The following is a 57336-nucleotide window of genomic DNA, read 5'->3' as shown; positions in this document are numbered from 1 at the left end:
GGTGGCCGGCAGGGCGTACACCGCCAAGCCGGCCACGACCAGAGACGTCGGGATCAGCATCAGGGTCAGTGATCGGCTGAACGCCGATCTCAGCGCCGGCAGGTTGTCCTGCAAGCGGGCGAACGCCGGCACCGAGACCCGGGCCACCGCCACCGACAGGATGCTCACCGGCCAGCTCGACAGGTTGAAGGCCATCAGGTACAGACCCAGGGCCTCCGGGCTCATCAGGCGGCCCACCACGATGTAGTCGAGGTTCATCAGGCCCACCGCCAGCAGCAGCGTTCCCGCGATGGGCAGCCCGCCCCTCAGGACGTGCCCCGCCGCCTCGCGGTCCCAGCCCGGGCGGAAGCGCTGCGGGGTGAAGACCAGCAGCAGGACGCCGTTCACCAGGTTGCCGACGAAGCGGCCCCAGGCCAGGCTCCACGCGCCGAAGCCCAGCGACGCCAGCACGACGGACAGGCCCAAGGTGACGATCATGCCGGTGAGGTCGGCCGTGGCCCGGCGCCCCTGCATGAAGTTGCGGGTCAGCATGGCCGACGGCACCGCGAACAGGCCGTTGATGACGACCGAGACGGCCAGCAGGCGGACGATGCCCGCCGCCTCCGGGGCGTTCAGGGCCGACGCTATGCCCGGCGCCCCGAAGAACGCCGCCGCCGCGACCAGGCAGCTCGCGGCGAAGATCAGGGTGGTCGCGGTCGGCGCGATCTTCTCGATCTTGCCGGCCCAGCGGACCAGGGTCGGCTCGATGCCGAGGTCGTTGATGTTGACCAGGATCATCAGGACGACCAGGGCCACCGTGAACTGGCCGTAGTCGGCGGGCGAGAGCAGCCGGGCCAGGATGATGCCGCTGAGGACCGTGCCGGCGCGGGTGGCCAGGCTGCTGACGAAGCTCCAGCCCAGGCCCCGCTTGACTAGTTTGCCGAGCGGCTCTTCCACCGAAATGTTCCTTTCACACCCGGGACCAGCGCGGAGCCGAGGTCCGGATCTCCCGGGACGGGTGGGTGAGGCGCCACACCGCGCCGCAGAGGCCGACCGTCATGCCGAGCGAGAGCGAGTACGTCGTGTAGGTGAGGCAGTCGAACGTGTACGTGATGAACAGGGCCATCACCTGGGTGGAGATGAGCACCAGGCACAGGTGTTTCTGCTCGCTGGTCTCGGCCCGGCGCATGGCGATCGCGGCGACCGTGATGGCGGTCAGATGCAGGCCGGCCAGGACGACGATGCCCACGATGCCGTTCTCCAGGGCCGTACGCATCCACTGGTTGTCCAGGAACTGGTACATGGGCCATTCCCACGTGCCGGAACCGCGGCCGAACCACGGGCGCTGGCTGAAGTACGTGCCGACCATCGCGTACCGCTCGGTGCGCACCTGGATGCTCGAGTCCTCGCTCGCTCCGGCGAAGATGTCGTAGATGGTGCGGACCGTCGACGGCTGGATGGCCGAGATGGCCACGACCGCCGTGATGCCCATGCCGATGATGTTGTAGCGGGTGCGCCACGTCCAGAGCGGCATGAGGATCAGCAGGGCGATGAAGATCGAGATGATGCCCGTACGGGAGATGGTCACCAGGATGCCGGCCACGATGAGGAACGACGCCGCGCCGTACATGGCCCGGACGATCTGCTTGGCCGAGAACTTGGCGAAGTGGATGGCGATGGGTACGGCCAGTGACAGCGCCGCCGCCAGCTCGAGGTAGTGCGTGGTGGTCGCCGGCACCCGTAAGCCGCTGCCGCGCACCTGGAAACCGGGCACGCCGAGGTTGGTCAGGCCGGGCACCTGCATGTATTCGACGATGTTGACCGGGAGCACCCGCTGCATGAGGCCGATGACCGACATGTAGACGCAGCACCAGATGAAGACCTGGAGCAGGAAGCGCAGCCGGCTCCAGTTGGAGATGCCGTCGGCCGCCACGAGTATCACGCCGAGGAACGCCGCCCCACCGGCCAGCAGCGACCGGTCGGCCGCGTTCGCCTCCAGCGGGGTCAGACCCCGGGCGAAGGCGATGACGTACGACACCAGCAGTGACAGGAAGAAGAACAGCGCCGCCCAGCGGATCGGCTGTGGCCCCGGCATCACCAGCTCGGGGCTGAGACGCGTGGCAAGCCACCAGCAGAACAGCAGCACGCACAGGACCGTCCCGGGCCGGCCGACGTCGGCTGTGGTGCCCGGGATGATCAGCCGGGACGGGATGAGGGTGAGCCAGCCGAGGACGAAGGCCAGGCCGAACGCCGCGTCCAGCACGACCAGCCGGCGGCGGGTCGCGTACATCTGGTCGGCGAACAGCGCCGGTTCCAGGTCTCTCGCCGAGATCGGCGGGGCGCTCAAGTGCGCCTGCCGCGATCGTTGCCCCGCTCACCGCCTTGACGGGCCCGCGGCATGGACGGGATCACGATGGTCTCAGCACCGGGGTCGCGGCCGTTCTGCTGCTGGGCGCCGCCACGGGCGTACTGGCCGAGGGGTTTGGTCTTGTCGGCGTCGCCGTTGGAGATCGGCCGGTTGATCTGCGGAACGGACGGGAAGGTGCCGTTCAGCGGGATCGCGGCCGAACCCGGCGGCATCTCGGGCGAGCTGTCGGCGTCCGCGCCCTTGCGGCGCTTGCGGCGGCGCAGGAGTGTGTCGACCAGGATCGTCACGCCGCCGGTGAGCAGGATGCCGATGGCGAAGATGACGACCACGGCCCGCTTGACCTTGCCGCCGGGGCGCTTGAGGTTCTCACCCTTGTCGAGCCGGTACGCCGTGATCATGTCGGCTTTTTTGACGTTGTACTGCTTTTGCAGCGAGTCGACCGACTTCTCGTACTGCGTGGTGACCTCGGTGGTGGCCGACTGCGCCTCCTCGAGGGTGGGCGCGACGACCGCGATGATCGCCACCGGGTTCTTGTCCGAGATGGTGATCTCGAAGCTCGCCGTCTCGTCCTTCTTCTTCAGCGCGTCGAGGAAGGTCTGGTCCTGCGTGGCGACGGTGGCGGCGTTGCTCAGCGACGAGAGGCCGAGCGCCAGCCACGGGTTCTGCACCGAAATGACCTTGTTCGGGTCGGAGGCCACCGTCGGCGGGATCAGCTGGACATACGAGGTGATCGCGTAGTCCGGTTTGATCTCGGTCGCGGCGTAGCCCGTCGCGGCTATCGTGACCAGCAAGAGCGTAACCGAGACATACCAGCGGCGAATCATGAGCTTGGTAAGGTCCCAGAAATCCATGCCGTTCCCCTCGGCCGGTCACACCCCCGGTGCACCGGCATGTCGCACATTCCGCTGACGCCGGGATGACACTAACGTCCTCCGGCGGCGCCAGGCCATCCGTACTTCGGGTCCAGTTTGGATCGGACAACTGACACCCGTCGTCTTCTTCTACCGCATTCTCATCTTCCGTTCATCGGGAGCTCAGCTGTTGGGCGTGAAGACCGGGTCGACCCAGAAGTTGTGGCTCGACCGGGTGGCGGGGAATCCGGATCCGTACTTGAAGACACCGCCGGTGGCCGGCACGTGCAGCGGCGCCGCGTGCGTGGCCGAGGCCAGGCCGCCCGAGGTCACCGCGTAGTGGCCGGTCGTGGTCGCGTACGACACCGTGTACACGTTGCCGGGCGTGATGGCGTACGGCTGGGAGAAGAGCATCGTCTGCCAGCCGGTCGCCGTCTCGCTCACGAAGGTGCCGGTGACCAGCGGGTCGCCCGCGGCGTTCCACAGCGTGCCGGTGTGCGTGCCGTTGTTGCCGGCGCCCCGGTAGTAGCGGATGCCGTTGACCACGCCGGCGACGTCGGTCGTGAACTGGACGCCGACCGAGATGGAGGCCGAGTCGTTCCAGCTCGCGTTGGCCGGCGTGGCCGTGCTGGGCCAGACGGTGACCGCGCCCTGCGGGACGGTCGGCTGCGGCGGCTGCGGCTCCTCGGGAGCGGCCACGAACATGGGGTCGACCCAGTAGTTCGTGTTGCCGTACGAGCTCGTCGGGAAGACGTCGGTGCCGTACGTGTAGAGGCCGTTGTTGCCGCCGGCCCCGGTCAGCGGGCCGTTGACACGCTGGCTGTTGAAGTAGCCGCTGGTGGCCGCGTAGTTGCCGCGAGGCGCGTAGTACGAGGCGACGTACGTGGTGCCGGCGTCGACCTTGTACGGCTCGTCGAAGTACACGCTCTGCCAGCCGGTGGCCGAGTCGTTGACGAACGTCGCCTGGCGCAACCGGCTGCCGGCCGCCGACCACAGGCTGCCGACGTGCGTGCCGCCGTTGCCGGTGCCCTTGTAGAACCGGATGCCGATGACCGTGCCGTCGACGGACGGGGTGAACTTCACGCCGAGCGTGGTGCCGCGGGAGTCCTTGACCGCCGCCGTGTCCGGCGTCGCGCCGGCCGGGAACAGGCTGTTCACGGTCGTCTGGGCCGGGTCGGTGGTGAACTTCCAGACCTTGGGCTGCGCCATCGCGTTGCCGTTGGTGTCGGACGCGGCGACCCGGGCCGTGAAGGTCTCCCCCGCGGTCAGCGCGGCCGCCGGGATGAACCGGGCGGTGCGCGTCGGGCCGTCGTAGTCGATGGTGCCCGCGACGTTGGCGCCGGCGTCGTTGACCAGCGTGAAGGTGATCGCCGCGGCGTTCACCGGCTTGCTGAAGGTGGCCGCCGGCTGAGCCGAGACCGGCGTGTAGAGCGCGTCCGGCGTCGGGGTGACGGTCAGGACGGTCGGCGCGGTCAGGCTCGACGAGTCGAACAGCACGTCGACGTAGTAGTTGGTGGCCGCGTAGGACCGGACCGGGAACTCGCCCGGGTCGCCGAAGACGCCGTTGCCGCCCGAGTCCTGGCTGCGCGGGCTGCTCAGCGGGGCCGCGTTCAGGGCGCGGTAGGCGAAGGCCCACGAGTCGGCCGCGTAGCGCCCGTTCGGCGCCGTGTAGGAGGCCACATACGTCGACCCGGCCACCACCGGGACCGCCGGCGAGAGGGTGAGGGTCTGCCAGCCGGTGGCCGTCTCGTTCTCGAAGGTGCCGCTGGAGAGCAGGTCGCCGTCCTCGGTCCACAGGCTGCCGGTGTGGGTGCCGGTGTTGCCGGCGCCCTTGTAGAAGCGGACCGCCTTGATGAAGCCGTCGGTCTGCGGCGTGATCTTGACGCCGACCTCGGTGGCGCCGGTGTCGGTCGAGGCCGGCGTGCCGGGCACCTTGCTGCCGAACAGCGAGGTCGAGCCGGTGAGGTTGAGGGCCCGGGTGGTCGGGTTGGCGTTCAGGTTGGCGCTGTCGTCGGCCGCACGGACCTTGATGGTGGCCACGCCGTCGCCGGTCACGACTCCGGCGTACGACCAGGCCGTGGTGCCGGTGGCCGGGTGCCAGGTGGCGCCGTTGTCGAGGGAGACCTCGACCGCGGCCACCACGCCGCCGCCGGTGTCGGAGGCCGTGCCGGAGACGGTCACCTGGGCGCCGTTGGCCGTTGTGGCGCCGGCGGCGGGCGAGGTGATGACGACGCTCGGCGCGACGGTGTCGGTCGAGGCGCTGGCTGCCAGGAGGTTGCTCATCCGGGTGGCCGGCTGCACCTTCATGTCGGCGAACAGGTTGATGACCGCCTGCTGCATGTTCTTGTCGACCGGCTCGATGTCCCACTCGCTGTCGTGGTGGTCGTCGAGGCCCCAGGCGTACTGGATGGTGCCGGCGCCGAAGACCAGGGCGCCGCTGGGCGCCTTGTAGAGCGTCATGTGGTGCGTGGTGGTGCCGGGCGTGACGACCTGGCCGAAGTCGCGCAGGTATTCGGGCGTCGGGCCGGTGGTCTCGGACAGCCGGATCAGGCCGGCCGGGCGGAAGCCGTTGTCGACGTCCTCGTCCGACTCGTAGCCGATGCTGTGCTTGGCCAGCTGCTTGGCCCCGGAGGTCTGTGTTGCCACCTCGGTGCCGCGCCAGAACCGGTTCTTGCCCTTGGCCGCCGGCACCTCCATGGTGATGTCGTCGCTGTTGGCCATGAACATGGTGCCGGTCAGCGAGTTCTCCGGGACGCCGCCGTTCGACGGCGGGCTCCAGCGCGGGTCACGCCACGTGCCGGTCCACTCCTCGGTCGGGTCGCTCTTGCGGTTGTCCCAGGTTTCCTTGTAGCAGACCAGGGTCCGGTACGCGGTGTTCGAGCCGTCCTTGCTCGTCTCCCAGCGGGTCTTCCAGTAGACCTCGTTGCCGCTGAAGAAGGCCAGGTTGGTGCCGGAGTCGCGGGCGGCCTCGACGAACGTGCGCTGCGCGCCCGACCAGTACTCGTCGTGACCGACGGAGAGGAACACCTTGTGGTTGGCGATGAGCGCGCCGCGCCGGTCGGCGTCGACGTCGGTGGTGTAGGTGACGTCGTACCCGTTGCGCTCGAGGAAGCGGATCATCGGGTATTCGTTGCTGAACAGGAAGTCGCGGCCGTCGAACGCGCCCCGGGTAGCGAAGGGGCGGTTGTAGCTGAGCTTGGTCGCGCGTCCCTGCGGGCCGCCGTAGAAGCTGGCCCCGCCGTACGTGTTGTAGGCCTGCCAGGTGGCGTCCGAGGTTTTGAACAGCACGTCGGAGTGGCTGGCGTCGTTGCGCACGACGAAGGAGATGTGGCTGGAGCCGCCGTCGGTGCGGGTCAGCAGCGCGAAGTAGACGCCGGAGACCGAGGCCGAGGGCACCTGCCAGGTCGCCGAGGGCGCCCAGGTGCCGCAGTCGTAGATCTGCGTGGCGTCGTCGTCGACACAGGCGGTGGTCTGGTTCTGCGCCGGATAGGTGGTGGGCAGCGTGGTGATGCGCCGCGCGCCCGCGCCACCGTAGTAGCCGATCCGGAAGATCTCGACGGTGAACGCGTGCTCGGCCCGCACCTTGAAGGTGACGGTCTCACCGGCGTTGACGCTCATGTCGGTGGCGAAACCCTGGATGGTGTCGTCGCCGGCGCCGGTGATGTCCCATTCGTCGGACGGGGTGCCGGCGAGCGCGTTCTCACACACGATGTCGTTCGGTGAGCAGGCGGCGGACACCGCCGACGGGCCCAACCCGATGAGTACCGCGGCCCCCAGCACCGTGGCTGTGGCGGCGGCGATAAGCGCCCTTGCTCTATCCATCGTGTCCTCGAATTCCTTTTCCGCTACTTGCCGCAGACCCTATTGGCACGTCCTGACAGGACGACCTCCACCGGTCGGATGATCTCCAACGCCTCTCGGGTCATTCCTGCCGCAAGGCGGCGGCCAGCGCCTCGGCCACCCGGCTCTGCTGCTCGGGGGTGATTTGCGGATAGATCGGAAGCGAGAGGATTTCCGGTGCCACGGCCTCCGCATTCGGGAAGGATCCGCCCAGCTCGGCGAAAGCGCCCGTACGGTGCACCGGGATCGGGTAATGGATGCCGGCGCCGATGCCGGCCTCGTTGAGGCGGGCCAGCACGGCGTCGCGGCGGCCGCCGGGAATCCGGACACAGTAGATGTGCCAGACGTGCTCGTTGCCGTCGAGCGTCTCGGGCAGCACGACGTCGAGGCCGGCCAACAGCTCGTGGTAGCGGGCGGCGGCGGCCCGGCGACGGTCGTTCCAGTCGGCCAGACGGGCCAGCTTCGCGCGCAGCACGACCGCCTGGAGGCCGTCGAGGCGGCTGTTCACGCCGATCAGGTCGTGGTGGTATTTCTTCAGGCCGCCGTGGCTGCCGAGCGTACGGACGATGGTGGCCAGCTCGCCGGACGAGGTGACGACGGCGCCCGCGTCGCCGTACGCGCCGAGGTTCTTGCCCGGGTAGAAGCTGGTCGCGGCGATCCCGTCGACGCCGGCCGAGCGGCCGTGGCGGGTGGCGCCCTGCGACTGGGCGGCGTCCTCGACGACCGCCACGCCGGCCGAGGTCAGCTTCTCGACCTCGGCCATCTGCCCGTAGAGGTGCACGGGCGCGATGGCCTTGGTGGCCGGGGTGACGGCGGCGAGGGCGGCGTCGGCGTCGATGAGGTACGTCCGCGGGTCGCAGTCCACGAGCACGACCTTCGCCCCGCAGCGCGCGACCGCCTCGGCCGTGGCGATGAACGTGTTGGCCGGCAGGATCACCTCGCTGCCCGGTCCGACGCCGACGGCGCGGAAGGCGAGCTCGAGGGCGTCGGTGCCGTTGCCCACGCCGACGCAGTGGGCCAGCCCGGAGAAGGCGGCGTACTCCTGCTCGAACGCGGCCACCTCGGGCCCGCCGACGAAGGCGGTCTCGGCCATGACGCGCTTGAAGCCGGTCTCGACCTCCTCGGCCACCTCCGCGTGGGCGGCGGCGAGGTCGACGAGCGGGATCCGGGACATGTGCTGGCTCCTAAGAAGTTGAGCGGATCAGGCGGGCCGGGTTGCCGGCCCAGACCTCGCCGGCGGGCACGTCGCGCAGCACGACCGAGCCCATGCCGACCAGGGATCGGGCGCCGACTTTCACGCCCTCGCGGACGAGGGCGCCGCTTCCGACGTACGCCTCCTCGTCGAGCACCGCGCCGCCGCCCAGCCGCACGCCGGAGGCGATGGTGCAGTAGTCGCCGACACGGTCGTCGTGGGTGAGCACGGCCTGCGGCATGACGGCCACGTGCGACCCGACAACGACATCAGCGGTCAGCACCGTGCCCGCCAGCAGCACCGTGCCGGGGCCGATCGTGCTGCCGGCGCCGACCGACGCGAGCGGGTGCACGACTGTGGCGTACCGGCTCTCGGGTAGCCCGAGACGCTCGACGATGCTCCGCCGGGCGGTGAAGTTGCGCGGGTTGCCCACGCAGACCACGACCGCGGCGTCCATGTCGCGGGCCATCTCGACCAGACCGAGGATCGGCAGGCCCGAGCGGGTCGTGCCGTGCAGCTCCGGGTTGTCGTCGAGGAAGCCCAGGACGTTCCAGTCGTCGCGGGCGGCCGACGCGGTCTCCCGCGCGAAGCCGCCCGCCCCGACGATGACCAGGTCCGTCACGGCCTGGCCAGCTCCCGCAGGACACCCACGATGTGGTCCTGGTCGTCCTCGGTGAGCTTGTGGTGCAGCGGCAGGATGAGCGAGTCGCGGGTGATGCGCTCGGTCACCGGCAGCGGGCCGGGCGTGACGTCGGCGTAGGCCGGCTCCAGGTGGGCCGCCATGATGCCGCGCCGCGCCGAGACGCCCCGGCGGGCCAGTTCGGCCAGCACGTCGTCCCGGCTCGTCCCGTATTCGCCGTTGATGAGAACCCAGAACGACTGGTAGTTCGTCTGCCCGTGGGCCGGGTCGCGGACCGGCACCAGGCCGTCGATGCCGGCGAGCAGCTCGTGGTACCGCGCCGCCTTGGCCCGGCGGTCGGCGACCAGGCCGGGAAGCCGGCCGAGCTGCACGAGCCCGACCGCGGCCTGGATGTCGGTCATCCGGTAGTTGTAGGCGGTCTCCAGGTAGGCCTCGAGCACCGGCTGGCTGCTCTTGTGCCGGTCGGCCGCGGAGACGTTCATGCCGTGCTCGCGCAGCCGCTTCAGGCGTACGGCCCGGTCGGCGTCGTCGAGCGTCACCATGCCGCCCTCACCGGTGGTGATGAGCTTGCGCGGGTGGAACGACCAGGCGGCCAGGGTGGCGCCGGTGCCGGCCGGCTGGCCGTACGCCGTGGAGCCGGCCGCGCAGGCCGCGTCCTCGACCAGCTCGACGCCCCAGCCCGCGGCCGCCTTGCGCAACCCGTCGGTGTCGAACGGGACGCCGCCCTGGTGGACCGCGATGATCGCCCGGGTGCGCGGCGTCCGTACGGCGTCAATGGTCTCGGTCGTGAGGTTGCCCGTGGCCAGGTCGACGTCGGCGAAGACCGGGGTCGCGCCGACATAACGGACCGCGTTGGCGGTCGCGATGAACGACAGCGACGGGACGATGACTTCGTCTTTTTGCCCGACGCCGAGCGCCACCAGCGCGAGATGCAGCGCGGTCGTGCACGAGCTGACCGCGACGCCCTGTGAGGCGCCGACGACGGCCGCGAACTCCTGCTCGAAGCGGGCCACGCGCGGGCCTTGAGCGACCCAGCCTGAGCGCACGGCCTCGGCGGCCGCCTGGGCTTCTTCCTCGCCCAGCTGCGGAATCATGACGGGGATCATTTCGACGACCGCCACCAGTCGACGAGGCCCTCGAGGCCCTGCTTCAAGGTGAGTTCGGCCGTGAAGCCGAGCTTCTCGGTGGCGGCGCTGGTGTCGGCCAGGCGGCGGGTGACGCCGTTGACCGCGCGGGCCGGCCCGAACTCGGGCGCGAGGTCGCTCTTCATGACCTCGCTGAGCGCGGCGGCCAGGTCGCGCAGGCTCGTCTCGGTGGCGCTGGCGATGTTGAAGACCTCGTCGGTCACGTCGGCCTGGGCGGCCAGGATGTTGGCCCGGGCGATGTCGGCCACGTGCACGAAGTCCATCGTGGCGAGGCCGTCGCCCAGGATCAGCGGCGGGGTGCCGGCGTCGATGCGCTCCATCCAGCGGATGAGGACCTCGGTGTAGAGGCCGTGGATGTCCATCCGCGGGCCGTACACGTTGAAGTAGCGCAGGGCGACGTAGTCGAGGCCCTTCATGGCGTGGAAGCTGCGCAGGGTGGCCTCGTTGAAGGCCTTCGCGGCGCCGTAGAAGGTGTCGTTGTTGTACGGGTGGTGGCGCTCCGTGGTCGGGAACTCCTCGGCCAGGCCGTAGACCGACGCCGACGAGGACGCGATCAGCTTCTTGACGCCGGCCTCGGCCGCCGCCTCGACCACGTTGAAGGTGCCGTCGACGAGCACCTCGTTGGCCAGCCGGGGCTCCTCGGCGCACTGCGTGATGCGGATGGCGGCCAGGTGGAAGACCAGGTCCTTGCCCGCGGTCACCCGCTTGACGAGCTCGACATCGCGGATGTCGCCCTCGACCAGCTCGACCGGGCCGTTCTCCAGGGCCCAGGCCAGGTTGTCCCGGCGGCCGCGGACGAAGTTGTCCAGCACCACGATCTCGGCGGCCCCGCCGCGAACCAGCTCGTCGACGACGTGCGAGCCGATGGTGCCCGCCCCGCCCGTGACGAGGGCGCGCGCGCCCTCGATCTGTACGCCCGTCACGCCATGTGCCCTTCATCGAGTTTGATCATTGTGCCGCCCTCGGCCAGGCTACGCGAGGCCGCCTGGAGGATCTCGAGGACGCGGAGACCGGACCGGCCGTCGGTCAGCGCCGGCTCGCCGGAGGTGATGGCCCGCGCGTATTCGTCGACCATCGTGCGCAGCGCCTCCCGCTCGGTCAGCGCCGGCGCGACCATGTCGCCGGAGCGGTACGAGACGAGGATGTCACGGCGCTGCTCGTCGCCCAGCTCCTCGGGCGAGGCCACGTCGACGCCGCGGTCGTAGATGGCCACGCGCTGGCTCGGGTTGAGGTCGTCCCAGACCAGGGTCCGCTTCGACCCGCCGACGATGGTCGTGCGGATTTTGACCGGGGACAGCCAGTTGACATGGATGTGGGCGATCGCGCCGTTGCTGAGCTCCAGCGTCAGATAGGCCACACATGCCCGGCCCGCGCCGATTCCGTCGGCTCCGTGCGCGGCGACCGCGACCGGGCGTACCGAATCGGGAAGAACGAAGTCGAGAATGGACAGGTCGTGCGGCGCGAGGTCCCACACCACGTCGATGTCGCGCTGGACCAGGCCCAGGTTGATCCGCACCGAGTCGAGGAAGTGCAGCTCGCCCAGCTCGCCCGAGCGCAGCAGCTCGCGGATGCGCAGCACGGCCGGGGTGTAGCAGTAGGTGTGGTCGCACATCAGGGTCAGGCCGCGGCGGTCGGCCTCCTCGACCAGCAGGCGGCCCTCTTCGTACGTGGCGGCCAGTGGCTTCTCCACGAGGACATGTTTGCCGGCCTTCAGCGCCGCCATGGCGACCGGCAGGTGAGTGCCGGCGGGCGTGGCGATGGCGACGGCCTGGACCTCGGGGTCGGCGAGCACCTCGTCCAGGTCCGCGGTGACCTGGACGGTCGAGTAGCCGCCGAGCACACGGCGGGCCCTTTCGACGTCGAGGTCGCAGAGCCAGCGCAGCCGGAAGGCCGGCGTGGCCTGAAAGTTGCGGACGAGGTTGGGGCCCCAGTATCCGGCCCCGACGACGGCGATTCCGATGGGAGTAGTCACGAACATCCTCATCCGGTGCACGGTGGACGGGTTCCGTGCCGGAAGCTATCGATCCCGATGGGCTTCCCGGAAGGGGCTTGAGAGAAATCCGCCCGAGGCCCCCAGGGGCCGCCGGTACGTTCGGTTGAGGTCGTCGGACTCTCGGTCAAAGTGGACGACGACCATCGGTTGGATTGCGCCGCTGGGTCGATTTCGCGACACCGTTTCTTGTTCGGGGGCCGATAGTCTGCCCGGCTATGACTCAGGTAGCACCGACAGCCGACGTCGATACCCGTGCATCTCTCGGCGAAGGCACCCGAATCTGGCATCTCGCTCAGATCCGGGAAGATGCCGTGCTGGGCCGCAATTGCAACGTCGGGCGCGGCGCCTACGTCGGGCCGGGCGTCGTCATCGGCGACAACTGCAAGCTCCAGAACCACGCGCTGGTCTACGAGCCGGCCGTGCTGGGCGACGGCGTCTTCATCGGCCCGGCCGTGGTGCTCACCAACGACGAATATCCGCGCGCGGTCACGACCGACGGCCGGCTCAAGACCGGCGACGACTGGCACGCGGTCGGCGTGACGATCGGCGACGGCGCGGCCATCGGCGCCCGGTCGGTGTGCGTGGCCCCGGTGACGATCGGCCGCTGGGCGCTGGTCGCCGCGGGCGCGGTCGTCACCAAGGACGTGCCCGACTACGCGCTCGTGGTCGGCGTCCCCGCGCGCCGCGTCGGCTGGGTCGGCCGGGCCGGCCGCCCTCTGGAGAGCAAGGGCGACGGCCTGTGGGTCTGCCCCGAGACCGGCGAGACCTACCGCGAGGACGGGGAGGGCCTCACCCTCGCTGGGTGAAGACCCGATCGGGGCCGGCCGAGAGGCTGGCCCCATGAGCGAGCTGCGACACGACGACCGGGCCGACTTCGACGACGCCGACCGCGGCCGGATCGGCGGGCTGGAACCCTGCGTGGTGACCAACACCGAGGGCCGCGTGGTCTGGGACAACGACTCCTTCGGATTCCTCGATGCGGAGTGCCCGGACACGGCGAACCCGAGTCTGTGGAGACAGTCGCAGCTGTGCGCCAAGCAGGGGCTCTACGAGGTCACCGACGGCATCTACCAGGTGCGCGGGCTCGACCTGTCGAACATGACCCTGGTCGAGGGCGACACCGGGGTCATCGTCATCGACCCGCTGGTGTCGCGGGAGGTCGCGGCGGCCGCCCTGCGGCTCTACCGCGATCACCGGGGTGAGCGGCCGGTCACCGGGGTCATCTACACCCACTCGCACATCGACCACTTCGGCGGCGTGGCCGGCGTGGTCGACGGCGAGGTGCCGATCCTGGCGCCCGAGGGCTTCCTCGAGCACGCGGTGGCCGAGAACGTCTACGCCGGCACGGCGATGCTGCGCCGCGGCATGTACCACACCGGCAGCCCGCTCCCCCGCAGCCCGCGCGGCCTGATCGGCACCGGCCTGGGCCAGACGGCCTCCACCGGCGAGGTGACCCTGCTGGCGCCGACGGTCGACATCACGCACACCGGCCAGGAGGAGGTGCTCGACGGGGTCCGCATCATCTTCCAGGTCACGCCGAACACCGAGGCGCCCTCGGAGATGAACTTCTTCTTCCCGGACCGCCGCGCGCTGTGCCTGGCCGAGAACGCCACCCACAACCTGCACAACGTGCTGACGCTGCGCGGCGCCGTGGTCCGGGACGCCCGCATGTGGTCGCGCTATCTGAACGAGGCGATCACCCTGTTCGGCGGCCGGGCCGACGTCGCCTTCGCCTCGCACCATTGGCCGACGTGGGGGCGGGAGCGGATCGCCACCTTCGTTTCGCAACAGCGGGACCTGTACGCCTACTTGCACGACCAGACGCTGCGAATGCTCAACCAGGGCCTGACCGGGGCCGAGATCGCCGAGGTGATCGAGCTGCCGCCGGAGCTGGACGGCGCCTGGCACACCCGCGGTTACTACGGCTCGGTCAGCCACAACGTCAAGGCGATCTACCAGCGCTATCTGGGCTGGTTCGACGGCAATCCGGCGCATCTGTGGGAGCACCCGCCGGTCGAGTCGGCCCGGCGCTACGTCGACTGCCTGGGCGGCGCCGACGCCGTGGTGGCCAAGGCGCGGGAGTACATCGCCCACGACGATCCCCGCTTCGCCGTTCAGTTGCTGAACCACGCCGTGTTCGCCGAGCCCGGCCACGCCGGCGCCAAGGAACTGCTGGCCGAGGTCTACCAGCGGCTCGGCTTCGGCGCCGAGAACGGCACGTGGCGCAACTTCTACCTGACCGGCGCCCAGGAACTGCGTGAGGGGATCCCGACCGGCACCGACGAGGTGAACGCGGCCGGGATGGCCGGGGCGCTCACGGTCGAGCAGCTCTTCGACTCGATCGCGATCCGGGTCGACGGGCCGCGGGCGTGGACGGCCGGTTTCAGCGTCGAGTGGACCTTCACCGATCTCGGCGTCTCGCACCGGATGGTCCTGTCGAACGGCGCGCTGATCCACTGGCCGGCCGAGCCGTCGGGCGGCGCCGACCTGCGGGTGACGCTGGTCAAGGCCGATCTGCTGGCCCTGCTGGCCGGCCGGGGCACGGGCGGGGCCCGGCTCGACGGCGATCCCAAGGTTCTTCAGCGGCTGGCCGAGGTGCTCGACGAGCCCGACCCGTCGTTCGCGATCGTGACGCCGTGAGACGCCGCCCGGGCCGGCGGGCCCGGGCGGCGCGGTCTCAGCGGCGTGCTCCGTTCAGGGTGTCGCGCAGGGCGTAGTACGCCGGCTTCTTGGAGAAGTCGTCCCACATGACCGTCGCGGCGCCTTCCGAGGGGAAGAAGACCGGGACCCACGAGTACTTGTCGGTGAAGCCCCAGATCGTGAACGAGTTGCAGCCGTCGACGGCCAGGCAGGCGTCGAGGACGGTCTTGTAGTACGTGGCCTGGGTGGTCAGCTGCTCGGCGGTCGGCACGCCGCTCGCCGGCAGGTCCATCCGGACGTCGAGCTCGGTGATCGCGGTGTGCAGGCCGAGGTCGTCGAAGCGCTGGAGCACGCCCGCGAGCTGGTCCGGCGCCCCGTATCGCATGCTCAGGTGGGCCTGCGAAGCGAAGCCGTGCAGCGGCACCTTCTGTGCGAGAAGTTGCTCGGCCAGTGCCTCATAGGCGTCGACCTTCACGCCCGGCCACTCGACGCCGTAGTCGTTGAGGAACAGCTGGGCCCTGGGGTCGGCCTGGTGAGCCCAGCGGAACGCGTCGGCCACGATGCCCGGGCCGAGCTCCCGGATGAAGATGTTCTCCTGCCGGTACTCGCCGTTCTCGTTGAAGATCTCGTTGGCCACGTCCCACTGCTGGATCTTGCCGCGGTAGTGGCCGACCACCGTGAAGATGTGGTTCTTGAGGATCGAGCGCAGCTCGGCCTTGGTGAACGTGCCCTCGTTCAGCCAGGCCGGGTTCTGGCTGTGCCACAGCAGCGTGTGACCGCGGAGGACCTGGCCGTTGGCCCGGGCGAAACGCACGATGGCGTCGGCCGGGCCGAAGTTGTACCGGTTGCGCTCGGGGTGGATGAACTCCCATTTCATCTGGTTCTCGGGCGAGACCGAATTGAACTCACGGGCCAGGACCTTCCGGTACGGCCGGTCGTACGTGAACGGATCGGGGTAGGGCTGGTCCACGTGGTGCCCGCCGCCCGCGACCGCGGATCCGATCCGCAAGTCTCGGGGCGCGGCCGCGCGCAGCGTCTTTCCGTCGCCGTGACCATGGGCCAGGGCCGGTTGAGCACCAAGGGCAAGCAGGGGAAGCGTAAAAAGAGCGACCAGTGCCTTTCTCACAGAGACTCCTTTGAATATGCCGACAGAACGGGCCTGATCGGTGGCGATCATGGAAGCCCGTAACTTCCGGAGTTCCCTCGAAACTTAGGGGGATCAAAGGTGTCCGTCAATGTCCGGGGCCCGCTTCACCCCTGGCGCATGAGGCCATTCGGCGGAAAACGTCTCATGCTGCCAATGACCTTGTACCGCTCGGCCACGCGGAGGCCGCCATGTCCGACTACCCGCTCATCGCCGACCACGGCCTCATCGGCGACCTCCAGACCGCGGCGCTCGTCGCCACCGACGGCACCCTCGACTGGTTCTGCGCGCCCCGCTTCGACTCGCCCAGCATCTTCGGGGCGCTGCTCGACCCGGTCCGCGGCGGCCGGTTCGCCATCCGGCCCACCGACAGCGACCACACCGCCAAGCAGCTCTACCTGCCCGACAGCGCCGTGCTGGTCACGCGCTTCATGACCGCCGGCGGCGTCGGCGAGGTCGTCGACTTCATGCCGATCGACGGCGACGAGAAGAGACACCGGCTGGTCCGCCTGGTCCGCTGCGTGCGCGGCGAGATGGCCTTCTCCATCCATGTGGCACCGCGTTTCGACTACGGCCGCGAGGCGTTCGAGACCCGGATGGCCGACGACGGTGTGGTCTTCGAGGGCCCCCGTACCGCGCTGACGGTCCGGCTGATCCGCGAGCCCACCGACTGGCGGGCCGAGGCCCGGGTCGACAACGGCGACGTCCACGCCGAGCTGCGGCTCAGCGCGGGCGAGGTCCGCGGCGCGCTGCTCGAGACCGGCGTCGGCGGCCCGCTGGACGCCGTCCGCGTGGCCGAGGCGCTACGGCTGTTCGACGAGACCGTCGACTTCTGGGAGTCCTGGCTCGGCCGGTGTACCTACGCGGGCCGCTGGCGCGAGATGGTCAACCGCTCGGCCATAACCCTCAAACTCATGACGTACGCCCCGACGGGCGCCCTGATCGCGGCGCCGACCGCCGCCCTGCCCGAGCAGATCGGCGGCGAGCGCAACTGGGACTACCGCTACACGTGGGTCCGCGACGCCTCGTTCTCGGTGTACTCGCTGCTCTCCCTCGGCTTCACCGACGAGGCGTGGGCCCTCGCCATCTGGCTGCGCGACCGGGTCGACGAGCAGACCGAGAAGAACGGCGGCGGCCCGCTGCACATCATGTACCGGGTCGACGGGTCGAGCGACCTGAGCGAGGAGATCCTGCCGCACTGGAGCGGCTATCGCGGCTCCGCGCCGGTGCGCATCGGCAACGGCGCGGCCGGCCAGCTCCAGCTCGACATCTACGGCGAGGCGATGGACAGCATCTACGTCGCCGGCCGCAACGGCCTCGCCCCCGGGCACCAGGGCTGGATGGCCATCCGCGACCTGCTCGACTGGGTCGCGGCCAACTGGTCGCAGCCCGAGGAGGGCATCTGGGAGACCCGCGGCGGCCGCCAGGACTTCACCTACGGGCGGCTGATGTGCTGGGTCGCGCTCGACCGCGGTCTGCGGATGGCCGCCGAGCACGGCCGGCCGGCCCCGCTGGAGACGTGGCGGCGCGAACGCGACGCCATCTACACCGAGATCATGACCCGGGGCTGGAGCCCGGAACGGCAGGCGTTCCGGCAGCACTACGGCACCGAGGTGCTCGACTCGTCGCTGCTGCGCATGCCGACGGTCGGCTTCATCACGCCGGGCGATCCGCGCTGGGCCTCCACGCTGCGCGCGATGGAGAAGGAGCTGGTCACCGACAGCCTGGTCTACCGGTACGACCCGGCGGCCTCACCGGACGGCCTCCAAGGCTCCGAGGGCACGTTCTCGCTGTGCACGTTCGCTTACGTCTCGGCCCTGGCCGCCGCCGGCGAGCTCGACCGGGCCCGGTTCACCTTCGAGAAGATGCTGACGTACGCCAACCATCTGGGCCTGTTCTCCGAGGAGATCGGGCTGACCGGCGAGCAGCTGGGCAACTTCCCGCAGGCGTTCACCCACCTGGCCCTGATCGACGCCGCGGTCACCCTCGACCGGGAGCTCGACCGGCATCCCCGGGCCGCGGCCCGCCGGCACACCCGGGCGGCCCGATGACCGCCGTCGTCACCGCCGCCCCGCCGGCGTTCGACCGGGACGCCCGCGACCTGGTGGCGGCGGTCGCCCGGCTCTCCACCCGGCATCCCGCCTATCCGGCGCTGCGCGAACGGGCCATCGAGGCGTGGCTGTCGCTGGCCCGGCACCTGGCCTATCGCTACATCGGGCGGGGCGAGCCGGCCGAGGACCTGCTCCAGGTGGCCGCGCTCGGCCTGGTCAAGGCGGTCGACCGCTACGACGGCTCGCGTGGCGTCGAGTTCACCACGTTCGCCGTGCCCACCATCGTCGGCGAGCTCAAGCGGCATTTCCGGGACCGCACGTGGTCGGTGCGGGTGCCGCGCCGCCTCCAGGAGCTGCGCTCGGCGATCGCCGAGGCCGACAACGACCTCACCCACCGCCTCGGCCGCCGGCCGACCATCGCCGACCTGGCCGAGGACCTGAGCATCGGCGTCGAGGAGGTGATCGAGGGGATGGAGGGCGCCAGCGCGTACACGGCGGCCAGCCTGTCCGCGCCCACCGGGGCCGACGGCGACTCCGATCTGGCCTCGACGCTCGGCGTCGAGGAGCGCGGCTACGCCCTGGTCGACCTGCGCCTGGCCCTCGGACCGGCCCTGGACACCCTCGACGAGCGGGAACAGCGCATCCTGGCCCGCGACTTCTACGGCAACCTCACCCAGCGCCAGATCGCCGAGCTCGAGGGCATCTCCCAGATGCACGTGTCCCGCCTGCGCACCCGGGCCCTGGCCAAGCTCCGCCGTTACCTTGAAATCTGAAGCTTTCCTTGACCGCCGCCGCTCGCTGCCGATCAAACGTCGGACAGCAGGACGGATGAGAGCGGGAAACGGTGAAGTCAGCAGCACGCTGGGTGCGCAATCGCAAGGTCACTACGAAGATCCTCGGAGTGGCGGGCGTGGCCGTCGCCGGCACGGTGGTCACCGGGGCGCTCAGCCTGGTCGGCATCGAGGAGCTGCGCGGTGAGCGCGAGGCCGAGCTGAAGCGCGCGGTCCCGTACATCACCAGCCTCAACCAGGCCGCGCTGGAGGCGAAGGCCGCGGCCAACGACGAGCGTGGCTACCTGATCGCCGGCGACACCGACTTCCGAGCGGAGGCGCTCGCCGCCCAGAAGACGCTGAACACCGAGCTCGCGGCCGCTCGCGCCCTCGGCAGCGCCTCCGAGCAGGCCGCGGTCGACAAGATCAAGAAGGCCACGGACGCCTGGTTCGCGGCGCTCGAGGACGAGTTCACCACCTTCGGCACCGACCGGCAGGAGGCGATCAAGGCCGCCTTCGGCGACAACCGCGAGCTGCGCAAGACGTACGAGTCCCTGATGTCGGCCGAGATCACCCGGGCCAACGAGGCGCTCGTCGCGGGCGAGGAGTTCGACGCCACGGTCGACCGCACCCGGACCGAGATCATGATCGCCTTCGCCGCCTCGGTCGGCCTCGCGGCCGTGCTGGCCATCGTCGCCGCCCAGATGATCGTGCGGCCGCTGCGGAAGGTCTCCGAGGTGCTCGACGCCGTGGCCGAGGGCGATCTGACGAAGGACACCGACGTCGACCAGCGCGACGAGGTCGGGCACATGGCGGACAGCTTGCGCCGGGCCACGACCTCCATGCGAACAGCCATGGGAGATCTCTCAGCGCAGGCGAAGGCCCTGGACGAAGCCGCCTCCTCGCTGGCCTCCGTCAGCAGCGAGAGCTCGGCGAGCTCGCGGGAGGGCGCCGAGCAGGCCGCCGCCGTGGCCGCCTCGGCCGAGGTCATGTCGTCGAACATCCAGACCGTCGCGGCCGGGGCCGAGGAGATGGGCGCGTCGATCCGCGAGATCAGCCAGAGCGCCATGCAGGCCGCCCAGGTCGCCAACCAGGCGGTCGACATCACCGCCGCCACCAGCACGGTCATGGCCCGGCTGGGCGAGTCGTCGGCCGAGATCGGCGCCGTGGTCAAGGCGATCACGTCGATCGCCGAGCAGACCAACCTGCTCGCCCTGAACGCGACCATCGAGGCCGCGCGGGCCGGTGAGAGCGGCAAGGGCTTCGCCGTGGTCGCCTCCGAGGTGAAGGACCTGGCGCAGGAGACGGCGAAGGCGACCGAGGACATCAGCCGCCGGGTCGCCGCCATCCAGACCGACACCACGGGCGCGATCACCGCCATCGAGCAGATCAGCGAGACGATCGCGCGGATCAACGACTTCCAGACCACGATCGCCTCGGCGGTCGAGGAGCAGACGGTCACCACCAACGAGATGAGCCGCAGCGTGGCCGAGGCCGCGTCGGCCGGCGGCGAGGTGGCGGGCACGGTGGGCCAGGTCGCGGCCTCGGTGCGGGCCACCACGGCCGGCGTCGACGAGGCCCACGAGGCGGCCGGCCGCCTGACCCGGATGTCGGCCGAGCTCGACCAACTGGTCGGCCGTTTCACCATCGGTGGCGCTCCCCGGTCATGATTGACGGGTGCGACTGATCCTGAACATCCTCTGGTTCATCTTCGGCAGCGGCTTCCTGCTGGCCATCGCGTACGGGATCGCGGCGCTGATCTGCTTCGCGCTGATCGTCACGATCCCGTTCGGGGTGGCCGCGCTGCGTCTCGCGGTCTATTCGCTGTGGCCGTTCGGGCGGACCATCGTCAGCCGCCCCGACGCCGGCGTCGCCTCGGGCGTCGCCAACATCCTGTGGGTGGTCCTGGCCGGCTGGTGGCTGGCCCTGAGCCACATCGTCACCGGCGTGGCCCAGTGCGTCACCATCATCGGCATCCCGTTCGGCATCGCCAACTTCAAACTGGTACCGGCCGCGTTCTGGCCCCTGGGCCGCGAGATCGTCGACCTGGACTGAGCCGGCCGTGCTCAGTTGATCGGGGAGATCATGCCGCCGTTGACGTAGACGGTCTGTGCGGTCACCCAGCGGGTCTCGGGGGCGACCAGGAAACGCATGACCGGCACGACATCGGCCGGGTCGCCGAGGTCGCCGCTGATCGTCATGCCGCTGAGCCAGGCGATCGTCTCCGGGGTCTCGGCGTTGTAGAAGAAGCTGGTCTTCTGCGGGCCGGGCGCGATGCAGTTGACGGTGACGCCGCGGGGGCCGATCTCCTTGGCGAACGCCTTGGTGAAGTGCTCCACCGGAGCCTTGCTGCCGGCGTAGGCCGAGTAGGTGGCGGCGGTGACCGCGACCTGGGTGGTCACGATGTTCACGACGCGGCCGTTGTCGGCCATCTTCGTGAACGCCTCCTTCATGAAGAAGTACGGGATCTTCGCGTTGATGGCGAACGACCGGTCGTAGTCGTCCTCGGTCGTCTCGGCCAGCGGCTTGCGAATGATGAGCCCGGCCGTGTTGACCAGGATGTCCCAGTGGCCGAACTGTTCGACCGTGTCGTCGACCAACGCGGCGATGGCCGCCGTGTTCGTCAGGTCGCCCTGGTGGGAAGCGGCGCGCACGCCGCGCGACTGGAGGTCCTTGAGCACGGCGTCGGCCTCACCCGCCCGGCCCGGGCTGTTGTAGTGGACCATGACGTCGGCGCCGTCCTCCGCGAGCGCCTCCGCGAACAGCTTTCCGATGTTGGCCGAGCCGCCGGCGACGATGGCGGCCTTGCCGTTGAGCTTGCCGGTCATGTCATTTCCCTTCGAACGTAGGGAGCTCTTCTCCGGAGACTGCCACGGATGACGTCGGGTGTGACGATCCGCAGGTTTGAAATCTGGGGAACATCCTGACCAGGTTCTTGATCAACTTCGGTCGCGACGATGTGACGGCGGCCCTATGCAGCGTTTCGGTCGCGCCCGTTGTCTAGTAGATATGGACGAGTTGAGGGGCCGGGGCGCGCCCGGTTCGGCGGCGCCCGGGTGCGGGCCGGGTGGCGACGGCGTGGTCGCCCAGCGCGACTACACACACCCGTCGGCGGGGTGGGGTGCGGCGCGGTCGGTGGGCCAGGTGCTGGCGCGCAGCCGCGAGCCGGTCACCGGTGTGCGGGCGATGCTGAAGATGAACCAGGAGAAGGGCGGCTTCGACTGCCCCGGCTGCGCGTGGCCCGACGACCCGAAAGGGCTTCATCTCGACCTGTGTGAGAACGGCGTCAAGCACGTCACGTGGGAGATGACCGGCAAGCGTACGGACCGGGCGTTCTTCGCCGGGCACACCGTGACCGAGCTGTCGGGCTGGAGCGACTACGCCCTGGAGAACCAGGGCCGGCTCACCGAGCCGATGCGCTACGACGCGGCCACCGACAAATATGTGCCGATCGGCTGGGACGACGCGTTCGCCCTGGCCGGGCAACATCTGCGGGCGCTGTCCAGCCCTGATGAGGCCGCTTTCTACACCTCCGGGCGGCTGGCCAACGAGGCCACCTTCCTCTATCAGCTGTGGGTGCGCGAGTTCGGCACGAACAATCTGCCCGACTGCTCGAACATGTGCCACGAGGCGAGCGGCCGCGCGCTGACGGCGTCGATCGGCACCGGCAAGGGCACTGTCGACATCACCGACTGGGAGAAGGCCGACCTCATCTGGGTCATGGGCGTCAACGCGGCGTCCAACGCGCCCCGCATGCTGACGGCGCTCTCCGACGCGTACCAGCGAGGCGCCAACATCGTCCACATCAACCCGCTGGTCGAGGCCGCGTCGCGGCGCACCATCGTGCCGCACGAGTTCGTCGCGATGGGCACGTTCCGGTCGACGCCGACCGGCAGCATGGACGTGCAGCCGCGCATCGGCGGCGACCTGGCCCTCGTGCGCGGCGTGGCCAAGGTGGTGTTCGAGCGGGACGCCCTCGACCACGAGTTCCTGGCCCGCCACACGACGGGCGTGGCCACCTATCGGGCGCGGTGCGCCGGCGCCTCGTGGGACGAGATCGTCGAGGCGTCCGGCGTGGACGAGGCGACCATCCGTACGCTCGCGGACGGTTACATCGCGGCCAACCGCGCCATCGTCTCGTGGTGTCTCGGCGTCACCCAGCAGGACCACGGCGTCGACACGGTCCGTGAGATCGTGAACCTGTTGCTGCTGCGCGGCAACATCGGGCGCGAGGGCGCCGGCCCGTGCCCGATCCGCGGGCACAGCAACGTGCAGGGCAACCGGACCTGCGGCATCGACCATCGCCCCTCCCCCGCCTTCCTCGACAGGCTGGCCGAGGTCTGCGAGATCGATCCGCCGCGTGAGCACGGGCTCGATACGGTCGCCACGCTCCAGGCCATGAACGAGGGCCGGGTGAAAGTCTTCGTCGGCATGGGCGGCAACTTCGCGATGGCGGCGCCCGACACGGCGTACACCATCTCGGGTCTCCGCCAGTGCTCACTCACCGTGCACGTCAGCACCAAGCTGAACCGAAGCCATCTGGTCCATGGCGCGGACGCGCTGATCCTGCCGTGCCTGGGCCGCACCGAGCGTGACCTCCAGGCGTCGGGCGAGCAGGTGATCACGGTGGAGGACTCGATGAGCATGGTCCACGCGTCCCGGGGCCATCGCCGGCCGGCGTCGCCGGGCCTGCTCTCCGAGCCGGCCATCATCGCCGGGCTGGCGCAGGCTTCACTTCCCGGCAGCCGTACGCCATGGAAGGCGTACATCGCGGACTATGACCGCATTCGCGACACGATGGCCCGGGTGCTCGACGGCTTCGAGGGCGTGAACCACCGGGCGCGGCAGCCGCACGGCTTCCGCCTCCGGCAGCCGGCGCGCGAGCGGGTGTGGCTGACACCGACCGGCCGGGCCGCGTTCTCCGACAGCGGCCTGCCGGCCCTCGACCCCGGCGACGGCTGCCTGATGCTGGGGACGATGCGCTCGCACGACCAGTGGAACACCACGGTCTATTCGGACAACGACCGCTACCGCGGTTTGAGGAACCTGCGCACCGCCGTCTTCCTCAACCGCGACGACATGCGGCGGCTCGGGCTGTCCGAGTTCGATCGGGTGGATGTGACGTCGTACGCCAAGGACGGCACCACCCGCAGCGTCTACGGCTATCGCGCGGTGGCGTACGACATTCCGCCGGGAAACGCCGCGGGCTACATGCCGGAGATGAACGTGTTGTGCGCGGCCGGCGACTACAGCCCGCAGAGCGGCCAGCCGCTGATGAAGCACCTGCGCGTCAAGGTGCGCAAGGCGGTGGTCACATCGAGCGAATGACCGCGATCGCCCAGCTCATCCGCCGGGCCGCCGCTTCCGGGTGCTCGCCGGCCTCACCGGCCAGGTGAGCCGCGCACCCCCGGATGCCCAGCGCGTGGAGCGTCACCGTGATCGCGGCCCGCACCTGGGCCGGCGAGGGCTGGTCGGAGGGCTGAAGCCGCGACGCGAACAGAGCCTCGGCCCGAGCCGTGTCAAAGGTCGTCCGCACGGCGGACCGGAGTCGCTGGGGTGTCGCCTCGCTTCGCGCAAGAGTGGTCGTCGACATGCCAGTTACCCTCGTCCTCGCCGGCCCGGGTGTCATCGAGGCCAGCGCCCACTCCCGACTACCAGCCAGCAGGCATCCCCTCTCGCCCGGAGCGACAGCGCGAGAAGAGCCCGGCCCGGCCGTCCTCTACCCCGACGTGGCAGCGCACCGTCTGAATGTCACGGGGAGCTCAGCTGCTGGGTCATCCGATCCAGACCGTCCCTGATCAGCCGTCCGTAGTCGGTGTCGCCGAGCGGGCTCATCCTCTCGCGCGCCTGCTGGAGGTGTTCGCGGGCGAGGTCGAGGTCGCCGAGGCGGCGGTGGCAGTCGGCCAGGCTGAGATGCAGCGACGGATACAGGGCGGCCACCGTCATCGGCACACCCGCCTCGGCCACCCGCTCGTCGGTGAGCCGGGCGGCCGCGGTCAGGGCGCGCTCGTCCCACAGAAGCTCCTGACGGACGTCGTCCTGCACGTCGGCGGCCGAATGCGCAAGAACGCACACGTGCAGCGGGTCGCCGCGCTCACCGCCGATATCCACCCAGATCCGCGCGAACATCTCGCGCGCCCCGTCCCGGTCACCTTGGCCGTGGTGCCGCGCGACCGCCTCGCCGATGCGGTCGAGCGTCGGATCTGTGGTCACCGGCACATCCCATCATAACGCCGTCAAAAAACTCGTAGCGGCCGTTAGAGGACCGTCAAAATCCGCCGATGGACGGGCTGAACGGCGTTGATTCGTTATGTGAACGACGAAGTGGGCCCGTGTAAACCGCTGGTGTTGACCGGCATCGTCCTGACCGGTCTGGCGGTCCTGTCCTGGGAGACGCACGGCACCCCCGCTTCCGGCACCACCGAAATGCCGGCCTCGCACGGCCCTCTCACCACGCTGGGCGTCGGCGCGCTCGTGCTCGCGCTGCACCTGGTCCTGTTGCACTGCCTCCGGCACACCACCAACCGCGCGATCCTGACCGCGACGGCCGCGCTGGCCGTGCTGATCTGCACCGCCCTGCTGGTCACCGGCCATCAGGCCCAGCGGATGCGCTCCCCCAGGCACGAGTCCCTCGACTCCCTGCTGCTGCACGACCGAGCGGCCGCGGTCAGCTACGAGCCGGGCAGCGCACACGTCATGAGCCGCCCCTGGCCGAGCACGTGGAACACTCCGTCGTCCCCGGCGATCATCCGGTCGATCCCCGACGGAACGCGGAGCAGACCGGTCGGCTCGCCGTCCGGTCCGACGGCGACGACCGAGCCGTCCCGCACGCTGAACAGCGCCCGGCCGGTGACGAGGATCCCCGGCCCGGCCACGCCTTGGAGCAGGCGGTGGCCGACGGTTCCGCCGTCCAGGTCGACCACGGCGACGCCGCCTTCGTCCACCAGCCACATCGTGCCCCCGCCGATCACTGGCGGCAGCGCCGCGAGATCCCGCGAATGGCGCCACAGCACGTCCACACCCCGCCGGATGTCGAACGCCATGACCGTACGCGCCCCACTGACAAAGACGACACGACCGTCATCGTCGACACCGAACGCACGCCCGCCATCCGGAGAACGCACAGGATCCGGAAGACCGATTTCCCCGAGGAGTACGCCGGAGCCCCCCAGCAGGAGCAGCACGGCCCGCTCAGCCGCCGCAACCAGAAGTGCCGCGCCCCGCCCCGCCGGCGCGCCCGAAAGGCCGACCGCCGAAAGGCCGACCCCCGGAAGGCCCGCCGCCGCAAAGCCGGACGCCGCAAGACCCGCCGCCGGAAGGCCCGCCGCAAGGCCGGACGCCGCAAGACCCGCCGCCGGAAGGCCCGCCGCAAGGCCGGACGCCGCAAGACCCGCTGGCGGAAGGCCCCCTGTAGGAAAGCCGGACGCCGGATCCAGCGCCGCCGGCCATGACAAGGCGTCGGTCGGGGCGTCGGCCAGCGGAAGGCGGCTTCCGTCGGCGAGTGACAGCCGCGTCAGTGGCTCGTAACCCCGCCAGCCGCCGGTGAAGACCGAGTCGCCGCAAGCCGTGACATAGCGGCTGAACCCGAGGCCGGTCACCGACCACAGCCGACGTCCGCTCCGGAGGTCGAGGCAGTCGAGCGTGCCGCGCTGGCTCAGATGGAAGCACCGCTCGCCCGCGATGACGACCGTGCCCCAGGATCCCTCGACGCGCTGCTCCCAGAGCAGCTCGCCGTCCCGCGCGTCCAGGCCGGCCAACCTCGAGTGCCGCTCCGCCACGACGACCAACCCGGCCGACGCCGCCAGCGCGCCCGAACGGAGATGCAACGATCGGGACCACAACACGTCCACCGGCACGATCGCGGACCTTACGCCCTTCACCAGCACGCCGAAACGCATAAGGCCGGCTGAGGAGGGGTGACACGGCCTCCGACCAGAAGATGAGGGCGCCGCAAGCCCGACAACCGCGACGCCCAGTGAGGCGAAGGCACCGCAAGCCCGACAACCGCGACGCCCAGTGAGGCGGAGGCGCTGGGATGAGCGGGCGCGCGCTTCAGTGAGGGTCGCCGCGCCACGGGGTCAGGCGGGGCCACCAACCGGGGACGGCCTGGCGGTAGGTCGTGTACTCGGTGCCGAAGCGGCGTGTCAGGGCCGGCTGCTCGTAGGCGATGACGAACGCGACCATGGCGGCCGTGGCCAAAGCGGCGTAGACGAGCAGGACCGGGCGCCACAACAGCAGGGACTGGCCGAGAATGGCCGCTGTGACCGCCAGGTACATCGGGTTGCGGACGTAGCGGTACACGCCGCCCACCACCAGGTGGGTGGGCGGCGCGGTCGGCGCGGGGGTGCCGAGGCCCTCGACCACGAAACGGATGAAGGCCTGGATCAGGAAGGCCGTTCCGGCCAGCAGGATCAGCACGCCCAGGAGCCGGGCCGGCAGCCAGTGCGCGAACGGGGCGCCGACGTGCCAGCCGGTCAGCAGCCAGGGCACCAGGGCGGCCACTGTTCCCGGGGCCAGGGCGAAGAAGACCGCGCTGCCGGCCGCGGCGAAGCTCCTGCGCACGCCGTCCATTGTGCCGCCCGCTTGGCGGATGTCACCAGGTCAGGTCGGGGCCGTCCAGGGACAGGTAGCGGGGCGACTCGGGGTCGGTGCTGTCCAGCAGGCGGGCCAGGCGCTCGGCGGCGAGCGTGGCCGGGGTGGTGGCGTCGGCGGCGCCCATGGCGGTGGTCAAGGCTCCGGGGTGGACGGCCCAGCAGCGGACCCGGCCGGCCAGTTCGGCGGCCAGGGCGATGGTGAGCATGTTCTGGGCGGCCTTCGAGATCCGGTACGCGTAGCTGGTCCGGCGGTCGGCGAAGGCGCCGGCGGCCTGGGCCGAGAGGGAGCCCAGCCGGGACGTCACGTTGACGATCAGCGGGGCCGGGGCGGCGAGCAGGCCGGGCAGCAGGGCCTGAGCCAGGCGCAGCGGGCCGGCCACGTTGACGTCGACCGTGTCGAGGATGGTCTGCGGGTCGGTGCTCTCCAAGGGGCGGGCCGGCGCTCCGATGCCGGCGTTGTTGATCAGGGCGTCGACCGGGCGGCCGCCGACGGCCGCGAGCAGGCCGGGGCCGACCGGTTCCCGGACGTCCTGGTGGACCAGGCGGACCCGGTCACGGCCGGCGGTCTCGGTGCGTACGCAGGCCACGACCTCCCAGCCCTCGTCGGCCAGGCGGGTGGTCAGGGCCGCGCCGAGGCCCCGGCCCGCGCCGGTGATCACTGCCAGCCGGGTCTGCGTCATCCGCTGACCCAAGCGGCAACTGGCGGCGCGGGCAAGGGCATGGATCACACGGCTGCGGCGCGGGTGGTGAGCCAGGCCGACATGGCGCGGACGCCGTGGGCGATGGCCCGCTCGTCGGGGTCGAAGGTGGCGAAGTGCGGGTAGCTGGTCTCTATGCCCGAGCGGGGGCGCCGGACGCCCAGGAACGTGTATGTGCCGGGGAGGTGGTCCAGGAACAGCGCGAAGTCCTCACCGCTGAACGGCAGCGCGGCGTGGATGGTGCGGACCCGGGAGGGGCCGAGCGTGCGCTGGAGATGACGTTTCAAGGCCTCGCCCTCGGGCCGGGGGCACACCATGGCGGGGAACGGGTCAGAGGGGAACGTGACGGCGGTGCCGGCCCGTTCGGTGATCTTCGCGCGGATGGCGGGGTGGCGTGAGGCGGGCCAGCAGCGGTAGGAGAACTGCACCTCGTTTCCGGTCGCGCGGGCCTGGGCGACGACGGAACGGGCCAGCGGGCCGTCCGGTTTCTGGATGTCGGCGATCAGGCGCGAGAGGTCTCGGGGCGTGGCCGGGCGGGCAACGGTGCTCAAGGAGTTGATGTCGGCGGCCAGCGCCGTTGCGGCCTCGGCAGTCGGAAGGGTGACGAATCCCCGGTCCTGACCGGGCAGGCCGGTGCCGGGGGTCACCGCGAAGTCGCCGACCGGGAACGGGCCGCAGTGCAGGGCATGGATCTCGGAGGCGCGGATGAGGTCGAGGACGCCGTCGGCCAGCATGGCGGCCGCGCCGGTCAGGGACTCTTCGGCCGGCTGGAAGACGAAGGCGACCGTGCCCGCGAAGGAGCGCCGGGCCAGGGTGGTGGCGATGCCGACGCCGATCGTGGTGTGCAGGTCGTGGCCGCAGAAGTGGGCGGGCGTGGCCACGCCGCCGATCTGGTCGGACGGTGGGACGGCGTCCATGTCGGCGCGGTAGGCGACAGTGCGGCACGGGCGGTCGCCGCGCAGGAGCGCGACGACGCCGTGGCCGCCCACGCCCGTGGTGACGTCGAGACCGGCCGCCCGGAGGCGGCGGGCCACCACCGCGGCGGTCCGCTCCTCCTGGCCGGGGCCCTCGGGATGGGCGTGCAGGTCGCGGCGCAGGGCGATCAGGTCGTCGTCGACGGGGCGGGCGGCGGCGGGAGCAGGCGACGGCAGGGTGGCGGCCACGCCGGCGGCGGCAGCGCCACCGAGGAACAGGCGTCGGCTTACGGTGTGCGACATGGGGATCAGCCTGCCGGGGCGGGCCCGGGCGGCGCAGTGATGCCAGGCCCCCGGTTGGGGGTATACCTAGCCCTACCTCAGGCCCGGATCGTCATCCGGGAGATCCGTGATCCGACAACACGGAACGTGAAGTGGCTCGGACCGTTGAAGCCGTTCCCGCCGACCTCGGCCGTGATCGTCGTGTCGGCGCCCCGCCGGCTGACGTCGGTGACCTTCAGCGAGACCTGCTTGCCGATGAACTCGCCGTCGCTCCAGCCCCGGATGGCCGAGGCGCCGCGGAACTCCCGCCCCCAGTCGTCGACCACACCGTCGGCGGTGAAGGCGGCCAGGAAGGCGTCGATGTCGTTCGCGTTGGCCGCGTCGAGCGCGCGCTGGACGGGCTCGTCCATGTCTCCCCCAAGGTCAAGAAGGGCGTGTCCAGTCGAAGGTACGCTCCACCGCGCGCTGCCAGTTGCGGTACTCGGCGGTCCGCACCTGGGGGTCCATGGTGGGCAGCCACTGCGCCGCCCGGTGCCAGTTCTGCCGCAGTCCCTCCAGGTCGGGCCAGTAGTCGACGGCCAGGCCGGCTGCGTAGGCGGCGCCCAACGAGACCGTCTCGGCGGCCAGAGGGCGTACCACCGGAACGTCGAGAACATCGGCTATGGACTGCATGAGCAGATTGTCGGCCGTCATGCCGCCGTCGACACGCAGCGTCGTCAGGTCGAGGCCGGAGTCGGCGTTCATCGCGTCCACCACCTCGCGGGTCTGCCAAGCGGTCGCCTCCAGCACGGCCCGGGCCAGGTGACCCTTCGTGATGTACGACGTGAGGCCCACGATCACTCCCCGTGCCTCGCTGCGCCAGTACGGTGCGTACAGGCCGGAGAACGCCGGCACGATGTAGCACCCTCCGTTGTCGGCGACCGTGCGGGCCAGCGTCTCGATCTCGGGCGCGCTGGCGATCAGTTCGAGCTGGTCGCGGAACCACTGCACCAGTGAGCCGGTGATGGCGATGGAGCCCTCCAGGGCGTACGCCGCCTGCCCGCCCTCGATCTGATAAGCGACCGTGCTGAGCAGCCCGTGCGTCGAGCGCACCAGCTCCTGGCCCGTGTTCAGGAGCAAAAAGCTTCCGGTTCCGTACGTGCATTTGGCCTCACCCGGCGAGAAACACGTCTGCCCGAACAGGGCGGCCTGCTGATCGCCGAGGGCGGCCCCGATGCGTACACCCGGAAAGCCCGCGACGGCCGTGCCGAACACACCGACCGAGGGCCGGATCTCGGGCAGCATGGCCCTCGGGACGCCGAAGAAGGCGAGGGCGGCCGGCGACCAGTCGAGGCTGTGCACGTCGAGCAGCATCGTGCGGCTGGCGTTGGTGACGTCGGTGACGTGCAGGCCGCCGGTGAGCTTCCAGATCAGCCAGGTCTCCATGGTGCCGAACAGGATCTCGCCCCGTTCGGCGCGTTCGCGCAGCTCGGGGCGCTGGTCGAGCATCCATCGCACGCGCGGGCCGGAGAAGTACGTGGCAATCGGCAGGCCCGAGTCGTGTTCGACCGTTTTCGCGCCCTCGGCGCCGAGCAGGTCCCGTACGAGATCGTCGGTCCTGGTGTCCTGCCAGACGATCGCGTGGCCGACCGGCACACCGGTGTCGCGCTCCCAGAGCAGGGTGGTCTCGCGCTGGTTGGCGATGCCGACCGCGGCCACCTGCTCCTCGGTGATGCCGGCGTTGCGCAGGGCCTCGGGCGCCAGCTTCTCGACGTTGCGCCAGATCTCGGCGGCGTCGTGCTCCACCCAGCCGGGCTTGGGGTAATACTGCTTGTGCTCGTGCTGGGCCAGGGAGACGAGCCGGCCACGGCGATCGAAGACGATGCACCGGGTGGACGTGGTGCCCTGGTCGATGGCGACTACGTAACGCTCGGTCATGGTTCCCTCCCCAGAAACGTGTCAGCGCCGGGCGGCTCCGAGATCGCGCGAGATGGCGCGGGCCGCCTCCCGGACGAGGGCGACGAGGTGCTGATGCGGGCGGTAGTGGCTGTCGCAGATCCGCTCGACGAGGCCGCTGATGCCGACCGCGCCGACGACCAGGCCGCCGGAGCCGCGGATGGGCGCCGCCACGGCGGCGGTGCCGGGCGTCATCTCCTCGATCTCCAGGCTCCAGCCCGTCTCGCGCACCCGCGCCAGCTCGACCTCGAGCGCGGGAAGGGAGCGGATGGTGCGGCGGGTGAAACGGGGCAGATCGGAAAGACCGGAGGAACGGTAGGCCAGCAGCACCTTGCCCAGCGCGGTTGCGTGCAGGGGCAGCAGGCTGCCGACGTCGAGGGTCTGGAACGTGTCGTCGGGGCGGAAGACGTGGTGGACGACGAGGACCTGTCCGTCGTGGATCGTGCCGACGCGGACCGCCTCGCCGCTGCGCGCGGCCAGCGGGTCGGCCCAGTTGATGGCGTGCGAGCGCAGCTCGTTGACGTCGAGATGGCCGTGGCCGAGCTGGAGCAGGGCCGAGCCGAGCCGGTAGTGCCCGGAGAGCCGGTCCTGTTCGACGAAGCCGACGTGGCGCAGGGTGGCCAGGATGCCGTGCGTGGTGGGCTTGGCCAGGTCGAGCGAGCGGGCGATCTCGCCCAGGCTCAGGTGCCCCGATCCACCGGACTCTCCGGCGAGCAGGCGCAGCACGGCGGCGGCCCGCTCGATGGATTGCACTGTTCCGGGCACATTGCCGACTCTATGCCACCACGTGAACATCCACTGTGACTAATGTTCGGCATTGTCGAACGGCCGTCATTGCCCGTGCTCCCCCGGCTACCTAGCGTCCGGAGCATCTTCCAAGGAGGGCACATGGCAGAAAGGCTGAAACTCCCGGGACTATGGGGCGAGCTCGCCGCCGAGTTCGCCGGGACCATGATCCTCATCCTCTTCGGCGTGGGCGTCGTCGCGCAGGTGGCCGGAGCCGGCATCGGCGACCATGACAGCATCGCCTGGGCCTGGGGCCTCGGCGTCACCCTCGGCGTCTACGTGGCCGCCCGCACCAGCGGCGCCCACCTCAACCCGGCCGTCACCATCGCGCTCGCCGCCTTCAAGGGCTTCGAGTGGCGCAAGGTCGCCCCGTACTCGATCGCCCAGATCCTCGGCGCGTTCGTGGCGGCCCTGCTGGTGCGCTGGAACTACACCGAGATCCTGCACGCGGCCGACCCCGGTCTGACCATCAAGACCCAGGGCGTCTTCTCCACCCTGCCCGGCAACGGTAGCCTGCCGGTCGGCGAGTGGGGCGCCTTCCGCGACCAGATCATCGGCACCGCGATCCTGCTCTTCCTGATCCTGGCCGTCACCGACGCGGCCAACACGGCGCCCCAGGCGAACCTGGCGCCGTTCATCGTCGGCCTCATCGTGGTCGCCATCGGCATGGCGTGGGGCACCAACGCCGGCTACGCGATCAACCCGGCCCGTGACCTCGGCCCGCGACTCGCCAGCTTCCTCACCGGCTATGGAGGCGCCTGGCGCGACCAGACAGGGTATCTCTACTTCTGGATACCGATCGTCGCGCCGATCATCGGCGGCCTCATCGGTGCCGGGCTGTACAAGGTGGTGATCGGGCGGTTCCTGCCGGCCGATGGCCCGCAGGAGCCGGGTCGCATCCCGGACCAGAGAGTGGAGGAGACAACCCGTGGCTGACTTCGTCGGCGCCGTGGATCAGGGCACCACCAGCACCCGTTTCATGATCTTCGATCATGGCGGGAACGAGATCGCCCGTCACCAGCTCGAGCACGAGCAGATCCTGCCGCAGGCGGGCTGGGTCGAGCACAACCCGGTGGAGATCCTGGAGCGGACCACCACCGTCGTCCGTACGGCCATGCAGAAGGCGAACCTCCAGGCCAGCGACCTGGCCGCGCTGGGCATCACGAACCAGCGCGAGACCGCGGTGGTGTGGGACCGGACCACCGGCCGGCCGTACTACAACGCGATCGTCTGGCAGGACACCCGCACCGACCGGATCGCCTCGGCCCTCGACCGGGACGGCCGCGGCGACGTGATCCGCCGCAAGGCCGGCCTGCCCCCGGCCACGTACTTCTCCGGCGGCAAGATCCAGTGGATTCTGGAGAACGTCGACGGGGTGCGGGAGGCGGCCGAGCGCGGCGACGCCATCTTCGGCAACACCGACAGCTGGCTGCTGTGGAACATGACCGGCGGCGTCGACGGCGGCCGGCACATCACGGACGTGACGAACGCCAGCCGTACGATGCTCATGGACCTTGAATCTCTGCAGTGGGACGACGAGCTGCTGAGCTTCTTCAACATCCCGCGCTCGATGCTCCCGGAGATCCGGCCGTCGTCCGACCCGGACACCTACGGCGTGGCGCGCTGGCCGGGACCGCTCGGCGGCGAGGTGCCGCTGACCGGCGACCTCGGCGACCAGCAGGCGGCGACCGTCGGGCAGGTCTGCTTCGCGCCGGGCGAGGCCAAGAACACGTACGGCACCGGCAATTTCATGCTTCTCAACACCGGGACCGAGCTCGTCCGCAGTGAGAACGGCCTCCTGACGACCGTCTGCTACAAGTTCGGAAATTCGGCACCCGTGTACGCCTTGGAGGGCTCGATCGCCGTGACCGGCTCGGCCGTGCAGTGGCTGCGCGACCAGCTCCACGTCATCAAGTCGGCGGCCGAGAGCGAATCGCTGGCGTCGCAGGTCGAGGACAGCGGCGGCGTCTACTTCGTGCCCGCCTTCTCCGGCCTGTTCGCGCCGTACTGGCGTTCCGACGCCCGCGGCGCCATCGTCGGGCTGTCCCGCTTCAACACCGACGCCCACATCGCGCGGGCCACGCTCGAATCCATCTGCTACCAGAGCCGTGACGTGGTGGACGCGATGGCGCAGGACTCCGGCGTCACCCTCGACGTGCTGAAGGTCGACGGCGGCATCACGGCCAACAACCTGGCCATGCAGATCCAGGCCGACGTGCTCGGCGTGCCGGTCAGCCGCCCGGTGGTGGCCGAGACGACCGCGCTCGGCGCCGCCTACGCGGCCGGGCTCGCGGTCGGCTTCTGGAAGAACACCGACGAGCTGCGCGACAACTGGAACGAGTCGCAGCGCTGGCAGCCGGCCTGGAGCGAGGAACAGCGCAACGCGGGCTACGAGAAATGGAAGAAGGCGGTGCAGCGCACTCTCGACTGGGTGGACGTGGACTGATCATGACTGCTCTGTCACCGGAGTACCGGGACTCGGCGCTGGCCGCGCTGGCCGGCGCCGAGCTCGACGTGCTGGTCGTGGGTGGCGGCGTGGTGGGCGCGGGTTGCGCCCTCGACGCCACCACCCGCGGCCTCGCGGTCGGGCTCGTGGAGGCGCGCGACTTCGCGTCGGGCACCTCCAGCCGGTCCAGCAAACTCATCCACGGCGGCCTGCGCTACCTCGAGATGCTCGATTTCGCGCTGGTCCGGGAGGCCCTGCGGGAAAGGGGCCTGCTGCTGACCCGGCTGGCGCCTCATCTCGTACGGCCGGTCCGGTTCCTCTATCCGTTGCAGCATCACGCCTGGGAGCGCGTCTACGCGGGCACCGGCGTCACGCTCTACGACACTCTGGCGCTGAACGGCGGCCTGCCGCGCCACCGGAACCTGACCCGCCGCGGCGCCCTGCGCGAGTGTCCCGCGCTCAAGAAGGACGCCCTGATCGGCGCCCTGCAGTACTACGACGCCCAGGTCGACGACGCCCGGCACACCATGTTCCTGGCCCGCACCGCGGCCGCGTACGGGGCGCATGTGGCCTCCCGGACCGAGGTCGTGGGTTTCCTGCGGGAGGGGGAAAGGGTCACCGGGGTGCGGGTCCACGACCTCGAGCACGACAAGACCTTTGATGTACGGGCCCAGCAGGTCATCAACGCGACCGGGGTGTGGACGGACGACACGCAGGCTCTGGTCGGCGAACGTGGCCAGTTCCACGTCCGCGCGTCCAAGGGCATCCACCTCGTGGTGCCGCGCGACCGCATCCAGTCGAAGACCGGCCTGATCCTGCGCACCGAGAAGAGCGTGCTGTTCGTCATCCCGTGGGGCCGCCACTGGATCATCGGCACCACCGACACCGACTGGGCCCTGGACAAGGCCCACCCGGCCGCGTCCAGCACCGACATCGACTATCTGCTGGAGCACGTGAACTCGGTGCTGTCGAGCCCACTGAGCCGCACCGACGTGCAGGGCGTCTACGCCGGCCTGCGCCCGCTGCTGTCCGGCGAGTCGGAGTCGACGTCGCAGCTGTCCCGCGAGCACACGGTCGGCAGCCCGCAGCCCGGCCTGGTCGTGGTGGCCGGCGGCAAATACACGACGTACCGGGTGATGGCGAAGGACGCCGTGGACGCCTGCGTGCACAACCTGGGCCGCTCGGTCCCGCCGTCGTGCACCCACGACGTCCCGCTCCTGGGCGCCGACGGCTTCGCCGCCCTGTGGAACCGCCGCCGTGTGCTGGCCACCGATTCGGGCTTGCACGTGGCCCGGGTGGAGCACCTGCTGGGCCGCTACGGCACGCTGGTCACCGAGGTGCTCGATCTCATCGCGGCCGATCCGTCGCTGGCCGCGCCGGTCGAGGGCGCCGAGGACTACCTGCGGGCCGAACTGGTCTACGCCGCCTCCCACGAGGGCGCCCGCCACCTGGAGGACGTCCTGACCCGCCGCACCCGCGTCTCCATCGAGACCTTCGACCGCGGCGTGGCCGCCGCCCCGATCGCGGCGGAGCTGATGGGCGGCGTGCTGGGCTGGACGCACGACCAGACCGCGCGCGAGGTCGAGCGCTACCACCTGCGGGTCGAGGCCGAACGCCGCTCGCAGGAACAACCGGACGACGAGACCGCCGACGCCGCCCGCCTCGGCGCCCCGGAGGTGGTTCCGCTGAGCCCTTCCTAAGCCGGCCGGATGCGGATCGACTCGATCCACCGTGGCGGCTCGGGCGGGTCGTCGCCGACCAGCCCGGCGACGACACGGGCCTGACCGGGCGCGGCCGGCGGCCACGGGGTGTGGCCGTCGGTGAGGACGATGACGATGTTCGGCCGCTCCTTGAGGGCCTGGTCGATGCCCACCCGCATGTCGGTGCCGCCGCCGCCTTCGAGGGTCACCTCACCGACCGAGGCGACTCGCCGTACGGCGTGGACGTCCGCGTCGCAGGCGAGCACGGCCACGCGCTCGCGGCCGATCCCGACCGCCCGCAGGATGCCGGACACCTCGCCCAGGACGGCCTGGAGCTCCTCGTCGCCCATCGAGCCCGAGGTGTCCACGACCACCGCCACGCGCGGCATCGGGCGGCGCAGGCTGGGCAGGACGACCCGGGGCACCGCCGCGCCCCGGCGGGACGGGCGCTGGTATGTGTAGTCGACCGCCCCGGCCGCCCACGCCGCCGCCTCGCGCACGGCCCCGGCCAACGCCCGCCGCCAGTCAACTGTGGGCTCCAGGATCTCCTCGGCCCACCTCTTCCAGCCTGCCGGCACCTTCGTTCGCGCCCGCATCGCCTGAGCCGTCTGCCTTCGGATCGCGTCCGCCTCGACCGGGCTGACCCGGGATGCCGACGAAGATTCCCAGGGCATGCGTACACCGTGGGCGCCCGACCCGCATTGCGGATGGTGGGGCGTGGCCGGGATCCCGTCGAGGTAGTCCTCGAACAGCTTCCCGTCGGGCAGGCCGAACATGGCCGGTTTCAGCGCGCCGGCCGGCAGCGACGACAGGTCGTCGTTGATCTCGCAGTCCTGGGCCACGTTGATCCGGTGGTGGTCGTGCCGGATCGGCGCCTCGACCAGACCGGCCCGGCGATGGTGGTCGCGCAGCAGATGGGCGACCTCATGGACCCAGACCGCGGCCAGTTCCGGCACCGGCGTGGCTTCCACGAAGGAGGGCGAGACGTAGCACCGCCAGTGCTTGTCGACGCCCATCGTCGGCACCTCGGCCGACGGCACCACGGTGAGGCTGTAGAGCGCCGACGCCAGATAGGGATGCGAGCTCGCGGCCCTCAGCCGGGCGGCCAGCAGTTTCGTACGGTCGAGATCCTCAGCCGGCACCGGTCAGCATTCCCGACGCGCTCAGGACGGCGGCGAAGGCGTCGATCGAGGCCGGCACGGGCCACGCCGGCTCGCGCAGGCGGGCCAGGTCGAACGCCGCCCGGGCGGCCACGTCGGGCACCCCGGCCTCGACCGCCTTGGCCAGCACGGCCCACCCGGCCTCCCAGCGCTCGCGGGTCACCGACGACTCGACCGCGGCCACGACCGCGGTCAGGAACGCCAGCTGACGGTCGCCGCGGTCGGGCAGAGCGAAGGCGGACGGGTTGGCCAGCACGCGTTCGGGGTCGGGCAGGTCGAGCTCGTCCATGTACGTGATGAGCTCCAGCCCGGCGCCGTCGCCGACCGCGCCGACCAGCGCGGTGGCCAGCGCCTCCCGTCCCAGCGTCGTGCAGAAGTGGAAGACGAGCAGGCGCAACGCCATGTCCCACGTCCGCGGGGAGGGCCAGGCCCCGCCACGCCCGTCGGCGTCGGCGGGCAGGTTGTGGGTCAGGCCGGGCCGGGCGGTGAGGAAACCGGCGATCAGGCCGCGAGCGCGGGCCAGCGCGCCCGGGGCGCGGTCGAGCGACACCGCCGGCACGTCGACGCTCGGCCAGACGCCGGCCAGGCCGCGGGCCACCACGCGGGGGTCGTGCGCCCAGTGCAGGTGGATGAAGCGGTTGGCCAGGGGCGGGCTCAGATGCCAGCCGTCGGCGGCGCTGGCCGGCGGGTTGGCGGCGGCCACGATCCGCACGGCGGGCGGCAGGGTCAGGCTGCCGACCCGGCGTTCGAGGACCACCCGGAGCAGGGCGGCCTGCACGGCCGGCGGCGCCGAGGACAGCTCGTCGAAGAACAGGATGCCGCGGCCCTGCCGCTTGAGGCGCACGGCCCAGTCGGGCGGCGCCATGGGCACGCCGTCGGCACCGGGGTCGTCGCCGACGATCGGCAGGCCCGCGAAGTCGGACGGCTCGTGGACGCTGGCGATGACCGTTTCCATCGGCGCGCCCAGCCCGCCGGCGAGCTGGGCCAGGGTCGCCGACTTGCCGATGCCCGGCTCGCCCCAGAGCAGCACCGGCAGGTTGGCGGCCACGGCGAGCGACAGCGCGGCCGCCCGGTGGTCCTTGACCGGCTCGGTCCTCGACGTCCCGATCCGGGCCAGCAGCTCGTCGGCGATGTCCAGCCCGGAACTCACGCGCGCTCCAGCAGTTCCTCGGCGACGGCGCGGAAGTCGTCGCTGCGGTGCTCCATGTATTCGAGCATCTGCTCGAGATATTCGAGCACCGAGGTCTCGTCCTGGTTGAGCACACGCGGATCGGCTCCGGCGTCGACCAGGGCCCGGATCAGGCCGGCCGGCCAGGCCTGGGTGACGGCGAGGAACAACGGCGTGTTGCCCTGGCGGTCGCGGCCGTTGACGTCGACACCCTCGGACAGCAGCCGGGGCAGCAGACGAACGTGGTCGAACGAACGGACCAGGTGCATCAGCGTCTGCCCCCGGCTGTTGCGCAGATGCGGGTCGAGGCCGTTGTCGAGCATGTCGAGGACCGCCCGGGTGCCGCCGTGGATGATCTGCTGCCACAGGTCTTCACGGATCGCCCGCAATCGCCTCGGCAGCCGGCCGGTCGCTCCCGACCACGATTGCGAGACGGCGAAGCAGCCCGAGACCGCGCCGCCGAAGGCGAGCAGCGCCCGCTCCCGCTGCTCCTCGGCCGCGGTGTGCCGGGTCAGGGTGAGGCGGCCGTTGTCGTGCCCGATCTCGTGCCACTCGCCCTGGCAGTGGACCCGGATGGGCTCGGCCGGCACGGGCGGCGCCGGGGGCTCCGGCTCAGCGCCAAGGAACAACGCCTCCCGCACGAGCGGATGAACGCCGGCGATCGCCATCCGGCCGCTCCGCACCAGGTCGAGGTCGACCGGGAGGCTCAGGAGCTGGACGCTGAGCCGTGGCAACTGATCGAGCCGGGCCCGGCTGGATCGCCAGTCGATGGAGATGGCCGTGAGGCGGACGTCGTCCCCCTCGACGTCGACCCGCGCCAGGGCGTAATGATCGAACCAGATCGCCCACGACCGCGGCCCGAACAGCGCCGACACGCGGCGCGCCTCGACGGCCACCTGGAAGGGGTCCAGCCGCGCGAGAACCGTCGTGTCGAACGGCGTCGAGCCCACATCGTCGACAGTCACCTCGACCCCGGCCTCGGCCCAGCTCGACGGAGCCCTCACCGCGGCTCGCCAGTCGGCCGCGTGGCGCGCGTCCCAGTGGTACGGCGCCAGCCGCACCAGCTCGTCCGGGTCGAGCGAGCCGTACTCGGCTACGGTGAGGGCCAGCTGTTGCGATCCGAGGACCGACTTCGGCGCCCGCACCACCAGCACGAGCGTTCTCGCCTCGACCGGCGAGGTTCCACTCAGGACGTACGACAGATCGGTGCCCAGCGTCGTGTAGCCGCCCAGCGCTCGCGGCAGATGCCAGCGCAGCAGATCGGGCGCGAAGCCGGCCAGGAGGTCCTCGACGCCCTCGGGCGAGTCGAAGCCGACCACGACGTCGGCCGCGGCGCACGCGGCCCGCCAGTCGCCGCGCTCCCGGGCCGCCGTGCACTCGGCGATCATCCACGCGGGCACCGCGTAGCGCCGGATCCGGGCCCAGTTGGCAAGGTCGCTCATCGGTAGACGCTCACGATCGCGCTGATGTCGGAGTGTGGGGGTGTCGAGGATTTCGGCGCCAGCCGGCGCATGCGCCGGGGCACCCCGCCGTTGATGCCCAGATGGTCGAGCCCGCCGGCCGCCGCGAGCAGCTCCCGCGCTCCGCGGCCGGTCACACCGGTGAAGCGCACGTCGAGACGCCGCAACGCGCTTCCCGGCAGGGCCGCCGCGAGCAGTGAGGCGCCGGTGTCACCCACGACGTTGGGCTGCCCGCCGAGGGCGCGCTCCGACGGCGGCCGGGCCAGGTCGAGCGACACCCAGGCCGCGAGGTTGCCGGCCAGCGGCGCGACCGTGCCGATGCCGTTCCCGCCGAGCCCGAGCACCATCGGATATCCGGCCAGGGCCTCGGCCAGCTCGGCCGTGCCCGCGTCGCCGAGCCTGTTCACCGCCAGATAGAGCTCGCGTACGCCGCCGTCGGTCACCAGGCGGGTCAGCGCGGGAACGGCCGACGGGCCGAGACCGTTGCCACCGAGGAAGAGCCGTTGCATCGCGGGCGGCCGGGAGGCCAGGGCGTCGGCCAGATAGGTGAGACCGGCGAGCGAGAGGCCCGTGTTGACGAGGTCGAGCGTGCGCAGCGAGGTGTTGTGGGCCAGCGCGTCGGCCAGCGCCATGACCCCGGCGTCGCCGATCGGGTTGCGCTTGAGCCAGAGCGCCCGCACCGAGGTGTCGGTGGCCACCCGTGCCGCCAGCGCGGCCGCCCCCTCGGCGTCGATCCGGTTGCAGCCCAGGTAGATCGTGCTGATGCCGTGGCCGGGCTCGAGCTCACGCGCGACGGCCCGAGCGCCGTCGGCGCCCAGGCCGTTCGTGCCGAGCAGGACGTGCCGGGCGTGCGGCGAGGCGGCCGCCGTCCGCACGACGCGGGCCGCCTCGGACGGCCCGACGCCCTGCTTGCACAGGTCGACCCGGCCGTCGGGCCGGACCAGCCCGCGGGCGAACTCTTCGAGGGCGGTCACCGGCGAGGACGAGGCGAGCCGGCCCAGCAGGCCGTCGAAATCGGCCGGATCGGCCAGCCCGCGGGAGGGGTCGGAGATGGCCGGGCACCGCACGGCCGGTTGCTCCCGCACCGCCACACCTCCCCCGAAGAACAGCCAGGGGCGAAGCCGACCGGATTCGAACCGGCGTCCTCCTGCTCGCAGCTAAGGCGCGACTACCTCTGCGCTACGACTTCGCCGCCGCGGAGCATACGGGAGGCCTACGACAGTTTCACGACCGGTCCGATACGCGCCGGTTGTGCTGGGGCGGAGCCGACGGCGGCGACGCGAGGATGTGGAACGAGCCCGTCGCCTCGGCGTGGTAGCTCCCGGTGGCGGTGGCGGCGGCGCCGCGGTAGAGGACCTCCTGCCACGGGGCCGGCGCCGGTTCGGCGGTCGCGCGACGGCGACGGCGCACGGCCGTCTTCGCCGGCTTCTCCGGGACGTACAGGTGCTCGACGAACCCGAGCCACAGGTCGACGATCGTGTTGCGGACGCCCATGAAAGCGACGACGGCGTAGGTCGCCGCCAGCGCGTTGAGCGTCGCGAAGGCCGCGTTGCCCCAGTTCTGCAACTGGTAGTCGCGCCAGATCGTGTAGACCGAGAACGCGATGATGAGCAGCGGGGAGACGGCGAACAGCAGTGACGTCGCGGTGCGGTCGGCGACCTTCGGTGTGCGGGCGAACGGGATCTTCTTGCCGGTCACGGCCTGCTGCAAAGATTTCACGACGCCGGCCAGGTTGACCGGCAGCAGGATCAGGTTGAAGCCGTAGACGCGCAGGATGTCGGTGCGCTTGTAGCCGAGGCGTTTGAGGTCGCTCGCCATGGCCAGGAAGTACGGCAGGGCGGCCAGCACGATGAGCGGGCTGAGCAGCTTGCTGTCGAACGGGTAGGCCAGCAGCAGGATCAGGCCGATGCTGCTCCAGCACGTGGACGCCATGTAGTTGACCCGCAGCCAGGTCTGTGCCGCGCTGCCGTGCTCGCCGCGCTGCGTGCGCTCGCGGCTGTTGCGCCACAGCTTGGGCAGGATGAGCAGGCCGCCGTTGGCCCAGCGGCGGCGCTGGATGGCCAGCGATCCGAAGTCGGGCGGGGTGGCGCTGTAGCTGAGCCGCTCGGGATAGTTGATGAGGCGCCAGCCGTGGATGGCGAGGTCCAGACTGGACTCGGTGTCCTCGATGACCGTGCGGTCCTGCACATAGCGGCGCACCTCGTGGCCGCCCTCGTGCTCGACCTCGACGATGTCGTCGAGCGCCCGCTTGCGGATGACCGCGTTGGCGCCGACCCAGAAGGTCGCGTCGTGATAGCTCATGCCCTGGTGGACGATGTGCTGGAGGTCGGTGGTGGCGCCGGCCAGGCGTTCCATGCGGGTGGCCGAGCCGGGGAAGGCCGAGTAAGGGGTCTGCGCCACCGCGAGCCGGTGGTTGTCCGGCAGGAAGAACAGGTGGACCAGGCGCAGGCAGTACTCGGGCAGCAGGATCGAGTCGGCGTCCAGGGTCAGCACGAACTCCGAGTCGGGCACGGTCATCGTCCCGGACGGCGACGGCACGAGCACCGTGCCCTCGGGCGTCTCGCGCACCTCGTACGTGCGGCCCATCAACCCGATGTAGCTGTTGAGGTTCATGGCCTTGTTCGCCTCGTGCGACAGCGAGGCGTACCGCTTGCGCTCGAAGGACGAGATCTCGCAGCGGAAGGTCCAGGCGAGGCGGTGGGCGAGCTGGCGCTTGCGGTCGTACGGCACGGACTCGCCCTCGTCGAGGGCGGAGGCGAGCGCGGAGGCGACGCTGTCGAAGTCCCGCGCGATCGCGCCCAGCACCTGCTCGGCGAAGAAGCAGTCGACGTGGTCCTCGTCCGGCTCCTCGGCCGCCCGCCGCTGCAGCCAGTCCGCGGCCCAGCGATATTCGCCGATCAGATCGGCGGTGGCGGGGTCGAGACGCTCGAAGCGCTCGCGCGGTTCGCGCAGCCACTCGGAGAGCTCACCCGGCAGGGCGCGGGCCGCCTCGAGCGCGGCCTGGTGATCGGCGTTCCGGCTGAAGGGCGGATCGTCGAGCAGCAGCACCACCCGCAGGTCCGGATATTCCTGGAGCGCCGCCGAGAGCAGCGTCTTGCGGATGGTCGGGATCTCCTCGCGGTACGAGGGAACGAGCACGGTCATGCCCGGCCGGCGGTCGTCGAACGCCTCGTCGATGACCGCCCGCGGCACCCGCCGGTGGGCCCGGGTGCGGTAGAGCGCGCCCTGCCGGGCCACCAGGTAGAGCAGCGACGACATGGTCAGCAGCGACATGATGGCCACGTAGACCGTGGTCTCCGAGGTGAACCGCATGCCCTGGAAGCCACGGTTGACGAACTGGGAGACGACCGTGACGACGATGTAGGCCGCCCAGGCGAGCACGGTGACGACGATGCCGAGGCGGCCCATCGTGATGAGGGTGTCGCTCGCCGGCGCCGCCACCGGTGGCAGCGGCTGGGTGCGCCGGTCGGCGCCCCACTGGCGCCTGCGTTTCGCGGGCATGGACGTCTCCCCGGGGTCGGAGGGTGATCGGGCCCTTGGATCGGCCGCGGCCGGGCGCACCTGAGGAAAGTTCCTCAAGTGGCGCGGCGGGCCGCCGATGGAGAGCACATGTCATCCCCCGACTCGGCCGCGGAACCCCGGCGCCGGCTGTCCGTTCCGCGGATCCTGCTCGTCGTCGTGGTCGTGGCCGCCGCGGTCTCGGCGCCGTTCGCCTTCCGCACGGTCAAGGACCGTCTGGACGCCGGCGCCGCGCAGACGTCGTCGTTCGCGCCGTACGTGGACGTCACCAACACCCCGCAGTTCTCGTTCGAGGACCCGTCGGCCAACGCCGCCGGAAACGTGGTGCTGGGCTTCGTGGTCAGCAGCACGGACGTCGTCTGCCAGCCGAGCTGGGGCACGGCGTACTCGCTGGCGACCGCCTCGACCGGCATCGACCTCGACCGGCGGATCGCCCGGCTGCGCCAGCGCGGCGGCGACGTGACGGCCTCGTTCGGCGGCGCCAGCAACAAGGAGCTGGCGTCGGCGTGCACCGATCAGGCCAAGCTGACCGCGGCGTACCAGGCGGTGGTGGACCGCTATCACCTCACCTCCATCGACTTCGATCTCGAGGACGGCGGGGAGAGCGCGGCGGTCATGGCCCGCCGGGCCCAGGCCGTACGGACGGTGCAGGCCAAGCAGAACGCGGCCGGCAAGAGCCTCGACGTGTGGCTGACGCTGCCGGTGGGCACGGCCGGGCTCACGAGCGTGGGCGTGGCTTCGCTGAACGCGATGCTGGCGGCGGACGTCTCGGTGGCCGGGGTCAACGCGCTGACCATGAACTACGGCTCGTCGGGCACCGGCAAGACGATGACGGCGCTCGTGGAGGCCTCGCTGACCTCGTTGGCCGGGCAGGTCGCCACGGCGTACGGCGTGAGCGCCGCCGAGGGCTGGCAACGGATCGCGGCCACGCCGATGATCGGCCAGAACGACACCGCCGACGAGCGGTTCCAGCTGACCGACGCGTCCACGCTCATCGCGTTCGCGCGGGAGAAGGGCCTGCGGCGGCTGTCGATGTGGTCGGCCAACCGGGACAACAACTGCGGCGTGAACTACGTCGACACGACCATCGTGTCCAACAGCTGCAGCGGCCTCGACCAGGAGCAGGGCGCCTTCACGGCGCTGTTCAACGAGTTCACGGCCGCGGCGCCGTCGGCCGGGCCGTCGAGCACGGCGAGCGCGGCCGCCCAGCCCACGGACGACCCGTCCACCTCGCCCTACCCGATCTGGAGCGCCCTGACGGCGTACGCCAAGAACTCGAAGGTCGTGTGGCACCACAACGTCTACCTGGCGAAGTGGTGGACGCAGGGCGACACCCCCGACGCGCCCGTCACGAACGCCGCGGACACCCCGTGGACCCTGATCGGCCCGGTGCTGGCCGGAGAGACCCCGATGGCGACCGTCTCGGCCTCGGCCACGGCGACCGCCTATGCCACCTGGAACCCCACCGCGACCTACGTTTCCGGTGACCGCGTGCGGTATCACGGCGTGGTCTATCAGGCGAAGTGGTGGACCCTGGGCGACGTGCCCGGCGCTCAGGTCAGCGACCCGTCCGACACACCGTGGCAGACGCTATGAGGCGCGCTCCACATACATGCCGGCGCGCCAGGCGTCGGCCAGCGTGTCGAGGGGGACGCCGAGGACCTCGCTGAGGCGCACGATGGTGCCGAAGGCGGGAGCCGGCAGGCGGCCCACCTCGATCTTGCGGAGGGTCTCGGGTGACATTCCGGCGGCGACGGCGACCTCGACGAGGCTGCGGCCGTCGCGGGCCTGCCGGAGGGCGATGCCAAGGCGCTGGCCGGCCGCGATCTGTTCGGCGGTGTGCGGTTGGCGAACCATTCCGACACTATAGCCCCCCAAGCAGCGATAACCCCCAAAACGACGTGGTATAACTATACCGTGATCGAGTTGAAGTCTTCCGCCGAGATCGAGCGTATGTATGTCACCGGCCGCTTCGTGGGCGAGGTGCTGGCCGAGGTCAGCGCCGCCGCCGCGGTCGGCGTCAACCTGCTCGACCTCGAACAGCACGCCCGCCGGCTCATCAAGGAGCGCGGCGCCGAGTCGTCGTACTGGGACTACGCGCCGTCGTTCGGCAAGGGCCCGTTCCGCAACGTGCTGTGCCTGTCGGTGAACGACGCCGTCCTGCACGGCCTGCCCCACGACTACGTGCTGCGCGACGGCGACCTACTCAGCCTCGACATGGCGGTCGCGATCGACGGCTGGACGGCCGACTCGGCGTACTCGGTCGTCGTCGGCACCCCGGCCGAGCAGGACCTGCGCCTCATCGAGGCGACGCAGGTCGCCCTCGAGGCCGGCATCGCGGCCACCCAGCCCGGCGGCCGGCTGGGCGACATCTCGGCCGCCATCGGCGCGGTGGCCAAGCGGTATGGCTTCCGGGTCAACACCGAGTTCGGCGGGCACGGCATCGGCCGTACGATGCACGAGAGCCCGCACATCCCGAACGACGGCCGGGCCGGACGGGGCATGAAGCTCACGCCGGGCCTCACCATCGCCATCGAGCCGTGGTTCCTGGTCAGCACCGACAAGATCCGCTTCGACGAGGACGGCTGGACCATCCGCTCCTCCGACGGCTCCCGCACGGCCCACTCCGAGCACACCGTCGCCGTCACCGAGACCGGCCCGGTCGTGCTGACCCGGCGCCCCGGCGAGAAGCCGTCAGGACAGGAAGGTCAGTAGTTTCGGCCAGGCGTCCAGGCGGCCCAGCGCGTCGGCCTCCTGGCTGCCACCGACGCGCGGCCCGGGTGCGGTCGGCTGGTTCGGCACCGGATCGCCGACGTAGTGCCCGGCGCCCGGCTCGGACACCTCGGTGTACGGCCGGTCGCCGCGCCGGGCGCCGATGGCGCCGGAGAAGACGCAGCTGGGCCAGAGCCGGTCGTCGTCGCCGCAGAGCAGGAAGACCTTGCCCCGGATCCGCTCGACCGGGATGACCGCGGCCGGGGTCCTCGGCGGGGTGGCCAGGCCGGCCTCGGAGACCTCGATGGACGGGATCGGCGTGCCGTGCAGGGTCCAGGCGGGCTGGGAGGTGTCCGGCAGGCCGGGGTAGACCACGCTGCTGGGCGAACCGGCGATGACGCCGTGCACGAGGTCCGGATAGTTCACGCCGAGCAGCAGGGCCGCCTCCGAGCCGCGGGAGACGCCGTAGACGTAGAGCCGCGAGGGGTCGACGCCGGGCTGCCCGGCCAGCCAGCGCAGGGCCGTGACGAAGTATTCCAGGGGGATGCGCTCGAGGTTCGCGGGCCGCCCGGGCACGCCGAAATAGCCGATGCCGAGGGCCGGGACACCCTTGGCGGCCAGCGCGCGGGCGCTGCTGACGCCGCCACCGGCGCCGCCCTCGGATCCGCCGAAGGCGAGCACGGCGGGCCGCTTGCCGGTCACACCGGCCGGCGAGAAGAAGGTGCCGGTGAAGTCTTTCGAGACGTCCCGCGACGTGACTCCGGGAGCGCCGGCGAGCCGGAGCACCTCACCGCTCGCGACCCGGTCACCGTCCACTGTGGCGGTCAGGCGCACCGTCGTACCGGCCGGTGGTGGGCTCAGGGAGGTCTTGCCCTCGCTCGTCATGGACCAGAGCAGCCCGGTGTCGTGCGTTCCCGTGTACGACCCGGACACCGGCGCCTGGCGGGCCGGATCGACCGTGCCGTCCCCGTCCGACTCGAACGTGGCCGTGGACGTCCACGACGCGCCGGTTTTGTCCTCGGCGGCCGCCCGGACGACGACCTTGTGGTGCGCCGGAAGGCCGGTGATGGTCACACCCAAGGGCGCGTCGAAAAGCGCGGCGCGGGCGGCCATGTGGAACGCGGCCGCGGGGCCGCTCACGCAGCCGGAGAGCAGAACAGTTGCTGTCGCAAGAACGATCACCCGGCGCATGACGACGATGCTAATCGATCGTTCAGCTCCAGGTCGCGAGCAGGTCGAGGGCGTGGCTTGACGGCGACGACGGCGTGGCCAGGAAGACGATGAGCATCTGGTCGGGGTCGCCGGGGAACGTCATCGCCTCGGTTTCCAGGGTGAGCTCGCCGACCAGCGGATGGTGCAGCGTCTTCGCACCCGTGCCCAGCTCGGTCACCTTCCGCTCGGCCCACCAGCGGCGGAAATGGTGGCTTCTCATGGACAGCTCGCCGACCAGCGCGGCCGTCTTCGGGTCGTCGGGATGGCGGGCCGCGTCCATCCGCAGCACGCCCGCCATGTCGGAGGCGACCTGGCACCAGTCGTCGCCGAACAGCGAGCGCGCGCCCTCGTCGAGGGTCAGCCAGCGGACCGCGTTGCGCTCGCGGGCCGGCATCGCGGCGAAGTCGGCCAGCAGGAGCCGGGCCGTGCGATTGCTGGCCAGCACGTCCGTGCGGCGCCCGAGAACGAAGGCCGGCGCCTCGCCCAGCTGCTCGATGAGCGCGAGGAGGCCGGGACGGACCGACTGCGCCTTCGGCGCGGTTCGGCGACGGCTGGGCGCCCGGCGGGCCACGGTGTGCAGGTACGCCCGTTCGGCGTCGTCCAGGCGCAGGGCGGAGGCGATCGCGTCGAGCACGGCCTCGGACGGGCTGATCGGCCGCCCCTGCTCCAGCCGCGTGTAGTAGTCGACGCTGACGCCGGCCAGCGAGGCCAGCTCCTCGCGCCGCAGCCCTTTCACCCGCCGGCCCGCGAGCTCCACCTCGGGGCGCAGCGCCGCCCGCCGGCCCCGCAGGAACTCGCTCAGCTCCTCGTTGTGCGCCATGCACCCATGGTGCCCCTCCCCCCGGCCGGTCGCGACGCCGTTGGGTGGCCCTCAGCGGGCCAGTCTCGCGGCTCCGGGCGGCCGGCCGGCGTGGATCCATTGAGCCATGGAAAACACCGAGAACTGGCTCATCACCGGCGCCACCTCCGGATTCGGGCGCCTCGTGGCGCAACGTGCCCTGGACCGCGGCGCCCACGTCATCGCCGTGGGGCGCCGCGGCGACCTGCTGGCCGGGCTCACCGGCCGGGTCACCCCGATCACGCTCGACATCACCGCGCCCGAGACCGAGGAGACGCTGCGGGACGCCATCGAGGCCGCCGGCGGGCTCGACGTGCTCGTCAACAACGCCGGGTACGGGGTGTTCGGCGCGGTCGAGCAGATCAGCGGGGCCGAGGCCCGCGCGCTGTTCGACACCAACGTGCTGGCCAACCTGGCCGTGCTGCGGGCGGCGCTGCCGGCCCTGCGCGCCTCGCGGGGTCGCGTCGTGCAGCTGTCGTCGATGAACGGGCAGATCGCGTGGGCGTCCTCCGGGCTCTACTCGGCGTCGAAGGCCGCGGTCGAGCTCCTCAGCGAGGCGCTGGCGGCGGAGGTCGCCCCGGCCGGGGTCAGGGTCACGCTGGTCGAGCCGGGCTTGTTCGCCACCGGGTTCGCCGGTTCCGTGCACGCCGTGGCGCCCGACGAGACGTACGCGCCGACCGTGGGAAAGTTCCTCTCCGACTTCTCCCAGCTGCCGCCGTCCGCCTTCGGTGACCCCGCGCGGGTGGCCGACGCCATCGTCGCGGTGACCGAGATGCCCGAGCCGCCGTTGCGCCTGGCCGTGGGTGAGGACGCGATCGCGGGCATCCGCGCCTCGTTGCAAGCGCGCCTGGCCGAGCTGGAGCGTAATGGCCTAAACGATTGAGGCCGCTTTGGCCCTCCGCCCGGATCCCGGTGGATCTAGCCTGAGGGCCGAACCACAACCGAGGAGCCATCATGACCCGGGTCGACTTCTACTTCGACGCCGCCTGCCCGTTCGCCTGGATCACCTCGCGGTGGATCCACGAGGTCTCGCCGCTGCGCGAGCTCGAGGTGCACTGGAAGCCGATGAGCCTGTTCGTGCTGAACGAGGGGCGCGAGCTGCCGGACTGGTACCGCGACCTGATCGACCGGTCGCTGGGCACGGCCCGCGTCGTCACGGCGGCGGCCGAGGAGCACGGCTACGAGGTGCTGCGCGACCTCTACACCGCGCTCGGCACCCGGATCCACAACCAGGGCAACAAAGACTTCGCCGTCGTCGTGCCCGAGGCACTGGCCGAGGTGGGCCTGCCGGCCTCCCTGGCCGCGGCGGCCGGCGACGACCGCTACGACGAGGCGCTGCGCAAGAGCCACCACGAGGGCATGGATCCGGTCGGCGAGGATGTCGGCACGCCGACCATCCACATCGACGGGGTCGCGTTCTTCGGGCCCGTCCTCAACCAGATCCCGCGGGGCGAGGAAGCCGCACGGATCTTCGACGGGGCGCGGGCGCTGGCCAACTACCCCGGCTTCTTCGAGCTCAAGCGGACCCGTACGGGCGGGCTGTCCTTCGACTGAGACACGGCCTCCAGACCGTCGAGCAGACGCTGGAGGCCGTATTCCAGCAGCACGTCGAGGTTGAAGTCGTGGCTTCCCTCGGTGATGTAACGGGCCATCAGCGGCAGCTTTCCGGTGCCCAGCACGGCGGCGAACCGCTCGCCCTGACCGGCCAGCCACTGCTCGCCGGTCATGCCGGTCTCCTGCTCGGCCTGCGCCTCCTCCTCGAGGTTCACGGCGGTGCCGCGAACGTAGTTGGCCAGCATCACCGAGGCTTTGAACTGGGCTTCCGGATCGAAGCCGCGCGTGGCGAAGGCGCGCATCGTCCACTCGGTGTGCGCCATCGCGTGCGGGGCCAGCAGCGGCCGGGTGAACGAGACGGCCTGAGCCAGCCAGGGATGGTCGCGGTACATCCGCCACTGGAGGCGGGCCAGCGCCTCGGCGCAGGCGCGCCAGCCGTCGGCGGCCGGGTCGAGGTCCGGCGGCGGATAGGCGGCCATCACCCGGTCCATCATGAGCAGGACCAGGTTCTCCTTGTCCTCGACGTAGCGGTAGAGCGACATCGTGGGGATGCCCAGGTCGCCGGCGAGGCGGCGCATGGAGACCGCGCCCAGGCCCTCGGCGTCGCCGATGGCGATGGCGGCCTCGACCACCTGGCCGGTGTCCGGCGGGGTGGTGAGGCCGCCGGGCACGATGGTGCCGAGGCCGGGCCTGGTCTCGACCAGGCCCATGTCACGCAGGTGGCCGATGGCCCGGGTCGCGGTGGCCATGGCCACGCCGTGGGTGGCCATGATCTGCCGGGTCGAGGGCACGGCCGCGCCCGGCGGCAGAGCCCCGCTTCTTATCTGAGCCGCGATGGAGGCGGCGATCCGCTGGTACTGGGGTTCCACCACCACATGGTGGAGTTAGCACTACCGACACGGCAACTAGTGCGCTCGTACGGTGTACTCATCCGATCACGGGAGGGGCACCATCATGAATGACGCGGTCCGTGTGGAATCGCTGTACAAGACATACGACAACGGCGTGACCGCCCTCGACGGCGTCACCGCGGGCTTCGCCTCGGGGACGTTCACCGCGGTCATGGGACCGTCCGGCTCCGGCAAGAGCACCCTGCTGCAGTGCGCGGCCGGGCTCGACCAGCCGACCGCGGGCCGGGTCTTCATCGGGGGCACCGAGCTGACGGCCACCAAGGACACCGCCCGCACCAAGTTCCGGCGCAGCCGGGTCGGCTTCGTCTTCCAGGACTACAACCTGTTGCCGTCGCTGACGGTCGAGCAGAACGTGCTGCTTCCCTTGCGCCTGGCCGGGAAGCCCGCCAAGAGCCCCCGGGCGATCCTCGGCCGGCTGGGGCTGGGCGACCGCGCCCACGAACTGCCCGAGCGGCTCTCCGGCGGGCAGCGCCAGCGGGTCGCGGTGGCGCGGGCCCTGGTCACCGAGCCGGCGGTCATCTTCGCCGACGAGCCGACCGGCGCCCTCGACATGCGCAGCGCCCGCGAGGTGCTGGCGCTGCTGCGGGCGGCGGTGCACGAGTTCGGCCGTACGGTCGTGATGGTCACCCACGATCCGGTGGCGGCCGCGCATGCCGGCTCCGTGCTGTTCCTGGCCGACGGCCGGCTGGCCGGGTCGCTGGCCCGGCCCACCGCCGACGCCGTGGCCGAGCGCCTCGCCCACCTGGGCGACCTCACCACCCGGGTCGCGGCATGATCGCCATCGCGCTGCGGAACCTCCGGCACCGGCCCGGCGGCTTCGTCGCCACCTTCGTGTCGGCCTTCCTCGGCGCCACGCTCCTCATGGCGTTCGCGTCCCTTCTGGACACCGGGGACACCGAGTCGCTGACCACGACGGCCACGGTCGGCGGCGGCTGGTGCCTCATCATCGTGGCCTTCGCGGTCACGTCGACGCTCTCGCTGTCGGTGCGGCAGCGGGCCGGCCAGGTGGCGCTGCTGCGCTCGGCCGGCGCGACCGGGCCCCAGCTGCGCCGGATGATCGTCGGCGAGGCGGCGGCGGTCGCCCTGCTCGCCTCGGCGGCCGCGGTGCCGGCCGGCTGGGTCCTCGGCCGGCTGCTGCTCTCCCTTCTCAAGGACACGGGTCAGGTGGACGCGGCGGTCGGCTACCAGTTCGGCGCGATCGCCCTGGGCACGGGCTTCGGCGTGACACTGCTCGGTGCGGTGGCCGCGGCGTGGGCGACCGCCCGGCGTACGGCCGGAAACGCCGGCGGCAAGCCGGAAAGGCCGCGCCTGCGCCGGATCGGGGCGGTGCTGTTCCTGCTCGCCGGGGCGAACTGTTCGGTGCTGACGGCCACGGTGATGGACGGCAAGGGCGTCGACGCCATGCAGACGGCCGGTCAGGCCGGGATCTGGGCCGCTATCGGCCTGGCCCTGCTGGCGCCCGAGCTGCTGCGGATGGTCACGGCGGTGGTCGGCCCGGTCGTACGGAGTCTGGGCGGCGTGGCCGGGCAGCTCGCGGTGACCGGCGTGCACTCGCGGTCGCGGCAGCTGGCGGGCGCGGTGATGCCGGTGGTGCTGTTCACGGGCGTGGCGACCGGAACCGTTTACATGCAAGGAATCGAGGACCGCGCGGCCGAGGGCCAGATCCAGCCGGAGTACGCCCAGGACATCCAGACGCTGAACTACGTGGTGGTCGGCATGATCGCCCTGTTCGTTGCGGTGATGCTGGTGAACACGCTCATCGCGGCCACCGCCCGGCGCCGCCGCGAGTTCGCCCAGCACCGCCTGGCCGGCGCCACCCGCGGTCAGTTGCTGGCGATGGTCTCGCTCGAGGTGGTGCTGGTGACGATCACCGGCGTGCTCGGCGGCTCGCTGGCGGCGCTGTTCACCATCGTCCCGTTCGGTTCGGCCCGCGCCGGCCGGCTCTGGCCGGACGCGAGCCCCTGGCAGTACGGGGTGATCGTGGCGCTCGCCGTGCTCCTGACCGCGGTCGCCACCGTACAGACCACCCGCCGGACGCTGCGGGGCCCGGCCACCGCGGCCATCCGGGCCTGACCATCGGCCCCCGATCCCATGCCCGGCAGCGATTCCCCCCGCTGCCGGGCATGATCGGCCTGTGACGAAAGCGCACCGGCCGCTGTACGCGGCCGGTTTCACGACCGCCTTCGGAGCACACGCCATCGCCACCAACCTGGGTGGCTCGACGTCCCTGCTGGTGCCGGGCGCCCTGCTGGCCCTCTACGACGGCGCCGAGGTCCTGCTCAAGCCGATCTTCGGCAGCCTGTTCACCGTGCTGGCGGTGCTCGGCGCGGCCGTGGCGGTCTGGGCTGCCGTGACCGTCCCGGTCGTGCCCCCGCTGCCCAAGGCCCGGCAGACGATCGTCGACCTGGCCCGGCGCCTGGCCGACAGGGCGTTTCTCACGCCGGCGGCGGCCTTGGCCGCCGCCACGGCGGCCCTGTCGGTGGGGGTGGGTTTCCTGCCGGTATCGGGACGGGCGGCCGGCCTCGGGCCGATCGCGACGGGAGCGGCCGTCTCGGTGCTGGCGATCTGCGCCGCTTTCGTCCAGCCGTGGGCCGGGCGCGCGCTCGACAGCGGTCGCCTCACCCTCCGCACCGGCCTGACGGCCGGCCTGCTGCTGACGGCGGCCGGCATGGCCGCAGCTGTTCTCCCAGGCCTGGCCGGCCTCCTCGTCGCCGCCGTCCTGACGGGCGCCGGGACCGGCCTCATCACCCCGCTGGGATTCGCCGCCCTGGCCGCGAGCACCCCACCCGAGCGCCTGGGCCAGACCATGGGCTCGGCCGAGCTGGGCCGCGAACTCGGCGACGCGGGAGGTCCCCTGCTGGTCGCCGGCGTCGCCTCCCTGGCCACGCTGTCGTACGGCTATGCGGCCTTGGCCGTGCTGGTCGCCGCGCTGATCCCGTTCATCCGGCGGCACGCCTGAAGACACGAACGGCCCCGGCTCTCGCCGGGGCCGTTCGTTGCGAATGGTCGCTTACTTTCCGTGGCGCGCGTACTTGGCGCGGAACTTCTCGATGCGCCCGGCGGTGTCCAGGACCCGGGTGCGGCCCGTCCAGAACGGGTGGCTCGCCGAGGAGATCTGAACGTCGATCACCGGGTAGGTCTGCCCGTCGGTCCACTCGACGGAGTTCCTGCTGGTCTCCGTCGAGCGGGTGAGGAAGGCGAAGTCAGCGTTGCGGTCGCGGTAGACGACGCGGTGGTAGTCCGGGTGAATGCCGTTCTTCATGGCTATCTCCTCCAAAGGAACGACCATCACAACGGGCCGGGGGCTCCCACTATTCCGACCACAGTGACTGCTAGGTCACACCCCTTGACCTGGTCTTTCTCGGCATCCAGCCCGCTGCGGGGACGTCGGCCGGGGATGGCGCGGATGCTTCGGAGGGGATCAGCAACGAGGCCAGGACGCCGAGGGTGGCTGCCACGGCCAAGGCGGCGAAGGCGATGACCCAACCGTTCTCGCCGGGCGCGGCGGCCAGCAGTGAGCTGACGGCGGCCGCGCCGACGGCGCCGCCGATGTTGCGGATGTTGGCGTTCATTCCGGTGGCGGCGCCGGTGTGCGAGGCCGGCACGGCGTGCACCACGATCGCGGAGAGGGCCGACAGGCTCAGGCCGAAACCCAGCCCGCCGATCGCCGTCGCCAGCACCACCTGCCAGGCCGCGTCGTGCGCCACCGCCAGCAGCACGAAGCACAACACGACCGGAAGACCACCCAGGACCAGCAGAGCCTTCGGCGGTACGCGCCGCGCCAGCGGCCCGGCGATCGTGCCGGTCACGAGCTGGGTCAACGTCACCGGCAGGAACAGCAGCCCGGACGCCGTGACCGATTCCGCGAGCCCGTACCCGTTGCCCGACGGGAGTTGCAGGAAGGTCGGGATGAAGCCGAACGTCGAATAGAGCGTCACGCCGAACAGAAGTGAGACGACATTCGCGGTCCACACCGGCCGCAGCCGGAACACCGTCATGTCGATCAGGGGCGAGCGCGACCGCAGCTCCACGAACACCCACAACGCGGCCGCCACAGCCGAGAGGACCAGCGATCCGACGGTACGGGGTGACCCCCAGCCCCACTGCGAACCGAGGCTGAGCGGCAACAGCAGGAGAACCAGGGCGGCGCCGAGCAGGAAGGCGGCCAGCCAGTCCACGGATCCGCCGCTGTGCGGGACGTGCGAAGGAACATTGACCAGCAACAGAGCGGCGACGATGGCGTTGGCGATCGCGGGAAGCCAGAACAACCACGGGATGCCGAGGTGGCCGATGATCGGGCCGGTGACGAGCACACCGGCCGCTCCGCCGACCGAGGTGATGGCGGCGATCGTGCCCACCACCGAGCCGACGCGCTCCCGGGGCAGCAGGTCCCGCACGATGCCGAAGGCCAGCGGCAGGACCGCTCCCCCGGCGCCTTGCAGGACCCGGCCCGCGATCAGCAGCGGAAGGCTGTGGGCGAGGGCGGCCAGCACGCTGCCCCCAGCGAGCAGGGCCATCACCGCGACCAGCATCCGGCGCTTGCCGAGATGGTCGCCGAGCCGGCCCAGCACCGGGGTGAGCACGGCGCTCGACAGCAGGAACGCCGTCAGCACCCAGCTCACGCCGAGGCGGTCCGTGTGGACGTACTCCCGAAGTGCCTCCAGCGCCGGATTGACCACCGATTGCACCAGCGAATACGAGACGGCCGCGACCGCGAGGAACACCGGCACCGTTTTGTCAACGGACGTTCGCTGTCGGTCGAGGACGGCCGCGGTCATGAGACACGGCCGCGGAACGTGCGGCGCAAGTCGTCGACGAACTCGTCCGGCACCTCCCAGGGAACGAAGTGACCGCCGCGTGGGTGGGCGGTCAGGTTCACGTGGTTGTACCAGGGCGCCTTCGGGCCGTTGAGGAAGTTGGCGACGCGGTTCTCGGTGGTCACGCCGGGCGGGTTCTCGTATCCGACGAAGGTGATGCCGGTGGGCGCCTCGATGGCGGGCCGCCGGTCGTGCGACGGAGTCCACGGATAGCGGGCCGCGTTGGCGTACAGGCGCATCGACGAGGCGATCGTGTCGGTGGCCCAGATCGTCGTCGCGTTGGTGAGGATCTCGTCCTTGGAGAAGACGTTCTCGACGTCGCCGTCGTTGTCCGACCAGTTGGTCCAGCGTTCGAGCACCCAGGCGAGCATGCCGGCCGGGGAGTCGGTGAGGCCGTGGCCGATCGTGCTGGAGTCGAGCACGTGCACCGCGACGTGCGCGACGAACCGCTTCTGGAAGAACAGGATCTGGTCCCGGATCTCGGGTGGGACGCCGGGCGGGATCGGCGCGCCGCCGGTCAGATCCCAGGGCCGGTCGCCGTTGAACAGCGTCAGCGGGATGCTGGAGCTGAGGTGGATGGCGTGCAGTTCGCCGGCGTACTTGTGCCCGAGCTGTTCGGTGACCAGGGCGCCCATGTCGCCGCCGGCGGCCGCGTACTTCTCGTAGCCGAGGACCTCGGTCATCAGCTTGTGCCAGAGGTCGGCGATCTTCCAGAAGTTCAGATCGGGCCGCGCCGGCGGCCCGGAGAACCCGGTGCCGGGCAGGGCCGGGACGATCACGTCGAAGGCGTCGGCCGGGTCGCCGCCGTACGCGCCGGGATCGGCCAGCCGGTCGACGGCCTTGAGCATCGTGAAGGTGCTCCACGGCCAGCCGTAGCTGAGGATCAGCGGGGTCGGGCCCGGCCCGGCGCCGGGCTTACGAAGTAAGTGAACCTTCACACCGTCGACCTCGACGAAGTAGTTTCTCGTACTCGTTGAGCTTCTTCTCGGCCCGGCGCCAGTCGAAGTCGTGAAGCCAGTAGTCGACGAGCTCTTGCAGGTAGGCGCGCGGGACACCGTAGTGCCAGTCCTCGTTGCCGAGGTCCTCGGCGAACCGGGTCGCGGCGAGGCGCCGTTTGAGGTCGTCGAGCACCTCCTCGGGCACGTGGATCGGGGTGGGCGTGAGCGGGAAGGGTTTCATCGGACGACCTCCATACGGAGACGGGTCTGGTCGAAGCCGGCGATGCGCCATGCGCCGTTCTCGCGGCGGTAGCGCTCGTGGTAGTGGCCGAACCCGTGCAGATAAGTGAACGGGGATTCGGGGTGTGCGGCCCGGTCGTGGTAGATCCGGTCCTCCATCGCCCACACCGCGGTCGCCTCGTCGTCGGAGGTGAATGCGATCTCGTGCGAGAAGAGATGGTGAATCGGCTGGCCGTGGCCGACGCTGCCGCCGATGACTTCGGCGAAGGTGGCGGCGGTGACCTGCCTGGTCAGAACGCCGTCGACGTCGTAGAAACGCATGACCGCGTCATCGGTGAAGAGGGCGGCGACATCCGCCCACCGCTTGGCGTCGGCGAGGCGGGCGTACCGGGCCTTGAGGTCACGGATCTGCTCGATATCGGCCTGCCGTGCCGCATCTTTGGACTTCATGGTCCAATCATGGGGTCTCAAAAATGGACCGGCAAGTCCAAACCAACGTCGCCTACGTCACCACCGCGGCAGAGCGGATCAGGAGGAGGGCGAGGCGCAGAGCACGCGGAGACGGGGCGCGGCGCGGAAGGCGCGGTAAGGAAGGCGCGGCAAGGAAGGCGCGGCAAGGAAGGCACGGTAAGGAAGGCACAGCGCGGCGCGGAAGGCGCGGTGAGGCGCGGAAGGCGCAGTGAGGAGTGGTGGGCACGCGGAAGGGCGGGCCCCCCGGGGGGGGCGGCCGTGGCGGGGGGGGGGGGGCCGGCGGGGGGGGGGGGGCCCGCGGGGGGGGGGGGGGTTGCGAAATTTGGGGGGGCGGCGTCCCAGGCCGCGGCCGCTTCCGCGGGCAGGTC

At 71.0% G+C, this 57336-nt stretch carries 51 protein-coding genes and 1 tRNA gene (1 of these 52 only partly in view); 17 read left to right on the top strand and 35 right to left on the bottom strand.

Annotation, left to right across the window (positions count from 1 at the left end; all coding sequences use genetic code 11):
• From ACFY36_RS46275 to ACFY36_RS46235, 9 genes are all read right to left on the bottom strand, one after another.
• Positions 1-936: the 5' portion of a lipopolysaccharide biosynthesis protein gene (locus ACFY36_RS46275; protein ID WP_499752304.1), read on the bottom strand. The gene continues 525 nt to the left of window position 1, outside the view; the window shows 936 of its 1461 coding nt (coding positions 1-936); the start codon lies at positions 934-936; its stop codon lies beyond the left edge, outside the window.
• Between the two features lie 13 nt (positions 937-949).
• Positions 950-2326, bottom strand: a complete 1377-nt coding sequence (locus tag ACFY36_RS46270) for an O-antigen ligase family protein (RefSeq protein WP_499752303.1) — start codon at positions 2324-2326, stop codon at positions 950-952.
• Complete coding sequence (locus tag ACFY36_RS46265; protein ID WP_499752302.1) at positions 2323-3198, bottom strand: hypothetical protein; 876 nt, start codon at positions 3196-3198, stop codon at positions 2323-2325. Before ACFY36_RS46265 ends, ACFY36_RS46270 begins: the two co-directional genes overlap by 4 nt.
• 183 nt (positions 3199-3381) lie before the next feature.
• Complete coding sequence (locus tag ACFY36_RS46260) at positions 3382-7020, bottom strand: DUF4082 domain-containing protein (protein WP_499752301.1); 3639 nt, start codon at positions 7018-7020, stop codon at positions 3382-3384.
• Positions 7021-7120: 100 nt separating this feature from the next.
• A complete protein-coding gene (locus tag ACFY36_RS46255) occupies positions 7121-8212 on the bottom strand; it encodes a DegT/DnrJ/EryC1/StrS family aminotransferase (RefSeq protein ID WP_499752300.1) in 1092 nt (363 codons plus the stop codon).
• A gap of 10 nt (positions 8213-8222) precedes the next feature.
• On the bottom strand, positions 8223-8852 hold the full coding sequence (locus ACFY36_RS46250) for an acetyltransferase (RefSeq protein WP_499752299.1): 630 nt from the start codon (positions 8850-8852) through the stop codon (positions 8223-8225).
• Positions 8849-9964: a DegT/DnrJ/EryC1/StrS family aminotransferase gene (locus ACFY36_RS46245; RefSeq protein WP_499752298.1), complete on the bottom strand. Its 1116-nt coding sequence runs from the start codon at positions 9962-9964 to the stop codon at positions 8849-8851. Before ACFY36_RS46245 ends, ACFY36_RS46250 begins: the two co-directional genes overlap by 4 nt.
• 8 nt (positions 9965-9972) lie before the next feature.
• Positions 9973-10938, bottom strand: a complete 966-nt coding sequence (locus ACFY36_RS46240) for an NAD-dependent epimerase/dehydratase family protein (RefSeq protein ID WP_499752297.1) — start codon at positions 10936-10938, stop codon at positions 9973-9975.
• On the bottom strand, positions 10935-11993 hold the full coding sequence (locus ACFY36_RS46235; RefSeq protein ID WP_499752424.1) for a Gfo/Idh/MocA family protein: 1059 nt from the start codon (positions 11991-11993) through the stop codon (positions 10935-10937). The genes ACFY36_RS46240 and ACFY36_RS46235 overlap by 4 nt, the downstream gene beginning before the upstream one ends.
• 230 nt (positions 11994-12223) lie before the next feature.
• On the opposite strand from ACFY36_RS46235, the gene ACFY36_RS46230 reads away from it, so the two are divergent.
• Positions 12224-12814 carry an acyltransferase gene (locus ACFY36_RS46230; RefSeq protein WP_499752296.1) on the top strand — a complete coding sequence of 197 codons (591 nt, stop codon included), beginning with the start codon at positions 12224-12226 and terminating at the stop codon, positions 12812-12814.
• Positions 12815-12848: 34 nt separating this feature from the next.
• Positions 12849-14648 (top strand): alkyl/aryl-sulfatase, encoded by a 1800-nt coding sequence (locus ACFY36_RS46225; protein WP_499752295.1) that lies wholly within the window; start codon positions 12849-12851, stop codon positions 14646-14648.
• A 37-nt stretch (positions 14649-14685) separates the two neighbouring features.
• Here ACFY36_RS46225 and ACFY36_RS46220 read toward each other — a convergent pair whose 3' ends face one another.
• On the bottom strand, positions 14686-15618 hold the full coding sequence (locus ACFY36_RS46220; protein WP_499752294.1) for an endo-1,4-beta-xylanase: 933 nt from the start codon (positions 15616-15618) through the stop codon (positions 14686-14688).
• A gap of 365 nt (positions 15619-15983) precedes the next feature.
• Between ACFY36_RS46220 and ACFY36_RS46215 the strand changes: the two genes are divergently transcribed.
• From ACFY36_RS46215 to ACFY36_RS46200, 4 genes are all read left to right on the top strand, one after another.
• Positions 15984-17843, top strand: a complete 1860-nt coding sequence (locus ACFY36_RS46215) for a glycoside hydrolase family 15 protein (RefSeq protein ID WP_499752293.1) — start codon at positions 15984-15986, stop codon at positions 17841-17843.
• Positions 17840-18616, top strand: coding sequence for a SigB/SigF/SigG family RNA polymerase sigma factor (locus tag ACFY36_RS46210; RefSeq protein ID WP_499752292.1), 777 nt, complete (start codon positions 17840-17842; stop codon positions 18614-18616). Before ACFY36_RS46215 ends, ACFY36_RS46210 begins: the two co-directional genes overlap by 4 nt.
• Positions 18617-18708: 92 nt before the next feature.
• Positions 18709-20283, top strand: a complete 1575-nt coding sequence (locus ACFY36_RS46205) for a methyl-accepting chemotaxis protein (protein WP_499752291.1) — start codon at positions 18709-18711, stop codon at positions 20281-20283.
• Positions 20284-20290: 7 nt separating this feature from the next.
• Positions 20291-20668 carry a YccF domain-containing protein gene (locus tag ACFY36_RS46200; protein WP_499752290.1) on the top strand — a complete coding sequence of 126 codons (378 nt, stop codon included), beginning with the start codon at positions 20291-20293 and terminating at the stop codon, positions 20666-20668.
• Between the two features lie 11 nt (positions 20669-20679).
• Here ACFY36_RS46200 and ACFY36_RS46195 read toward each other — a convergent pair whose 3' ends face one another.
• Positions 20680-21441, bottom strand: a complete 762-nt coding sequence (locus ACFY36_RS46195; RefSeq protein WP_499752289.1) for an SDR family oxidoreductase — start codon at positions 21439-21441, stop codon at positions 20680-20682.
• Between the two features lie 181 nt (positions 21442-21622).
• On the opposite strand from ACFY36_RS46195, the gene ACFY36_RS46190 reads away from it, so the two are divergent.
• Positions 21623-23941 carry an FdhF/YdeP family oxidoreductase gene (locus ACFY36_RS46190; protein WP_499752288.1) on the top strand — a complete coding sequence of 773 codons (2319 nt, stop codon included), beginning with the start codon at positions 21623-21625 and terminating at the stop codon, positions 23939-23941.
• On the opposite strand, the gene ACFY36_RS46185 is transcribed toward ACFY36_RS46190, so the two are convergent.
• The 9 genes from ACFY36_RS46185 to ACFY36_RS46145 all read right to left on the bottom strand — a co-directional run bounded on the left by ACFY36_RS46185 (position 23925) and on the right by ACFY36_RS46145 (position 31801).
• On the bottom strand, positions 23925-24149 hold the full coding sequence (locus tag ACFY36_RS46185; protein WP_499752287.1) for a hypothetical protein: 225 nt from the start codon (positions 24147-24149) through the stop codon (positions 23925-23927). The two genes, ACFY36_RS46190 and ACFY36_RS46185, sit on opposite strands and share 17 nt — an antisense overlap.
• A gap of 215 nt (positions 24150-24364) precedes the next feature.
• A complete protein-coding gene (locus ACFY36_RS46180; protein WP_499752286.1) occupies positions 24365-24826 on the bottom strand; it encodes a tetratricopeptide repeat protein in 462 nt (153 codons plus the stop codon).
• Positions 24827-25284: 458 nt separating this feature from the next.
• Positions 25285-26469 carry an outer membrane protein assembly factor BamB family protein gene (locus ACFY36_RS46175; RefSeq protein ID WP_499752285.1) on the bottom strand — a complete coding sequence of 395 codons (1185 nt, stop codon included), beginning with the start codon at positions 26467-26469 and terminating at the stop codon, positions 25285-25287.
• A 196-nt stretch (positions 26470-26665) separates the two neighbouring features.
• On the bottom strand, positions 26666-27175 hold the full coding sequence (locus tag ACFY36_RS46170; protein ID WP_499752284.1) for a methyltransferase family protein: 510 nt from the start codon (positions 27173-27175) through the stop codon (positions 26666-26668).
• A 31-nt stretch (positions 27176-27206) separates the two neighbouring features.
• A complete protein-coding gene (locus tag ACFY36_RS46165) occupies positions 27207-27887 on the bottom strand; it encodes an SDR family NAD(P)-dependent oxidoreductase (protein WP_499752283.1) in 681 nt (226 codons plus the stop codon).
• A 44-nt stretch (positions 27888-27931) separates the two neighbouring features.
• The gene (locus ACFY36_RS46160; RefSeq protein WP_499752282.1) at positions 27932-29122 is read right to left on the bottom strand and encodes a M20 metallopeptidase family protein; all 1191 of its coding nucleotides are present in this window, start codon (positions 29120-29122) and stop codon (positions 27932-27934) included.
• A gap of 77 nt (positions 29123-29199) precedes the next feature.
• On the bottom strand, positions 29200-29511 hold the full coding sequence (locus ACFY36_RS46155; protein ID WP_499752281.1) for a nuclear transport factor 2 family protein: 312 nt from the start codon (positions 29509-29511) through the stop codon (positions 29200-29202).
• A gap of 13 nt (positions 29512-29524) precedes the next feature.
• On the bottom strand, positions 29525-31018 hold the full coding sequence (gene glpK, locus ACFY36_RS46150) for a glycerol kinase GlpK (protein ID WP_499752280.1): 1494 nt from the start codon (positions 31016-31018) through the stop codon (positions 29525-29527).
• Positions 31019-31039: 21 nt separating this feature from the next.
• Entirely contained in the window at positions 31040-31801 is a 762-nt protein-coding gene (locus ACFY36_RS46145; protein ID WP_499752279.1) for an IclR family transcriptional regulator, read from the bottom strand.
• Between the two features lie 123 nt (positions 31802-31924).
• On the opposite strand from ACFY36_RS46145, the gene ACFY36_RS46140 reads away from it, so the two are divergent.
• From ACFY36_RS46140 to ACFY36_RS46130, 3 genes are read left to right on the top strand one after another with little or no spacing between them, the layout of a single operon-like run.
• Positions 31925-32758, top strand: coding sequence for an MIP/aquaporin family protein (locus ACFY36_RS46140; protein ID WP_499752278.1), 834 nt, complete (start codon positions 31925-31927; stop codon positions 32756-32758).
• Positions 32751-34268, top strand: a complete 1518-nt coding sequence (gene glpK, locus ACFY36_RS46135) for a glycerol kinase GlpK (RefSeq protein WP_499752277.1) — start codon at positions 32751-32753, stop codon at positions 34266-34268. The genes ACFY36_RS46140 and glpK (ACFY36_RS46135) overlap by 8 nt, the downstream gene beginning before the upstream one ends.
• A complete protein-coding gene (locus tag ACFY36_RS46130; RefSeq protein ID WP_499752423.1) occupies positions 34265-35968 on the top strand; it encodes a glycerol-3-phosphate dehydrogenase/oxidase in 1704 nt (567 codons plus the stop codon). Before glpK (ACFY36_RS46135) ends, ACFY36_RS46130 begins: the two co-directional genes overlap by 4 nt.
• Here ACFY36_RS46130 and ACFY36_RS46125 read toward each other — a convergent pair.
• The 6 genes from ACFY36_RS46125 to ACFY36_RS46100 form a co-directional block, all read right to left on the bottom strand.
• A complete protein-coding gene (locus ACFY36_RS46125) occupies positions 35965-37110 on the bottom strand; it encodes a vWA domain-containing protein (RefSeq protein ID WP_499752276.1) in 1146 nt (381 codons plus the stop codon). The two genes, ACFY36_RS46130 and ACFY36_RS46125, sit on opposite strands and share 4 nt — an antisense overlap.
• Positions 37100-38278: an AAA family ATPase gene (locus ACFY36_RS46120; protein ID WP_499752275.1), complete on the bottom strand. Its 1179-nt coding sequence runs from the start codon at positions 38276-38278 to the stop codon at positions 37100-37102. The genes ACFY36_RS46125 and ACFY36_RS46120 overlap by 11 nt, the downstream gene beginning before the upstream one ends.
• Positions 38275-39738 (bottom strand): ankyrin repeat domain-containing protein, encoded by a 1464-nt coding sequence (locus ACFY36_RS46115; RefSeq protein ID WP_499752274.1) that lies wholly within the window; start codon positions 39736-39738, stop codon positions 38275-38277. The genes ACFY36_RS46120 and ACFY36_RS46115 overlap by 4 nt, the downstream gene beginning before the upstream one ends.
• Entirely contained in the window at positions 39735-40841 is a 1107-nt protein-coding gene (locus ACFY36_RS46110; RefSeq protein ID WP_499752273.1) for a leucine-rich repeat domain-containing protein, read from the bottom strand. Before ACFY36_RS46110 ends, ACFY36_RS46115 begins: the two co-directional genes overlap by 4 nt.
• Before the next feature lie 31 nt (positions 40842-40872).
• A tRNA-Arg gene (locus tag ACFY36_RS46105) sits at positions 40873-40945 on the bottom strand.
• Positions 40946-40980: 35 nt separating this feature from the next.
• Complete coding sequence (locus ACFY36_RS46100; RefSeq protein ID WP_499752272.1) at positions 40981-43257, bottom strand: glycosyltransferase family 2 protein; 2277 nt, start codon at positions 43255-43257, stop codon at positions 40981-40983.
• 108 nt (positions 43258-43365) lie between these two features.
• Here ACFY36_RS46100 and ACFY36_RS46095 point away from each other — a divergent pair, with 108 nt between their 5' ends.
• Positions 43366-44871 carry a chitinase gene (locus tag ACFY36_RS46095; RefSeq protein WP_499752271.1) on the top strand — a complete coding sequence of 502 codons (1506 nt, stop codon included), beginning with the start codon at positions 43366-43368 and terminating at the stop codon, positions 44869-44871.
• Here ACFY36_RS46095 and ACFY36_RS46090 read toward each other — a convergent pair.
• Positions 44866-45132, bottom strand: a complete 267-nt coding sequence (locus ACFY36_RS46090) for a helix-turn-helix domain-containing protein (protein WP_499752270.1) — start codon at positions 45130-45132, stop codon at positions 44866-44868. The genes ACFY36_RS46095 and ACFY36_RS46090 overlap by 6 nt on opposite strands.
• Before the next feature lie 60 nt (positions 45133-45192).
• Here ACFY36_RS46090 and map point away from each other — a divergent pair, with 60 nt between their 5' ends.
• Positions 45193-45990, top strand: a complete 798-nt coding sequence (map, locus tag ACFY36_RS46085; protein ID WP_499752269.1) for a type I methionyl aminopeptidase — start codon at positions 45193-45195, stop codon at positions 45988-45990.
• Here map and ACFY36_RS46080 read toward each other — a convergent pair.
• Both ACFY36_RS46080 and ACFY36_RS46075 read right to left on the bottom strand, forming a co-directional pair.
• Entirely contained in the window at positions 45970-47178 is a 1209-nt protein-coding gene (locus ACFY36_RS46080; RefSeq protein ID WP_499752268.1) for an acyl-CoA thioesterase/BAAT N-terminal domain-containing protein, read from the bottom strand. The genes map and ACFY36_RS46080 overlap by 21 nt on opposite strands.
• Before the next feature lie 22 nt (positions 47179-47200).
• Positions 47201-48019, bottom strand: a complete 819-nt coding sequence (locus tag ACFY36_RS46075; RefSeq protein WP_499752267.1) for a helix-turn-helix transcriptional regulator — start codon at positions 48017-48019, stop codon at positions 47201-47203.
• A gap of 106 nt (positions 48020-48125) precedes the next feature.
• Between ACFY36_RS46075 and ACFY36_RS46070 the strand changes: the two genes are divergently transcribed.
• Together ACFY36_RS46070 and ACFY36_RS46065 are read left to right on the top strand one after the other, a co-directional pair.
• On the top strand, positions 48126-48920 hold the full coding sequence (locus ACFY36_RS46070; protein ID WP_499752266.1) for an SDR family oxidoreductase: 795 nt from the start codon (positions 48126-48128) through the stop codon (positions 48918-48920).
• 71 nt (positions 48921-48991) lie between these two features.
• Entirely contained in the window at positions 48992-49591 is a 600-nt protein-coding gene (locus ACFY36_RS46065; RefSeq protein ID WP_499752265.1) for a mycothiol-dependent nitroreductase Rv2466c family protein, read from the top strand.
• Here the strand turns inward: ACFY36_RS46065 and ACFY36_RS46060 are convergent.
• Positions 49534-50460, bottom strand: coding sequence for a TetR/AcrR family transcriptional regulator C-terminal domain-containing protein (locus tag ACFY36_RS46060; protein ID WP_499752264.1), 927 nt, complete (start codon positions 50458-50460; stop codon positions 49534-49536). The two genes, ACFY36_RS46065 and ACFY36_RS46060, sit on opposite strands and share 58 nt — an antisense overlap.
• Positions 50461-50545: 85 nt before the next feature.
• On the opposite strand from ACFY36_RS46060, the gene ACFY36_RS46055 reads away from it, so the two are divergent.
• The 3 genes from ACFY36_RS46055 (at position 50546) to ACFY36_RS46045 (ending at position 53461) form a co-directional block, all read left to right on the top strand.
• Positions 50546-51277 carry an ABC transporter ATP-binding protein gene (locus ACFY36_RS46055; RefSeq protein WP_499752263.1) on the top strand — a complete coding sequence of 244 codons (732 nt, stop codon included), beginning with the start codon at positions 50546-50548 and terminating at the stop codon, positions 51275-51277.
• Positions 51274-52575 carry an FtsX-like permease family protein gene (locus ACFY36_RS46050; protein ID WP_499752262.1) on the top strand — a complete coding sequence of 434 codons (1302 nt, stop codon included), beginning with the start codon at positions 51274-51276 and terminating at the stop codon, positions 52573-52575. Before ACFY36_RS46055 ends, ACFY36_RS46050 begins: the two co-directional genes overlap by 4 nt.
• A gap of 61 nt (positions 52576-52636) precedes the next feature.
• Positions 52637-53461, top strand: coding sequence for an MFS transporter (locus ACFY36_RS46045; RefSeq protein ID WP_499752261.1), 825 nt, complete (start codon positions 52637-52639; stop codon positions 53459-53461).
• A gap of 51 nt (positions 53462-53512) precedes the next feature.
• On the opposite strand, the gene ACFY36_RS46040 is transcribed toward ACFY36_RS46045, so the two are convergent.
• The 5 genes from ACFY36_RS46040 to ACFY36_RS46020 form a co-directional block, all read right to left on the bottom strand.
• A complete protein-coding gene (locus ACFY36_RS46040; RefSeq protein ID WP_499752260.1) occupies positions 53513-53764 on the bottom strand; it encodes a type B 50S ribosomal protein L31 in 252 nt (83 codons plus the stop codon).
• 70 nt (positions 53765-53834) lie between these two features.
• Positions 53835-55232 (bottom strand): MFS transporter, encoded by a 1398-nt coding sequence (locus tag ACFY36_RS46035; RefSeq protein WP_499752259.1) that lies wholly within the window; start codon positions 55230-55232, stop codon positions 53835-53837.
• Positions 55233-55276: 44 nt separating this feature from the next.
• Positions 55277-56257: an alpha/beta fold hydrolase gene (locus ACFY36_RS46030; protein WP_499752258.1), complete on the bottom strand. Its 981-nt coding sequence runs from the start codon at positions 56255-56257 to the stop codon at positions 55277-55279.
• Positions 56235-56498 (bottom strand): epoxide hydrolase N-terminal domain-containing protein, encoded by a 264-nt coding sequence (locus ACFY36_RS46025; protein ID WP_499752257.1) that lies wholly within the window; start codon positions 56496-56498, stop codon positions 56235-56237. Before ACFY36_RS46025 ends, ACFY36_RS46030 begins: the two co-directional genes overlap by 23 nt.
• A complete protein-coding gene (locus ACFY36_RS46020) occupies positions 56495-56947 on the bottom strand; it encodes a nuclear transport factor 2 family protein (protein WP_499752256.1) in 453 nt (150 codons plus the stop codon). The genes ACFY36_RS46025 and ACFY36_RS46020 overlap by 4 nt, the downstream gene beginning before the upstream one ends.
• Positions 56948-57336 lie beyond the last annotated feature (389 nt).

Source organism: Actinoplanes sp. NPDC000266 (assembly GCF_042899005.1).
In the GTDB taxonomy this organism is placed as follows: Bacteria; Actinomycetota; Actinomycetes; order Mycobacteriales; family Micromonosporaceae; genus Actinoplanes.
The sequence above is the reverse complement of the archived record's forward strand: the minus strand, read 5'-3'. Positions and strand labels throughout refer to the sequence as shown.

Bases quoted from the DNA above. Each gene is read 5' to 3' on its own strand.
- ACFY36_RS46265 (WP_499752302.1), bottom strand. From the start codon at position 3,198: ATGGATTTCTGGGACCTTACCAAGCTCATGATTCGCCGCTGGTATGTC.
- ACFY36_RS46260 (WP_499752301.1), bottom strand. From the start codon at position 7,020: ATGGATAGAGCAAGGGCGCTTATCGCCGCCGCCACAGCCACGGTGCTG.
- ACFY36_RS46255 (WP_499752300.1), bottom strand. From the start codon at position 8,212: ATGTCCCGGATCCCGCTCGTCGACCTCGCCGCCGCCCACGCGGAGGTG.
- ACFY36_RS46245 (WP_499752298.1), bottom strand. From the start codon at position 9,964: ATGATTCCGCAGCTGGGCGAGGAAGAAGCCCAGGCGGCCGCCGAGGCC.
- ACFY36_RS46235 (WP_499752424.1), bottom strand. From the start codon at position 11,993: ATGTTCGTGACTACTCCCATCGGAATCGCCGTCGTCGGGGCCGGATAC.
- ACFY36_RS46230 (WP_499752296.1), top strand. From the start codon at position 12,224: ATGACTCAGGTAGCACCGACAGCCGACGTCGATACCCGTGCATCTCTC.
- ACFY36_RS46225 (WP_499752295.1), top strand. From the start codon at position 12,849: ATGAGCGAGCTGCGACACGACGACCGGGCCGACTTCGACGACGCCGAC.
- ACFY36_RS46215 (WP_499752293.1), top strand. From the start codon at position 15,984: ATGTCCGACTACCCGCTCATCGCCGACCACGGCCTCATCGGCGACCTC.
- ACFY36_RS46210 (WP_499752292.1), top strand. From the start codon at position 17,840: ATGACCGCCGTCGTCACCGCCGCCCCGCCGGCGTTCGACCGGGACGCC.
- ACFY36_RS46195 (WP_499752289.1), bottom strand. From the start codon at position 21,441: ATGACCGGCAAGCTCAACGGCAAGGCCGCCATCGTCGCCGGCGGCTCG.
- ACFY36_RS46190 (WP_499752288.1), top strand. From the start codon at position 21,623: ATGGACGAGTTGAGGGGCCGGGGCGCGCCCGGTTCGGCGGCGCCCGGG.
- ACFY36_RS46165 (WP_499752283.1), bottom strand. From the start codon at position 27,887: ATGACGCAGACCCGGCTGGCAGTGATCACCGGCGCGGGCCGGGGCCTC.
- ACFY36_RS46160 (WP_499752282.1), bottom strand. From the start codon at position 29,122: ATGTCGCACACCGTAAGCCGACGCCTGTTCCTCGGTGGCGCTGCCGCC.
- ACFY36_RS46155 (WP_499752281.1), bottom strand. From the start codon at position 29,511: ATGGACGAGCCCGTCCAGCGCGCGCTCGACGCGGCCAACGCGAACGAC.
- glpK (WP_499752280.1), bottom strand. From the start codon at position 31,018: ATGACCGAGCGTTACGTAGTCGCCATCGACCAGGGCACCACGTCCACC.
- ACFY36_RS46140 (WP_499752278.1), top strand. From the start codon at position 31,925: ATGGCAGAAAGGCTGAAACTCCCGGGACTATGGGGCGAGCTCGCCGCC.
- ACFY36_RS46115 (WP_499752274.1), bottom strand. From the start codon at position 39,738: ATGAGCGACCTTGCCAACTGGGCCCGGATCCGGCGCTACGCGGTGCCC.
- ACFY36_RS46100 (WP_499752272.1), bottom strand. From the start codon at position 43,257: ATGCCCGCGAAACGCAGGCGCCAGTGGGGCGCCGACCGGCGCACCCAG.
- ACFY36_RS46095 (WP_499752271.1), top strand. From the start codon at position 43,366: ATGTCATCCCCCGACTCGGCCGCGGAACCCCGGCGCCGGCTGTCCGTT.
- ACFY36_RS46090 (WP_499752270.1), bottom strand. From the start codon at position 45,132: ATGGTTCGCCAACCGCACACCGCCGAACAGATCGCGGCCGGCCAGCGC.
- ACFY36_RS46080 (WP_499752268.1), bottom strand. From the start codon at position 47,178: ATGCGCCGGGTGATCGTTCTTGCGACAGCAACTGTTCTGCTCTCCGGC.
- ACFY36_RS46075 (WP_499752267.1), bottom strand. From the start codon at position 48,019: ATGGCGCACAACGAGGAGCTGAGCGAGTTCCTGCGGGGCCGGCGGGCG.
- ACFY36_RS46070 (WP_499752266.1), top strand. From the start codon at position 48,126: ATGGAAAACACCGAGAACTGGCTCATCACCGGCGCCACCTCCGGATTC.
- ACFY36_RS46065 (WP_499752265.1), top strand. From the start codon at position 48,992: ATGACCCGGGTCGACTTCTACTTCGACGCCGCCTGCCCGTTCGCCTGG.
- ACFY36_RS46055 (WP_499752263.1), top strand. From the start codon at position 50,546: ATGAATGACGCGGTCCGTGTGGAATCGCTGTACAAGACATACGACAAC.
- ACFY36_RS46050 (WP_499752262.1), top strand. From the start codon at position 51,274: ATGATCGCCATCGCGCTGCGGAACCTCCGGCACCGGCCCGGCGGCTTC.
- ACFY36_RS46040 (WP_499752260.1), bottom strand. From the start codon at position 53,764: ATGAAGAACGGCATTCACCCGGACTACCACCGCGTCGTCTACCGCGAC.
- ACFY36_RS46025 (WP_499752257.1), bottom strand. From the start codon at position 56,498: ATGAAACCCTTCCCGCTCACGCCCACCCCGATCCACGTGCCCGAGGAG.
- ACFY36_RS46020 (WP_499752256.1), bottom strand. From the start codon at position 56,947: ATGAAGTCCAAAGATGCGGCACGGCAGGCCGATATCGAGCAGATCCGT.